A 54,913-nucleotide genomic window follows, 5' to 3' on the forward strand; every position below is an offset into this window, starting at 1 on the left:
GATTTTTCCGGGCTGGATTACCCGGGACCACGCGAATTTCCGCGGCGTTCGGCTCCGGCACGGCGACCGTATTTCCGGGCGAGGCCCGGGCGGGGATCCGCCCCACGTCTCGGACGGCGGACAATCCGTTCCGCCCCTCGGGCACCCGGCTGCCGGGGCGGCCCGGCCGGCGCCGCGGTTCTGCCCCGGGCACACGACGAAGGCGGCCCGCTCAGCGGACCGCCGATGCCGTACGCGCGTGCCGGGCGAGCCCTCAGGCGGCGTCCGCCCCGTGCTGGGTGGGCAGGAAGGTCACCATGCGGCGGCGCGGGTCGTGGGCCGGCGAGGAGACCAGGGTGCGGACGTGCTGGGGGTGGCCGCCGACCGGTGGGACGATGATGCGGACCTGGCCGTCGTTGTGCAGCGTGATACGGCTCGACCGGTCCACCGCCCGCCACAGCTCGGCCAGTTCGGGGTGGTCCTGGATCTCGTCGATGATCCCGCGCAGCTCGGCGCTGCGGGTGGTCTCCGCCTCCAGCCGCAGCTGCCGCAGGTAGGAGGTGGCCCAGCCGTCCTCCCACTCCCCGCACAGCCGGCGGGCGTACGGGGTGAAGAGGACGAACCGCAGCAGGTTGGCCGGCTCCTGCTCGCCGGCCGACAGGAAGAGGCGCTGCCAGGCGGTGTTGGACTCCTCGATGCGCCAACCGGCGTCCACGGCCAGCGAGGGGACGGGCAGGGCGCGCAGGTAGCTCGTCCAGCCGGTGACCGCCTCCGGGTCGGGGCGGCTCGGGCCGCGCGGCGGGAAGCCGCCGCTGGCGATGAACCACAGCTCGTCCCGGCGGGCGGAATCGAGTCCGAGGGCCTGCGCGAGCGAGTCCAGCCGATGCAGCGGGATCGGCCGGACACCGCTCTCCCAGTCCTGGTACAGCCGGGTTGACACGCCCATGTCCTGCGCCACGTCCTGCTGGCTCACCCCGCTGCGGCGCTTGCCCGCTGCCAGAGGGGTGACGCGGTCCGCCGGGCCGGTGTGGTGCTTGCGCGCCTGGCGGAGGAAGCCGTGGATCAGTGGCGGGGATTCCCCGTGATGCGGTGCCATGGGCATCTCCCCCGAGATCCGGCCGAGGTGATGCGCGGGCGCGTCACCGTTCGATTACTGGCCATTAGATGGTCTTGGTTCGGCCTGACCACTGTCAACCAATCCCGAGTGCCGCGCTTTGACCTGCGGATTTGAGCGTCCTTTGAGCAATAGGGAAAGCCCCCACCACCCCCTGGGGCCCCGGATCACCCTGCCCACCAGGCAGTTTGCGCCACCGGGCCGAAATGGCGTACTTGCGCCACGAGGATCAAATGGGTCTGTCCACATTGGTACGTGTCCCATTTTGGACAACGCCCCGAGCCGGTGTGCGAAGTGCCTGCTAGACGCCCGGACGTACGGCAAAACGGCGGCCCCCGGCCCGAATTACGCACCTTTGGGTTCGTAGCGGTGGACACCTCCACTCCGGTACGAATTCTCGTGGCGGTACTCACCGCGGCGAAAACCTCGCCGGGGCGGGTGACCGACACCAACCCTGCTCCCGGTCGCGGCATCCGAGTCGCCGCGGCCGGGCCGCCGAGGGCCACCGGTCCGCTCCGCCCGGTTCCGGGGGGGAGCCCTCGGCGGTGAGCGGGGGGCCGGCTTGGCCCGCGGCCCCCCGCCACCTCAAGCACCGCCGTCCCGGAGGTCGTCATGGCGTACCTGCCGTTCGCCGCACTGCCCGCCCAGGCGCCCGCGCTCTTCGGCGGCGCCGCGGCCCCCGCCGCCGTGCCCGAGCCGCACCGGCTCATCGGCTACGCCGCCGCCGACCCGGACGACACCAGGCAGCAGCTCGCCGCCCTCGTCGCCGCGCTGCGCGCCGCGGAAAGGCACGCGACCGAGCTGGTCGACGACTTCCCCGCCTCCTACCACGGCGACTACGCCGAGGTGCTGGCCGCGCACGCCGACCTCGACACCGACGAGGACGAGTACGAGGACGTGCCGTCCGCCGCGGCCGACCCCGCCGCCGCGGGCGCCGCCGTACTCGGCTTCGAGCGGGCCGTCGTCGACTTCTGCACCGACCTGGCGCTCGGCGACCGCCGCCGCGCCTGCGGCTATGTCACGGCGGGCGGCTCCGAGGGCCTGCTGGTCGGGCTGCGCGCCGGACGCGACGCCCTGCCCGGCGCCCCGCTGTACGTGTCCGCCGGCGGGCACCACGCGGCGCGCCCGCACGCCCGGCAGCTCGGCATGGACGTCGTGGAGGTGCCCCCCGACGCGAACGGCGCCATGGACGCCGGCGCACTGCGGCTGCTGACCGCGGAACGGCCCGGCGGCGCGGTCGTGCTGGTCACCGTCGCGGGGGCGGAGGACGGCGGCGACGACGACCTGGCCGCGATACGGGCCGCCGCCACCCCGGCGGGCCCCGTCCACGTCCACGTCGACGCCACCCGCACCGGCCTGCTCGCGCCCTTCTCCCCGCACCCGGTGGCGTGGGACCTGCGGGACGGCGCGGACAGCCTCTCGCTGACCGCCCACCACCTGCTGGGCCTGCCGGTGCCCTGCGGGGTGGTGCTGGTCGGCTCCGGCCGCGCCGCCAGGGGCCGCGGCTCCACCCCCAACCCGCTGGCCGTCGCGCTGCTGTGGTCGGCGCTGCGGGACCGCGGATACCACGGGCTGCGCGCACTGGTGCACGAGTGCTACGACACCGCCGGCTACGCCGCCGACCACCTCACCGCGGCCGGCTACCGCGCCACCCGCGCCGGGTACGGGCTGACCCTGCGCTTCCCCCGCCCGGCCGCCGCGGTGTGCACCCGCTGGCGGCTGGCCACCGACGGCCCGCACGCCCGGCTCACCGTGCTGCCACCCCTCACCCGCGCCTCGGTCGACGCCCTGTGCCGCGACCTGGGCACGGGGACCTCGGTGCCGGCCGGCCCCGCCCACCGTCCGCAGCCCGGCGCGGCCCGTACCGCCGCCGTGGCCGCTTCCCAGCGGGACGGCTGACGTGGCCGGGCGGCACGCGAGCGACGCCGCCTTACCCGGCCGGGGCGGCACCGGGCCCGAGTGGCTGCTGCCGGTGTCCGTACCCGTCATCCCGCCGGCCACGTCCTACTGGGCCGGCGACTGGTTCGCGCCCCGGTCAGGACCGGGCAGGGGCGGCGCCCCGGTGAGCGTCGCCGTGCTGCCCGGCGGGACCGTGCACACCTGGGGCACCGTCATGTCGCAGGCCGGCGACCTCGCCGACGGCACGCACCCGGCGTGGTCGGCCGCCGCCTGGCAGGCCCGCGAGAGCGGGCGGCCCACCCGGGTCGCCGTGGGCTACCCCGACGGCCGCGTGGAGACCCGCCTGGTGGCCGCGGACGGCACCGCGAGCCCGGTCGACGGCACCCTGCTGCCGGTGCCCGGCAGATGCCCGCCCGACCCCTGCTGGGGCGACCCGCCGGGCCTGGCGCACGAGGAGTGCGCGGCGGGCCCGGGACCCGCCGCCGCGGCCGCGGTCCTGCGCGCCGCGCAGGACGCCGCGCTCGACGCCGACTGGAAGGCCGCCACGCACTTCTACATGGTCGCCGCCGCGCGGCTGCACGCCCAGGGCTCGGCCGACGCCGAGCAGGTCGCCCGGCTGGCGGTCTCCGCATGGCTGCGCGCCGGCCGCGGGGAGGCCTCGGCCGGGCCCGGCTTCGCCCTGGTGCACCTGCTGATCTCGACCTTCCCCGGTCTTCCCGGGCCGATCGCGGCGCTGCTGCGCCGGCTCGCCGACCACCTCCCGGCGGCCGGCCGCAACCGTGTCAGGGGCCGGTGAGCGGCGCGGCGGGGGCCGCGCCGCCGGTGGCTCACTGCACCACGAAGGTCCGGGCGAACTCGGCGTCGTTGGCCAGCTTCAGGCCGGCCTCGAAACGGCTGGTCGCGTTGAGCCGCTCCATCAGCTTGGCGATCGCCCGCTGGACCGTACGCCGGTGCACCCCGAGCTTGCGGGCGATCTGGTCGTCGCTCAGCCCGGAGGCCATCAGCCGGATGATGACCCGCTCCTGGGTGGTGATCTCGCTGTCCTCCGAGCTGGTCCGGGACGCCCGCGCCAGGGTCAGGCCGCGCAGCCAGCAGTCCTCGTAGACCGCGAGGAAGGAGCGCATCAGCGCGGCCCCGCGGATCACGATGACCGCCTCGCTGGGGTGGTCGGGGTCGGCGGCCAGCACGGCGGCATCCCGGTCGAAGGTGAGCATGTCGAAGGGCGCGTGGTCGACGAGCCGCAGCTCCACCCCGGAGTCCGCCAGCTCGTGCAGATAGCGGGCGTATTTGGGGGAGTGCAGGCACGACATCGGGTAGATCGCCCGGTTGCGCACCCCGCGGGCCATGATCGTGCGGTCGTGTTCGAGGGAGGCCTCGAGCACCTCGAGCGCCGGCATCGGCCCCGGGTGCATCGAGGCGCACGTCTCGCGGGCCGCGTCCGACAGGTCGAGTCTCGTGCGCTGCTTGCGGCGCTGCTCGGTGATGAACTCCACCGCGACCTCGCTGGTCTCGCGCTGCACCGCGGGCCGGTAGACCGACAGCAGCGCCTCGGTGACCCGCTGCAGCCGCACCCCGCTGCGCAGCTGCTCCGCCGCGTTGGTCTGGTAGTTGTCCATGGCCCTGGCCAGCGCGGCGTCGGGGTCGACGGCCTCGGCCATCCCGTCGCGCACCTGGACCAGGCCCAGCTCGCTCAGCCGGCGGAAGCCGCGGCCGCTGTGCGTGTCGTCGGGGCCGACGGCCGAGAAGAGGTCGCCGCTGGAGACGCCGCCCTTGGTGCGCAGCATCTCGTACAGCGCGAGCGCCGCGTCCTCGTCACGCTGGGTACTGATTCCGCCCGACGTGCTCGCTGACCCCGTGCACGCCTCCTCACTCGGTCCCGGAAGCATGTGCCTTCCTCCATAGGTGATCCGGCGGCCACTCGGATACGGGGGCGCCCCGCACGCCCCAGGTTCCCCGAAACCCCAAGTATCTGTGCCTGCCACAGAGTGTCACGCAAGTATTACCCGCTAACGGAGCCGACCGTACCGGGTATCCGCAACGTGCGACCGGCATGTGACGGAGCGCCCGCCGCATCCGGGGCATAAGGTACGCGCCCCCGCCTCCGCGCCCGCACATGGTGATGCCCGGGACGCGGACGGGCGTCCCGGGCAAGCGCTTCCACCGGTGCAGCGTCCGGCCTCGTGGACCGGCGGGGCGTCAGAGGTCGAACTCCTGCGGGTTGAGCCCGACCGCGTAGCACGCCTCGCGGACGACGGCCTGCTCGGTCTTGTCGAAGTCGCCGTCGGCGCCGCCGATGACGATGCCGATCTGGATCACCGCACGCGCCTCGGTCGGCTTCTTCTGCACCTTGGCGATCTCCTGCAGGATCGCCACCTTGCCGAAGGCGAAGTCGGCGGTCAGCTTGCCCAGGTAGTCCTCGAAGCGGCGCTGGAGGTCCAGGGCCGGGAAATTCTGCAGCACCTCGTTGGTGCCGATCAGCGCGGCGACCCGCTGCCGCTCCGCCGGGTCGATGGTGCCGTCGGCGGCCGACACCAGCGCGCACATCGCCATGCTGGCGTCCCGGAAGGCACCGCTCTTCAGATCGTTCTTCTTGGCGTTGAGCTGCGTCTGCATATTGCTCGCGGACTCTTTGAAGCGGTCCCACAGGGCCATCGGGGGTCTCCTCGCACAGGCGGTCGTTACGGTCTGAGAACTCAACCGGAGCGTAAAGGAGTTCCCAAGCCGACCGTAACGCTCCGGCCGGGACGCCCGGAGGGCCGGGTGGCCCGGTCAGACCCGGGGGAAGCGGGCGAGCAGCGCCCACAGGGCCGGATTGTCCGCGAGACCCTCGTGCATGTCGGTGAGGTCGGCGACCACGTCGTGCAGGAAGTCCCGTGCCTCCCGGCGCAGTTCAGCGTGGCGGACGGGCAGCGGGGGCTCGTCGGGGAGCCAGTCGGCGGTCACGTCCACGAAGCCGAAGCGGCGTACGAAACGCAGCCGGTCGGTGGATTCGGTGAAGTCGAACTCGGCGTGTTGCGGCCGGGACGCCCTGCCGCCCGCCGGGTCCCGGTCCAGCCGCTCGGCGATGTCGCACAGCGCCCACGCGAAGTCCAGCACCGGCACCCACCCCCACGCGGTGGACAGCTCCCGCTCGCCCTCGGCGAGGTAGACGTCGCCGCAGAAGAGGTCGTGCCGCAGCGCCCGTACGTCCGCGGTGCGGTAGTCCGTCTGCGGCGGGTCGGGGAAGCGGCGGGAGAGGGCGTAGCCGAGGTCGATCACCCGGCGATCGTGCCAGATGGGCGGCGGTGCCCCCGCACGGCCCGGCGGCCGGGCCGTGCGGGGCTCGTCACCCTTGGGGTCGGCGGGTCAGAGCGAGACGCCGAAGTCGGTGGCGATGCCCACCAGGCCGGACGCGTAGCCCTGGCCGACCGCGCGGAACTTCCACTCCGCCCCGTTGCGGTAGAGCTCGCCGAAGACCATCGCGGTCTCGGTGGCGGCGTCCTCGCTCAGGTCGTAGCGGGCGATCTCGGCGCCGCCGGCCTGGTTGACGATGCGGATGTAGGCGTTGCGCACCTGGCCGAAGTTCTGGCTGCGGGCCTCGGCGTCGTAGATGGACACCGGGAAGACGATCTTCTCGACGTCGGCGGGCAGGCCCGCCAGGTTGACGTTGATGGCCTCGTCGTCGCCCTCGCCCGCGCCGGTGCGGTTGTCACCGGTGTGCACGATGGTCTGGTCGGGCGTCTGCTTGTTGTTGAAGAAGACGAAGTGGCCGTCGGAGTAGACCTTGCCGCCCGCGTTGACCGCGATGGCACTCGCGTCGAGGTCGAAGTCCGTGCCGGTGGTGGTACGGACGTCCCAACCGAGGCCGACCGTCACTGCCGTCAGTCCGGGCGCCTCTTTGGTCAGCGAGACGTTGCCGCCCTTGGACAGGCTTACCGCCATGGGAAGTCCCCTTATGTGTTGGTCTTGGGTGTTGCCGTCGAAACTACCCTCATCGGATGGAACGCGGACGGGGGATGCGCCGGTTCCGCGTCCGCGGGTAAATCCCGTGACGAAGGGGCGCTCGGCGCGGGACCATGGAGGCATGTCCGGGCCACTGATCATCCGAGGTTCCGTCTCCGTGCCGGAGGCGGAGCTGCAATGGCGTTTCTCGCGCTCCTCGGGCCCCGGCGGCCAGCACGTCAACACCACCGACAGCCAGGTGGAGCTGCGCTTCGACCTGGCCGCGACCGAGGCGCTGCCGCCGGTGTGGAAGCGCCGGGCGCTGGAGCGGCTCGACGGGCGGCTGGCCGGCGGCGTGATCGCCGTCAGGGCGTCGGAGCACCGCTCGCAGTGGCGCAACCGCGAGGCCGCCCTGACCCGGCTGGCCGCGCTGCTGGCCGAGGCGACCGCGCCGCCGCCGAAGGTCCGGCGGGCGACGAAGATCCCGCGCGGCATCAACGAGCGGCGGCTGCGGGTGAAGAAGCACCGCGGCGAGACCAAGCGCGGCCGCAGCGGCGGCGGCTGGGACTGACGCCGCCGCTGCCCGGCCCGCGGGCGCCGCTACCGCAGGAAGCGGTAGCGGCCGCGGAAGTACGTCAGCGGTCCGCCGTCGGCGCTGGGGGTGCGGGCGGCCAGCACGTGCGCGACGACGAGCGTGTGGTCGCCCGCGGGTACGCGCTGTGCGGTCTCGCACTCCACTATCGACAGGGCGCCGCCCAGGACGGGGGCGCCGGAGTGCTCGCCGCGGTAGTAGGAGATGTCCTCGAAGAGCAGCCGGTCGCTGATCCGGCCGCGCAGCGCGAACCGCCCGGCGATATGCCGCTGGCTCTCGCTGAGCACGGACGCGGCCCAGCGGGGCTGCCGCTCGAGCAGCTCGTCCATCCGGGACCCGACCCGGACGCTCACCAGCACCATCGGGGGTTCGAGGGAGACGGACATGAAGGCGGTCGCGGTCATGCCGACGTCCTCGCCGCGCGGCCCGTCGTCCGGGTCGTGCGCGGTGATGAGGACGACGCCCGCCGACAGGCGGGTCATCGCGGCGCGGAAGGCATCGGTGTCGACGGTCTGGGCCATGGTGATCCCAGGATGCCGGTCTGGTGAAGTGGGAAACACGTTCCTCACGTTACGGGTCGGTAGGAGTTTGCGGATCGGGCTGTGGTCGCAGTCATACCCTGGCCTGGTCCTAGGTCCCTCCCCGCACCCTCCGTGTCCGCACGCTCACCCGATGATGTGACTTGAGTCACAAGCGGCAGTAATTGTTGACCCTGTGTACCGACCGCACAGCTCGCTGTGATTCAGTTGCCGGTGTAGACCGGTGCCGCCGGTGTCATCGGATGTATCGCACAACACACGGGAGTTGTTGTCGAGGGCGCGGAGAAGGGCATGGATACCGAGTCGGAGCCTTACGTCCGCCTCGCGACCTTGCGTCAACTGCACCAGGTCGTGGCGGACCTCAACACCGCACGCAGTCTTGCCGACACCCTCCAGGCCGTGGCCGACGGGGTGGTCAAAGGGCTGGGCTACGACCTCGCAGCCGTCAACCTGGTGCGGCCCGACGGCGACCTGGTCGTCGCCGCGTTCGCCGGCAGCACCGCCGGCGAGGCACTGCTGTCCGGCAAGGTCGGCCCGCGCGCGTCCTGGGAGCGGCGGCTGACCATGGGCCAGCGCTGGGGCTCGCTGCGCTTCATCCCGCACACCGAGGGCTGGGTCCTCATCGACGACGACGTGCCCCAGTGGCACACCGAGGGCCCGCTGCCGCGCTTCGCCGACGAATGGCACCCCGGCGACCGCCTCTACGCCCCCATGCGGTCCTCGCAGAACGGCGGCGGCGAGCTGATCGGCGTGATCTCCGTCGACCGCCCCTCCACCGGGCGCCACCCGGGACCGTGGGGCTGCGAGGCCCTCCAGATGTACGCCTTCCAGGCCGGCATCGCGATCAGCAACGCCCGCATGCGCGCCAACATGCAGCGCGCCCTGGTCCGGCTCGAACGCGACCAGCAGGCCCTGCGGGCCAGCGAGGAGAGCTTCCGGCAGGCCTTCGAGTACGCCCCGAGCGGCATGGCCATCGCCGAGATGGGCGGCGACCAGCACGGCAAGCTGCTGCGCGCCAACGACGCGCTGTGCCGGCTGCTCGGGCGCAGCAGCTCCGTCATGCGGCGCTACTCCTTCTCCGACCTCGTGCACCCCGAGGACGTCGGCCTGCTGCTGCGCACCTCCGCGGAAGGCGGCCGGGCCGAACTGCGGCTCGCCCGCCGCGACGGCTCCTACGTATGGGTCTCGCTGCGCAACTCCGTCGTCGCCGACACCGCGGACGGCCCGCGCTTCCTGCTCACCCACGTCGAGGACATCGAGGAGCGCAAGGGCCGCGAGCTGCAACTCGCCCACCGCGCCAGCCACGACTCGCTCACCGGCCTGCCCAACAGCGCCGAGCTGCGCGCCCGCCTCTCCGCCCGGCTCTGCTCCCGCCCGCAGGACAAGGACGCGGCCGCACTCGCCGCCGAGGCGGAAGGCCCCGACGAATTCGCCTTCAGCTACGGCTACGGGCCCGAGGAGCTGGCCGCGCCGCTCGGCGCCATCGGCTACGACTCGCACATCCACACGGTCGCGCCCGACGAGAACGACCCGGCGCCCGGGAAGGGGCTCGCCGTCCTGTTCTGCGACCTGGACGGCTTCAAGTCCATCAACGACCGCTTCGGCCACCACACCGGTGACGCCGTCCTCATCGAGGTCGCCCGCCGCCTCACCGGGGCGGTCCGCGACGGCGACACCGTCGCCCGACTCGGCGGCGACGAATTCGTCGTCCTCGCCGACGGCCTCGCCCCGGCCGACGCGGCCGACCTCGCGGTGCGCCTGCGCAACGCGATCATCCCGCCCATCCGCGTGGACGGCCGCGCCGTCCGCGTCGGCGCGAGCTTCGGCATCGGCTGGGCCGGCTGCGGCATGACCGCGGAGCAGGTGCTCCACTCGGCGGACCAGCGCATGTACGTCGAGAAACGCAGCCGATCGTCTTCTCCGCGCCCCAACCACCGCCGCGCCGGCTGATCCCTGGCCTCAGCCGGCCTCCACTCGCCCCGCCCCCGCGGCGGGGGCTTGTCGCGCGGTTTCCCGCGCGCCCAGGTGATTGCCCCGTGCGGTGCGTCCCTTGCCTACGGCGCCGTCGTGGCTGAGCGCGCAGTTCCCCGCGCCCCCTTGGGGTCCTGCTTCCTCCTACGCCCAGCGTTAGCCCCTGCCAGGGGCCGTGTCTTCTGCCGCAGGCAAGCAACGCGCAGCAAGGGGCAGCACCCCAGGGGCGCGTGGGGGTACCTCCAGGCGAAGCGCTGGGGGAGAACGGAGCGACAAGCCACGACGGCGCCGCAGGTAAGCGACGCACCGCGAGGGGCAGGGCGGGGCGGGGAACCCCCGGTAGGGGAAGATCGGGGGATGGGACAGGTAGAGGACGAAGCGCGGCGAGTGGCCGCGCTGAAAGCGTGCCGTCGGGTGTTGGCGAACCCCGCGCGGGAGTCGATCGCGGAGCGGATGGCGCGGCTCGCGCAAGAGGGCGCTGAGGCGTACGACACGACCGCGCCGGTCGACTTCTACGGCGACGAGGCGAGCGTCGTGGGCGAGGTCGAGCGCCGCACGGCGGAACTGCTGGGCGCGCCGGCCGCCGCGTACTTCCCCACGGGAACGATGGCCCAGCAGGCCACCCTGCGCGCCTGGGCCGGCCGCACGGGCAACCGTACGGTCGCGTTGCATCCGCTCGCCCACCCCGAGCGGCACGAGCGCGGCGCGCTCACCGCCGTGAGCGGGCTGCGTACCGTCCACCCGACGACGGATCCCCGCCTGCCCAGCGCCGCGGAAGTGCGGGATTTCGAGGAGCCGTTCGGGACGCTCATGCTGGAACTGCCGCTGCGCGAGGCGGGATTCGTGCTGCCGACGTGGGAGGAGCTGGTCGCGACGGTCGAGGCGGCCCGCGAGCGGGACGCCGTGGTCCACCTGGACGGCGCCCGGCTGTGGGAGTGCGCCCCGCACTTCGGGCGTTCGCCGGCGGACATCGCCGGGCTCGCGGACAGCGTCTACGTGAGCTTCTACAAGTCCCTGGGCGGCATCTCGGGCGCCGCGGTGGCCGCGTCCGCGGACGTCGTGGCGGAGCTGAGGGCGTGGCGGCACCGCTACGGCGGGCAGCTGTTCATGCAGTTCCCGGCGGCGCTGTCCGCGCTGGCGGGGCTGCGCAACGAGCTGCCGCGGCTGCCGTCGTACGTGGCGCACGCCAAGCGGGTGGCGCGTGCCCTGCGCGAGGGGCTGGCGGAGGGCGGCGCGACCTGGCCGCGTACGCACCCCGACGAGCCGCACACCCACCAGTTCCAGCTGTGGCTGCCCTACCCGGCGGACGTGCTGAACGAGGCGGCGGTCACCCAGGCGGAGGAGACCCGCGAGTCGCTCTTCGGCCGCTCCCGCTTCCGCGAACCCGACCTGCCGGGGCTGTCGATGACGGAGGTCACCGTCGCCCTGGACGCCCTCGACTGGTCGGAGGAGGACGTCCGCCGGGCCGCCGCGGACTTCGCCGCCCGTCTGCCCTGAGGGGCGTCAGATCCGCAGCAGCAGCTTCCCGGTGGTCGAGCGGGACTCGACGAGGCGGTGGGCCTCGGCGGCCTCCGTGAGCGGGAATTCCGCCGTCACCGGCAGCTCGACGCCCCCGTCGGTCACCGCGCGGAAGGACGCGTCGGCCAGCTCCCGCAGGCGCTGCGGGTCGGCGGCGGCCAGGCCCATCAGGGAGAAGCCGGAGACGGTGAGGGCTGCCGGGTAGAGGTCGGCGGGGCCGGCCTGCCAGGGGGCGGCGGAGCCGGAGTTGCCGAAGGAGACGAGGCGGCCGAAGCGTGCCGTGACCGCGAGGGTGCGGCGGAAGTTCTCGCCGCCGATCGGGTCGAGGGCGATGTCGACGCCCCGCCCGCCGGTCGCTGCCAGCACGTCCGTGTCGAAGTCCGGCGCGAGGAAGACCTGGTCGTAGCCGGACTTGAGGGCGTGCGGCGCCTTGTCGAAGCTGGAGACGACGCCGTATACCGCGCTGGCCCCGCCGAGCCGGGCGAGCTGTCCCGCGACCGTGCCGACGCCGCCCGCGGCGCTGTGGACGAGCACGGTGTCGCCCTCGCGCAGCCGTGCGAGGTCGTGCAGCAGGGCGTATGCCGTGGGCAGCACGCTCGGCAGGGTCGCGGCGGTGCGAAGGTCGAGGCCGTGCGGGACCGGGAAGGTGGTCGCGGCGGGGGCGACGGCTATCTCGGAGTAACCGCCGCCGCGCAGGAAGGAGGTGACCTCCTGCCCGGGTGCGAAGGCCGTGACGCCCTCGCCGACGGCGAGCACCCGGCCCGAGACCTCGAGCCCTGGGCGGAAGGGGAGCGCGTCGACCCGGTAGCCCTCCGCTCTGGCCAGGACGTCGGCGAAGTTGATGCCGGCGTAGGCGACGTCGATGCTGACCTCGCCCGGCCCCGGCACGGGTTCCGGCAGGTCCACCGGATGCAGCACCTCGGGTCCGCCGAGCTCCTCGAAGATCATGGCGCGCATGACGCTTCCCCCCTGCTGTTCAATGAAGTGCGAACATCGTCGAGTGTATGATCTGGATCGAACACTCGGCAACTCGGTTTGATTCCGTACCGACCTCCGGGAGGACGTCTTGACCGCACCGCGGGCACACCGGGCCGCCCCGGATCACACCCACCCCGACCACGTACCCCTCCTGACGGCGCTTAGTGCTCTCGCCGACCCCGTACGTCTGCGGCTGGTACGCGAGTTGGCCGGATCCGCCGACTGGGACCGCGCCTGCGGCTCCTTCGACGTGCCGGTCGGCAAGGCCGCGCTCAGCCACCACTTCGCCACCCTGCGGGCCGCCGGCCTGGTCGAGCAGCGCGATGCGGGCCCCAAGCGGCTCAACCGGCTGCGCAGGGCCGAGTTCGACGCCCGCTTCCCCGGCCTGCTCGACCTGGTCCTGCGCGCGGAGCCGTAACCGTACGGACCCGGTCACAGCGCGCCGCCGCCCGCCCTGACGAGCCCCGACTCGTACGCCAGCACCACCGCCTGCACCCGGTCGCGCAGATCCAGCTTCGTCAGGATCCGCCCCACGTGCGTCTTCACCGTCGCCTCCGACAGCACCAGCTTGCGGGCGATCTCGCCGTTCGACAGGCCCGTCGCCACCAGCAGCAGCACCTCGCGCTCCCGCTCGGTGAGCTTGCCCAGCTCCTGGTGCCGCGGCTCGCCGCCCGCGGCCGGCAGCATCGGCGTGAAGCGGTCGAGCAGCCGCCGGGTCGTACTCGGCGCGACCACCGCGTCCCCGCTGTGGACCGAGCGGATCGCGGCCAGCAGCTCGTCCGGCGGCACGTCCTTGAGCATGAAGCCCGCCGCCCCTGCCTTGAGCGCGGCGAAGGCGTACTCGTCCAGGTCGAAGGTCGTCAGGATCAGCACCCGCGGGCAGTCGCCGCGCCCGCGCTCGCCGCCGCAGATCCGGCGGGTCGCCTCGACACCGTCCATCCGCGGCATCCGCACGTCCATCAGCACCACGTCCACCCGGGTGGAGCGCAGCACCTCCACCGCCTCGGCGCCGTCGCCGGCCTCGGCGACGACCTCCATGTCCGGCTGCGCGGCCAGCACCATACGGAAGCCGGTACGCAGCAGCACCTGGTCGTCCACCAGCATCACGCGGATCGCCATCAGATCCCTCTCCTGTTCACTTGCCCGCCGCCGTCAGCGGCAGCACCGCGCTGATGCGGAAACCACCCTCGGGGCGCGGGCCGGCGACCAGCGTGCCGCCGACCATGCCGATCCGCTCCCGCATGCCGATCAGGCCCTGCCCGAGCCCGTCCCTGCCGCCCTGCTCGTACAGCCCGTCCCTGCCACCCCGCCCGTCGTCCTCGATCAGCAGGTCGAGCGCCGCGTCCCCGAACCCCAGCAGGACGCTGGCACTGGCCCCGTCCCCACCGTGCTTGCGCACATTGGTCAACGCCTCCTGCACGATCCGGTACGCCGTCAGCTCGACACCGCTCGACAGCGGCCTGGCCTGCCCCGCGACCTCGAAGCGCACCGGCAGCCCCGCCCCCCGCACCTGGTCGATCAGATCCGCCAGCTGGTCCACGCCGGGCTGCGGCACATACTCCCCGCCCGCGTCGTCCCCCGCCCGCAGCAGCCCCAGCAGCCTGCGCATCTCGGCCAGCGCCTGGCGGCCGGTGCTGGAGATCGTGCTCAGCGCCTGCTTGGCCTGGTCCGGCGCCACATCCAGCACATAGGCGGCGCCGTCGGCCTGCACGACCATCACCGACACGTTGTGCGCGACCACGTCGTGGAGCTCCCGCGCGATCCGCGCCCGCTCCGCCGCGACCGCGACCCTCGACTGCGCCTCCCGCTCCCGGTGCAGCCGCGCCGCCCGCTCCTCCAGCTCCGCGTAGTACGCCCGCCGGGTACGCAGCCGGTCGCCGACCACCCACGACAGCGCGAAGATCACCGTCAGGAAGAACGTCTGGATCAGTGTCGTCCAGATCGTCGAGCCCTCTTCGTGCGGCGGCCACCGCACCGTGGCGATGGGCGTCGCCAGCAGCCCCGCGGTCAGCGCCAGCCGCGACGACCAGCGCGCGCCGTTCGACGCGCACGTGTAGATGACCACCAGCATCGCGGCGTCGCCGGGATTGGGCGCCTGCACGTTCAGCGCGAGCTGGGCCGCGCCGGTGCCGATCGCGAGCAGCAGCATCTTCTCCGGCGCGGTGCGCCGCAGCGCGACGACGGCGGCGAGGGCGAACGACACCGGGACGGCGGCGGCGCGGGCCGCCGGCGACGGTGAGTGGTCGGCGGCGATCCACACCGCGGACGCCGCGAGCAGGACGACGGCCCAGAAGCTGTCGACCCACGTCGGGTGTTTGCGGAAGAACTCGTAGATGCGCTGCACATAACCCAGCGTATGTACGGCAACCCGTCCCGGGGTCACCCCCGGGAGCGATCCCCCCTACGCCCCAGGGTGGACATCCCCCCTCCGGGAACCCCCGCATATCCCCCTGCGGCGGGCGGTCGCCTTCCAGGTGATTGCCCCGCACCGGGCAGGGCCGCAGGGCCACGACGCGGCCGCGGGGGCGCGCGCGAGCGCGGAAGTGGAAGGGGAACCACCCCCCGGGGTGGGGTGCGTCACGGACGGGGAGGGAAGGGTTCGCGTAGGATTGACGAGAAGTAGCCCTAGCGGGAGGCGAAATGGTGGAGCAACGGCCCGGCCGTCTGACCGTGGGCGTCGTGGGAGCAGGGCGGGTCGGACCCGCCCTGGCGGCGGCGCTGGGGATGGCCGGGCACCGCCCGGTGGCCGCCTCCGGCGTGTCCGAGGCGTCACGGCGCAGGGCCGAGGCCCTGCTGCCGGGCGTGCCGATGGTGGAGCCCGGCCAGGTGATGGCCACCGCCGACCTGGTCCTGCTGACCGTCCCGGACGACGCCCTGCCCGACCTGGTCAGAGGCCTCGCGGAGACCGGCGCCGTACGCCCCGGCCAGCTGCTCGTGCACACCTCGGGCCGGTACGGCACGTCCGTGCTGGACCCGGCGTTGCGCGCGGGTGCGCTGCCCTTGGCGCTGCATCCGGCGATGACCTTCACCGGCACCCCGGTGGACGTGCAGCGGCTGGCCGGCTGCTCGTTCGGGGTGACCGCCCCGGGGGAGCTGCGGCTGGCGGCGGAGGCGCTGGTCATCGAGATGGGCGGCGAGCCGGAGTGGGTCGAGGAGCAGGCCCGTCCGCTGTACCACGCGGCGCTGGCGATCGGCGCGAACCACCTGGTGACGCTGGTGGCCCAGGCCAGGGACCTGTTGCGGGCGGCGGGCGTGACGGAGCCGGGCAGGATGCTCGGCCCGCTGCTGGGCGCCGCCCTGGACAACGCGCTGACGGCCGGCGACGGCGCCCTCACGGGGCCCGTGGCCCGCGGCGACGCCGGCACGGTCGCCGCCCACCTGCGGGAGCTGCGCGAGCACGCCCCCGAGACGGTGCCCTCCTACGTGGCGATGGCCCGCGCCACCGCCGACCGCGCCCTGGCCAACGGCATGCTCAAGGCCGAGTACGCCGAGGCGCTGCTCGGCGCCCTGTCCGACGAACCCAGCCCGCAAGACGGGGGCCTCGCATGACCGAGCTCGTCCACCACACCGGCGACCTGGCGCCCTGTGACGCCGTCGTGATGACGATGGGCGCCCTCCACGAGGGCCACGCCTCGCTGATACGCCGGGCCCGCGCCCTGGCCGGCAGCGGCACGGTGACCGTGACGGTCTTCGTGAACCCGCTCCAGTTCGGCCCGAACGAGGACCTGGCCCGCTACCCCCGCACCCTCGACGCGGACGTCGGGATCGCAGCAGCGGCCGGCGCCGACGTGGTCTTCGCCCCGGACGTGGACGAGGTCTACCCCGGCGGCCGGCCGCAGGTGCGGATCACCGCGGGACCGATGGGCGAGCGTTTCGAGGGCGCGTCCCGCCCCGGGCACTTCGACGGCATGCTCACGGTGGTCGCGAAGCTGCTGCATCTGACCCGGCCGGCAGCGGCCGTCTTCGGCCAGAAGGATGCCCAGCAGCTCGCCCTGATCCGCCGCATGGTGACCGACCTGAATTTCCCGGTGCGTATCGCCGCGGCGCCGACCGTGCGCGAGCCGGACGGCCTGGCGCTGTCCAGCCGCAACCGCTTCCTCACCCCGGCGGACCGCGAGCAGGCACTCGCGCTGTCCCGGGCCCTTTTCGCCGGCCGCGACAAGCTGGCCGAGGGGCCGCGGGCGGTACGCGAGGCCGCCGCCGCCGAGGTCGCCGCTTCCGGCATCGAGGCCGACTACGTGGCCCTCGTCGACCCCGCCGACTTCACCGACGCCGCCCCCGGCCACAAGGGCCCCGCCGTCCTCGCGGTGGCCGCGAAGATCGGCGCCACCCGGCTGATCGACAACATCCCGCTGGAATTCGGAGCCGCTCAATGAACGCATCTGGAGCCGGCGGCAGCGCCGGCAGCACCACCGGCATACGCCTGCACGCCCCCGCGCCCGGCTGGGCGATCAGCGCCGACGTGGTCGTCGTCGGGTCCGGGGTCGCCGGGCTCACCGTGGCGCTGCGGTGTGCCGCGGCGGGCGCCAAGGTCATCGTCGTGACCAAGGCGCAGCTGGACGACGGGTCGACGCGCTGGGCGCAGGGCGGCATCGCCGCGGCCCTGGGCGACGGCGACACCCCTGAGCAGCACCTGGACGACACCCTGGTCGCGGGCGCCGGCCTGTGCGACGAGGACGCGGTCAGGACCCTGGTGAGCGAGGGTCCCGACGCGGTGCGGCGGCTGATCGGGACCGGGGCGCGCTTCGACACCGACCCGGCCAGCGGCGAGATCCTGCTGACCCGGGAGGGCGGGCACCACCGGCGGCGCATCGCGCACGCGGGCGGCGACGCGACCGGCGCGGAGGTGTCGCGCGCCCTGATCGACGCGGTGCGGGCCGCGGGCGTCGCACAGGCCGGAGGCGGGCTGGAACTGATCGAGAACGCGCTGGTCCTCGATCTGCTCGACGACGCCGAGGGCCGTACCGCGGGCGTCACCCTGCACGTGATGGGCCAGGGGCGCCGCGACGGTGTCGGCGCGGTCCATTGCCGAGCCGTGGTGCTGGCCACCGGCGGGATGGGCCAGGTTTTCTCGGCGACGACCAACCCCGCGGTGTCGACCGGCGACGGCGTGGCCCTGGCGCTGCGCGCTGGCGCCGAGGTCAGCGACATCGAGTTCGTGCAGTTCCACCCCACCGTGCTGTGGCTCGGCCCGGACGCGGAGGGCCAGCAGCCGCTGGTGTCGGAGGCGGTGCGCGGCGAGGGCGCGTATCTGGTCGACGCGGAGGGCGTCCGCTTCATGGTCGGGCAGCACGAGCTGGCCGAGCTGGCGCCGCGCGACATCGTCGCCAAGGGCATCACGCGGCGGATGCAGGAGACCGGCGCCGCGCACATGTACCTCGACGGCCGGCATTTCGGGGCGGCGATGTGGGCCGAGCGCTTCCCGACGATCCTGGCCGCCTGCCGTGCGCACGGCATCGACCCGGTGACCGGGCTGATCCCGGTGGCGCCCGCCGCGCACTACGCCTCCGGCGGTGTCCGCACCGACCTGTCCGGGCGTACGACGGTGCCGGGCCTCTACGCGTGCGGCGAGGTCGCCTGCACCGGTGTGCACGGTGCGAACCGGCTGGCGTCGAACTCGCTGCTGGAAGGCCTGGTCTTCGCCGAGCGGATCGCCGCCGACGTCCTGGAGGTGCTCGCCGACCCGTCCGCGGCGCCCGGCGAGCCGGTGGCGGTCCCCGAGTCCGGGGGCGCCCCGCTGCTGGCCTCGGAGGCCCGCTACGAGGTGCAGCGCATCATGACCGCGGGTGCGGGCGTGCTGCGCAGCGCGGAGTCCCTGACGGCCGCCGCGGGGGCGCTGGAGCGGCTGCACACCGCGGCGGTGGAGGCGTACGACAGGGAAGGCAAGACCGCGGAGCCTTGCGTGGAGACGTGGGAGTCCACCAATCTGAGTCTGGTCGCGCGGGTCCTGGTCGCCGCCGCCCGGCGCCGCGAGGAGACCCGCGGCTGCCACTGGCGCGAGGACCGTCCCGACCGCGACGACCGCGACTGGCGGCGCCACCTCGTCGTACGCCTCACCCCGCACCGCACGCTCGACGTCCGTACGACGCAGGGCCCGGGCTTCCCGCCGGTCCGTGCCGCGCGGGCGGCGGCCGTCGTCGGGGATGATGGGGCCGGGGGAGCCCGCCCGTAGCCCCGTATGCCGGCCCACCGCACCCGTACCGCCCAGGCACCGCCTCAGAAGGAGCACCAGTGACCAGCCCCGACCGCCCGCAGCCCGTCTCCCTCCCGCTGCCGCAGTTCGGCCCGCCGGACGAGGCGAGCGGCGGCGGTGGCGGCTGCGGCGACGGCTGCGGCTGCGGCGCCGAGGACGCGGACTACGGGATCGACCCGCTGGAGTGCGGCCTCGACCCCGACCTGGCGCAGCTGATCGCCGACGCGGGCCTCGACCCGGTGCAGGTCGAGGACATCGCGCACATGGCCATCGAGGAGGACCTCGACCAGGGCGTGGACATCACCACGATCGCCACCGTCCCCGAGGAGTCCCGGGCGGTCGGCGACTTCACCGCCCGCGAGGCCGGCACGGTCGCGGGCCTGCGGGTCGCCGAGGCGGTGCTGTCGGTGGTGTGCACCGACGAGTTCGAGGTCGAGCGGCACGTGGAGGACGGCGACCGGGTCGCCGCCGGGCAGAAGCTGCTGACGGTACGCACCAGGACCCGGGACCTGCTGACCGCCGAGCGCAGCGCGCTCAACCTGCTGTGCCGGCTGTCCGGCATCGCGACCGCCACCCGGGCCTGGGCGGACCTGCTGGAGGGCACCAGGGCGCAGGTGCGCGACACCCGCAAGACCACGCCGGGCCTGCGGGCGCTGGAGAAGTACGCGGTCCGCTGCGGCGGCGGCGCCAACCACCGCATGTCGCTGTCCGACGCGGCCCTGGTCAAGGACAACCACGTGGTGGCGGCCGGCGGTGTCGCCCAGGCCTTCAAGCTGGTGCGGGCGGAATTCCCCGACGTGCCGATCGAGGTCGAGGTCGACACCCTGCACCAGGTGCGCGAGGTGCTGGCCGCCGGCGCCGACCTGATCCTGCTGGACAACTTCACCCCGGCGCAGACCGCGGAGGCCGTGGCGATCGTCGGCGGCCAGGCCTTCCTGGAGTCCTCGGGCCGGCTGACGCTGGAAACCGCCCGCGCCTATGCCGAGACCGGCGTCAACTTCCTGGCGGTGGGCGCGCTGACCCACTCCTCCCCGATCCTGGACATCGGCCTCGACCTGCGAGCGGAAGCGTAGAGGCGGATGCTGCTCACCATCGACGTCGGCAACACCCACACCGTCCTGGGGCTCTTCGACGGCGAGGAGATCGTCGAGCACTGGCGCATCTCCACCGACGCACGGCGCACCGCGGACGAGCTGGCGGTGCTGCTCCAGGGCCTGATGGGCATGCATCCGCTGCTCGGCGACCTCGGCGACGGCATCGACGGGATCGCGATCTGCTCGACGGTGCCCTCGGTGCTGCACGAGCTGCGCGAGGTGACCCGCCGCTACTACGGCGACGTGCCGGCCGTGCTGGTCGAGCCGGGCGTCAAGACCGGGGTGCCGATCCTGGTCGACCACCCCAAGGAGGTCGGCTCCGACCGGATCATCAACTCGCTGGCCGCGGTCCACCTCTACGGCGGCCCGTGCATCGTGGTCGACTTCGGCACCGCCACCACCTTCGACGCGGTGTCCGCCCGCGGGGAGTACATCGGCGGCGCCATCGCCCCCGGTATCGAGATCTCGGTCGACGCCCTCGGCGTCCGCGGCGCCCAGCTGCGCAAGATCGAGCTGGCCAGGCCGCGCAGCGTGATCGGCAAGAACACGATCGAGGCGATGCAGTCCGGCATCCTCTACGGCTTCGCCGGCCAGGCGGACGGCATCGCCGAACGCATGGCCCGCGAACTGGCCGCCGACCCCGACGACGTCACGGTCATCGCCACGGGCGGCCTGGCGCCGCTGGTGCTGAACGAGGCCTCGATCATCGACACGCACGAGCCGTGGCTGACGCTCATCGGCCTGCGCCTGGTCTACGAGCGGAACATCTCCACCACCTGATCGCTCGCGAAAGCGCGCCGCCGGGACACGACGCACCGCGGGGGGCGTCATTGCCGAGCATTTGTCCGCTTAGCACTTAAAGTCCAGACATGCCTACGCCACACGGAACCCGAGGCGGCATGGCGTTCAGCGCGGACGAGGTGCGCGTGCTGCGGCGCGCACTCGCGGAGGTGCTGCACCCCAGCAGGGCCGCCGTGGCCGTCGCGCCGAGCGCGGCGGCCGCCACGCACCGCCCCGCTGCCGCGCGGGTGCGGGACTGCCTCAGGCTCGCCGAGGCGGTGGACGAGACGGCCAGGGAGGCCGGGCGGCTGCGCGGCTTCCTGCTGGCCGAGCTGCGCCGCTACCGCGAGGCGCTGCCCGGCTCGGCCGCCGGCTACTTGGAGCGGCTCACCGCCGCCGTGGCCGCGGGATACCTGCCCGGCGCCGACGATCTCGCGGCGCTGCGCGGCCTGCGCGCGCAGTCCACCGGCAGCCCCGAGCACCACCGGCGTACCGCCCTGCTGCGCCACTGCGAAGACCTGGCAAGCGAGAACCTGGCAGACAACGGAGTACCACTGCGTCTGGAGGCCCATATGCCCGCGCCGCGCCGCCTGCTCGCCCTCCCCGGCCCGTCCGCCGCCGGTGAGGGACCCGACGCCGAGCCCGAACCCGAGAACAAGCCCGTCCCCGGCGCCCCCAAGCCCGGCACGCCCGCCCCGGGCCGCCGGACGCCGACCCCCGCCGAGATCTGGCCGCCCGGGCGCCGTCCCGCGCCCCGGCCCGAGGATGAGGACGCGATGGCCGCGCTGGCCGGTCTGGTGGGCCCGCGCCGGGCCTGCTGAACGCAGCCGTACGGGTACCCCGGCCGCGGGCCGGGGCACCCGTATGCAAGGCGCCGGGAGAGCGTGGCTACGCTGGCGCCATGGACTACGTATCCGCGATCGTGCCCCCGCTGGTGATGGCGATCTTCTTCATCTGCGTGATCGTCACGATGATCAAGCACCAGGGCGGCGCCAACAAGGCCAGGGAGGACGCGGCGGTGGACGCCGCCTTCGCCCGGGCCGAGGCCGCGCAGCGCGCCGCCGCAGAGGACAACTGACCCCCCGAATCCCCGACGGGTTCGCATTCCGGGCATTTAGCCTTACCAGCGCTTAGTATTCCGAGTGTGCCCCGGCCATTGGGAGACCTCGAAGACGCCGTCATGACCCGGGTGTGGGAGTGGAACCGGCCGGTCACCGTTCGTGAGGTTCTTGAGGACCTGGCGCGGGAGCGGACCATCGCCTACACCACCGTGATGACCGTAATGGACAACCTGCGCCAGAAGGGGTGGCTGCGCAGGGAGGCCGATGGGCGCGCTTATCGCTATGAGGCGGTATCGACGAGAGCCGCATACTCGGCCGCACTGATGAACGAAGCCTGGGCCGCGAGCGACAACCCCGCCGCGGCCCTCGTGCACTTCTTCGGCATGATGTCGCCGGAACAGCGTGAAGCGGTCCGTGACGCAATGCGCGTCATCCAGTCCGTGGACCCCTCGGGTCCGACGGAAGCCGAAGGACGATAGCGTCCGTCCATGCCCCTCGTGTCGAATGACGTCACCATCCGCAGGGCCCGCACCGTCGATGTCCCCGCGGTACGCCGGTTGCTGGACTCGTATGTGCGCGACCGCATCCTGCTCGACAAGCCGACGGTGACGCTTTATGAGGACATCCAGGAGTTCTGGGTGGCCGAACGCGACGAGGACGCGTCCGTCGTGGCGTGCGGCGCCCTGCACGTGATGTGGGAGGACCTGGCCGAGGTCAGGACGCTGGCGGTGGACCCCGCCCTGCGCGGCGCCGGAGTCGGTCACCAGTTGCTGGCGAAGCTGCTGCAGACCGCGCGGTGGCTGGGAGTGCGTCGAATTTTCTGCCTCACGTTCGAAGTGGACTTCTTCGCCAAGCACGGCTTCCGGGAGACCGGGGACACGCCTGTGGACCGCGATGTGTTCGGGGAGCTGCTGCGTTCCAATGACGAGGGAGTCGCCGAGTTCCTCGACCTGGAGCGCGTGAAACCGAACACCTTGGGCAACAGCCGCATGCTGCTGCAACTGTGACGTTCCGGTTTGTCCGGATCGCACGGTCTCGGGTGGACCTCTTCGTGCAAGGGGTTTGTGTTTTCCCCGCAAAGGCGCTTTGCTTTTACCGTTAATCCGTTTTCGATGAAAGGGAAGCCGGTGGCACAGAAGGTTCAGGTCCTTCTCGTAGACGACCTCGACGGTGGTGAGGCGGACGAGACCGTGACGTTCGCACTCGATGGTGTGACGTACGAGATCGACCTCACCACGGCGAATGCCGACAAGCTGCGCGGGCTGCTCAACCCGTACACGGACAGTGGCCGCAGGACGGGCGGCCGGGTCGGTCGCGGGCGCACCAAGGCGGTGCGCAGTGGCGGGACCTCCGGTCCCGACACCGCCAAGATCCGCGCATGGGCGAAGGAGAAGGGCTACGAGGTCAACGACCGCGGCCGGGTGCCGGCCACGATCCGCGAGGCGTACGAGAAGGCCCACGGCTGATCCTGGGTGCGCGCCCGCAGCGCGATCCGGTGGCAGGCTGTCGCCAGCGCGGCGACGAGCGCCGGGAGGCCGATGGGAACCCCCGATCCATCGGCTCCTCCGGTGACCCGCAGTGCGGGCACGGTGGCCTCCACGTCGACGCCAGGCCGGGGAGGCCGCAGCCACACCGGCGCAGACCGGTCGTATGCGGCCTCCCGGCGGTGCCACTCGGGGTGCGCCGGCGCCCGCATCCACTGGCCGGCGCCCAGCGCGGTCACGTCCAGGGCGATGCCGCCCCACTCCAGCCATTCCAGCAGCCCCGGCAGCTCCTCCGCGGCGCCCGCCGCGACCAGCAGCCGGACCCGGTGCCCGTCCAGCGCCACCGGACCCAGCTCCCCGGGCCGCGGAAAACGGGCCAGCAGCGCGTACCCGACCGCCGCCGGCACGTCGAGCGCGTCGAATCGCACCCCGGTGACCAGCCCCGGCGGCAGCGTCCCCGTCAGCGGCCACCCCAGCTCGTGCTCGTACCAGCCCATGCCAGTGCAACTGCGGGGCCGCACCGGGGTTACGTACCGTGCGTGACAGAACACGTACGGTGTGCGGAATGTACGATTCCGGAGGAGGGGGACCCGGCTTGAACTGTTCGCCATGGCGCAAGGTTGTTCGCCCGTAGCGCACACCTGTCGGACATCCGGTGTGGACTGTCGGTCGCTGAGGGTAAGAAGTACCTAGTGGGGAGGGCTGGTGTGACGGCAGGCACGGCAGGCGTTCGCCACGGGCGTAGTTGATAAAGACGTATTCGCCTGGCCTGCGGGAACATCGTCTCGCACCATCGAGGTTGTGGGAGTGACGTCAGCCGGTAGCGCAGCTTTCCCCGTGGCAGCGGGGGTGGATACGTGAGCGGCGCCGCTGTGCGGGACTAGCATGCGGAAGGACAGGGAGGGGACCGACCCCTCACTGCCCGACCGCTCTGAGGAGCGATTAACGATGTTCGAGAGGTTCACCGACCGCGCGCGGCGGGTTGTCGTCCTGGCTCAGGAAGAAGCCCGGATGCTCAACCACAACTACATCGGCACCGAGCACATCCTCCTGGGCCTGATCCACGAGGGTGAGGGTGTCGCCGCTAAGGCCCTGGAGAGCCTCGGGATTTCTCTTGAGGCGGTCCGCCAGCAGGTGGAGGAGATCATCGGCCAGGGGCAGCAGGCCCCGTCCGGCCACATCCCCTTCACTCCCCGGGCCAAGAAGGTCCTGGAGCTGTCGCTCCGCGAGGCTCTTCAACTGGGTCACAACTACATCGGCACCGAGCACATCCTGCTCGGCCTGATCCGCGAGGGCGAGGGCGTCGCCGCCCAGGTCCTCGTGAAGCTGGGCGCCGATCTGAACCGGGTCAGGCAGCAGGTCATCCAGCTGCTGTCCGGTTACTCGGGTGGCAAGGAGTCGGCCACGGCCGGCGGGCCGGCCGAGGGCACGCCCTCGACCTCGCTCGTCCTGGACCAGTTCGGCCGCAACCTGACCCAGGCCGCCAGAGAGACCAAACTCGACCCGGTCATCGGGCGCGAGAAGGAGATCGAGCGGGTCATGCAGGTGCTGTCCCGCCGCACCAAGAACAACCCGGTCCTGATCGGGGAGCCCGGCGTCGGCAAGACCGCCGTCGTGGAGGGCCTGGCCCAGGCGATCGTCAAGGGCGAGGTGCCCGAGACGCTCAAGGACAAGCAGCTCTACACCCTGGACCTCGGCGCCCTGGTGGCCGGCTCCCGCTACCGCGGTGACTTCGAGGAGCGCCTGAAGAAGGTGCTCAAGGAGATCCGCACCCGCGGGGACATCATCCTGTTCATCGACGAGCTGCACACCCTGGTCGGCGCCGGCGCCGCCGAGGGCGCGATCGACGCGGCCTCGATCCTCAAGCCGATGCTGGCCCGCGGTGAGCTGCAGACCATCGGTGCGACCACGCTCGACGAGTACCGCAAGTACCTGGAGAAGGACGCGGCCCTCGAGCGCCGCTTCCAGCCCATCCAGGTCGCCGAGCCGTCGCTGCCGCACACCATCGAGATCCTCAAGGGTCTGCGCGACCGGTACGAGGCCCACCACCGGGTGTCGATCACCGACGAGGCCCTGGTGCAGGCCGCCACGCTGGCCGACCGCTACATCTCGGACCGCTTCCTGCCGGACAAGGCGATCGACCTGATCGACGAGGCCGGCTCCCGGATGCGTATCCGCCGCATGACGGCGCCGCCGGACCTGCGCGAGTTCGACGAGAAGATCGCCGACGTCCGCCGGGAGAAGGAGTCCGCGATCGACTCGCAGGACTTCGAGAAGGCCGCGTCCCTGCGGGACAACGAGAAGCAGCTGCTCGCCGCGAAGGCCAAGCGGGAGAAGGAGTGGAAGGCCGGCGACATGGACGTCGTGGCCGAGGTCGACGGCGACCTGATCGCCGAGGTCCTCGCCACCGCCACCGGCATCCCGGTCTTCAAGCTGACCGAGGAGGAGTCCTCTCGGCTGCTGCACATGGAAGACGAGCTGCACCGGCGGATCATCGGGCAGAAGGACGCCGTCAAGGCGCTGTCCAAGGCCATCCGCCGCACCCGCGCGGGTCTGAAGGACCCCAAGCGCCCCGGTGGCTCGTTCATCTTCGCCGGCCCGTCCGGTGTCGGTAAGACCGAGCTGTCCAAGGCGCTCGCCGAGTTCCTCTTCGGCGACGAGGACGCGCTGATCTCGCTCGACATGTCGGAGTTCAGCGAGAAGCACACCGTCTCGCGGCTCTTCGGCTCCCCGCCCGGCTATGTCGGGTACGAGGAGGGCGGCCAGCTCACCGAGAAGGTGCGGCGCAAGCCGTTCTCGGTCGTCCTGTTCGACGAGGTCGAGAAGGCGCACCCGGACATCTTCAACAGCCTGCTGCAGATCCTGGAGGACGGTCGCCTGACCGACTCCCAGGGCCGGGTCGTCGACTTCAAGAACACGGTGATCATCATGACCACCAACCTCGGCACCCGCGACATCTCCAAGGGCTTCAACCTGGGCTTCGCCGCCCAGGGTGACACGAAGTCCGGGTACGAGCGGATGAAGAACAAGGTCAGCGACGAGCTCAAGCAGCACTTCCGCCCCGAGTTCCTCAACCGTGTGGACGACGTCATCGTCTTCCCGCAGCTCAGCCAGGACGACATCCTGCAGATCGTCGACCTGATGATCGGCGCGGTGGACGAGCGGCTGCGCGACCGCGACATGGGCATCGAGCTCAGCCTGGAGGCCAAGGAACTGCTCTCCAAGCGCGGCTACGACCCGGTCATGGGCGCGAGGCCGCTGCGGCGGACGATCCAGCGCGAGATCGAGGACTCGCTCTCCGAGAAGATCCTCTTCGGCGAGCTGCGTCCCGGCCACATCGTGGTGGTGGAGGTCGAGGGCGAAGGCGAGACGGCCACCTTCACCTTCCGCGGCGAGGAGAAGGTCACGGTGGCGGACGCCCCGCCCGTCGAGACCCCGAACCTCTCCAAGGAGAGCTAGCCACACCTGGCGCGAGCAAGGCCCCGGACCGCGAGGTCCGGGGCCTTTTCGCGCCCTCACGCAGGACGCCGCCGGAGGCTCCGGAAGCCCCGCCGAGGTGAGGCGCCGCACGTGACGCGTGCCACGTACTACCGGAAATAGTGGGCCTCGGGGCTCTCTCGGAAGTGGGCGAAACGGACTATTCACCGGTTTTCGGCCCGGGTGGCGCCGGGGTGCGGGGCTCGGCCACCTACGACCCCGGATAGGAGAGGGGGTGTTTGCCGGGCCGTCGGGCCCCGGGTTACCAAGGTGGAGCGACGGGCCGCACCCCGGCCCGGTACCCCCACCCAGTGAGGTTGTTTTCTGCATGCGTAAGAACTCGACGATGAAGAACCGCACCCCGAAGTCCGTGAACCGCGGCCGGGTCGCCGTAGTGACCGGAGGACTGGTCGCGGCGCTCGCGCTGGGCTCGACCGCAGCGTTCGCCGCCGGCGCCGGCCACGAGGCGGCTCCCGTCTCGGCAGTCGCCGCCGCTCCGGCCGCGAGCAGCGTCTCCGACGTGCTGCAGAAGCAGGTGACGGGCCAGAAGGACGCCGCCGCGCAGGCCAAGGCCAAGGCGGAGGCGGCGGCGAAGGCCGCGGCGGAGGCCAAGAAGGAGGCGGCCGCCAAGGCCGCCGCCGACCGCAAGGCGCGTATCGCCGGCTGGATGACCCCGACGCCCCACTACGTGCTCGGCGCGGGCTACGCCCAGGTCGGCGTGCACTGGGCCCACACCCACTCCGGCCAGGACTTCGTCGTGCCGACCGGCTCCACCGTGCGGGCCGCGCACACCGGCACCGTCGTGACGGCGGGCTGGGGCGGCGCCTACGGCAACAACATCGTGATCCAGCACGGCTCGCAGCTGTACACGCAGTACGGCCACCTCTCGCACATCGAGGTGCACGTCGGCGAGCAGGTCATCACCGGCCAGGAGATCGGCAAGTCCGGCTCCACCGGTAACTCGACCGGCCCCCACCTGCACTTCGAGGTCCGTACGACCCCGTACTACGGCTCCTCCGTCGAGCCCCTGCACTTCCTGCGCGCCCACGGCGTGAACCCGTAAGCAGGCGGTCGCACAGTCGCACAAAAGAACAGACGTCAACCGGCCGCCGGCGGGTCAACCCGCAAGGACACTCGCCTCGGCCTGGGCGACGAGATCGAGGGCGACCTCGAGGATGGCCGCGCGCTTCTCCTCGGGGTCGCCCTCGACGTTCTGCGTCACGAACATGCCGGCGTGCATCGCGAACAGCGCGGTGACGCTGCGGACCTGCGCGGCGATCGGCGCCGCCGGGTCCTTGAGCAGCTCGCCGAGCGCCTTCATGCTCTGCCGGAAGTTCTCCCCGACGGTCAGCTCGCGTACCGTCGCCTGGTTCTCCTGGATGAAGCGGAAGAGGTCGAGCGTGCTCCACAGGATGTCGCTGTAGCGCCGCAGCAGCTCCTGCTTGGTGGCCAGCGAGTGCGGCTGGGCCTCGGCCCAGGCGATCAGTTCCCGCAGCGGCCGGGTCAGGTCCTCGGCGACGCTGCTGAGAATGTCTTCCTTGGTCTTGAAGTGGTAATACAGCGCCGCCTTCGTGACGTCGAGCCGCTCGGCGATCTCGCGCAGTGAGGTCTTCTCGTAGCCCTGCTCCGCGAACAGTTCCAGCGCGACCTGCTGGATGCGGCGGCGCGTGTCGGTCCTGCGCTGCTGCGGGTGCTGCTGGGATGTACCCATGGGCTCGTCGCTCTCCTGCTGCACTACGTGACCCCTTCATAGGGGAGTGTGACCGACCGGGAGCCCTCACGGTAGGGCCTGTTTCCGAGGCTACGCACTTACTTGACGCCCGGCTAGTAAACAACGTACCTTGCTGCTACGTATACGTACTAGCCGGGCGGCAAGTAAGTACCCCTGAACCACCGCCCTGTCCCGGGGGAGGAAAACGGTCATGTCCCAGACCGAAGTCGCCACACCGTCGTCGCCGGAGCCGTCCGGCGACAAGGCGGCCGCGACGGGCGGCGGGCCGCGCCAGCGCAGCGTGCGCGTGGTCATGGTCGGTCTGCTGATCGCCATGCTGCTCGCGATGCTCGACAACATGATCGTCGGCACCGCGATGCCGACCATCGTCGGCGAGCTGGGCGGCCTGGACCACCTGTCCTGGGTCGTCACCGCCTACACCCTGGCCACCGCCGCCTCCACCCCCATCTGGGGCAAGCTCGGCGACATGTACGGCCGCAAGGGCATCTTCCTCACCTCGATCGTGCTGTTCCTCGTCGGCTCCGCGGCCTCCGGCATGGCGCAGAGCATGGACCAGCTCATCGCCTTCCGGGCCTTCCAGGGCCTGGGCGCCGGCGGTCTGATGGTCGGCGTGATGGCGATCATCGGCGAGATGATCCCGCCCCGCGAGCGCGGCAAATACCAGGGCATGATGGCCGGCGTCATGGCCATCGCCATGATCGGCGGCCCGCTGGTCGGCGGCTCCATCACCGACAACTGGGGATGGCGCTGGAGCTTCTACATCAACCTGCCGATCGGCGTCATCGCCCTCGCGATGGTCACCATCGTGCTGCACCTGCCCAAGAAGCGCAGCCAGGGCCGTATCGACTACTGGGGCGCCGCCCTGCTCACCGTCGCGATCACCTCGCTGGTGCTGCTGACCACCTGGGGCGGCACGCAGTACGCCTGGGGCTCCGTCCAGATCCTCGGCCTGCTGGTGCTGGGCCTGGCCGCGCTCGGCGGCTTCGTCTACGCCGAGACCCGCGCGCCCGAGCCGATCATGCCGCTGCGGATCTTCCGCAACGCGAACTTCTCGCTGATCTCGGGCGTCGGCTTCCTCGTCGGCTTCACGATGTTCGGCGCGATGACCTTCCTGCCGCTCTACCAGCAGACCGTCCAGGGCGCCTCGGCGACCAACTCCGGCCTGCTGCTGCTGCCGATGCTGCTCGCGATGATGGCCGTCTCGATGGTCGCCGGCCGGGTCACCACCTCCACCGGCCGCTACAAGATCTTCCCGATCGTCGGCGGCGCCCTGATCACCGTCGGCCTGTTCCTGCTGTCCACGATGGACGTCCACACCACCCGCTTCACCTCCGGCCTCTACATGGCCGTCCTGGGCGCGGGCATGGGCTTCATCATGCAGATCACCATGCTGATCGCGCAGAACAGCGTCGACATGCGCGACATCGGCGTCGGCTCCTCCTCCGCCACGCTCTTCCGCACGATCGGCGGCTCCTTCGGCGTCTCCCTCTTCGGCGCGCTGTTCTCCCACAAGATCCAGCACGGCATGGACTCCACCGCGGCCGGCGCCGCCGTCACGAAGGGCGGCGCCCAGCTCGACCCGGCGACCATCGCGAAGTTCCCGCCGGCGCTGAAGGACGCGTACTTCCACGCGGTGTCCTCCGGTACGCACACGGTCTTCCTGTGGGGCGCGGTGGTCAGCGTGATCGGCTTCGTGGCCGCCTGGTTCATCGTCGAGACCCCCCTGCGGGGCGCCGCCTCCAAGCAGTCCGACGCCGACGCCGACGCCGTCCCGGCGGCGGATGAGCCGGTGCTGATCGACGCGCTCTGACCTCCGGTCGGGGGTGCCGCCTCGGGGTTGCGGGCCCCGGTCCTCCGCGGCCCCTGCGGGCCTGACCGGCGCTCGCGGGGCTTGAAGCCGCCGCTGGCCCCGGCGGCCTTCGGGGGTATGGCGGCCCCCGAAGGCCGCCGTCGACCTGGTCGGGCCTCCGCGGGCCTGACGCTTTGCGGGCCTTGACTGGGCTGTGGCCTGACCGGCCACGCGAGCCTGGTCGGCCTCCGCGGGCCTGACGCTTCCGCGGGTCTTGACTGGGCTGTGGCCTCACCGGCCACGCGAGCCTCGTCCGGCCTACGTGGGCCTGGCGCTTCCGCGGGCCTTGAGTGGGCTCAGGCCGCCTCGGCCCCCGCGCCGCCGCGGTCGCCGTCGGCCTGGACCGGGCTGAAACGGCCGCACGGCCTTGAACCGGCCCCCTCCCGCCTTCGCCGGCCGGAGGGGGCCGGTGCCGTCGTGGGGCCCGCCATGGGCGCGAGTCCCGCGCAAGGCCGCCGCTGCCGGGTGGTCCCTTCATCACCCGGGTTCACCCGATGTCACCCGATCGAGCCCTTTGGGGTGGGTGCCCGGATGACGGGGTGCCGGGTCGGGCAGATTGTCCCCGACCGGGAGGGGTGGGGGATGAGCACGCGTCGGAGTCTGCTCGGGAGTGCCGCGGCGGCCGGCGCCATGACGTATCTGGGCCCCGGGCAGGCGGCCTCCGCCGCGGGCAGCCGCCCGGCGGCGCGTGCCGCGCTGGTCGCGATCGACACCGAGACGCAGCGGCACTACGACGCGCTCCGGGCCGAGGTGGCCAAGCGTCTCAGCCCCGTCATCGTCGTCCAGAACGACGAGCGCGGCGGTCTGTACACCCTGGTCCACCGCGGCCGGCGGGAGTCGGTGCACCCCGTTCCCGAGGTCTTCGAACTGGCCAAGTCGGTCGCCCACGCCCCGCTGGGCATCTACTCGATCATCGCGCCGCACCTGAGCCGCCGCGTCCCGCGCCTGCCCGGCTCCGCGCGGCTCGACCAGCACGACGTGGATATGGTGGCCTCCGAGGGGCCGGCCACGAAGTCGTGGACCGCCCCGCTCCGGACCTTCGGCGCCACCCTGGCCACCGCCCGGCAGCGGCTCGGCGCCGCGGACACGCCGCCGGAGCTGGCGGCGTCGAGCGCGCGGATCCTCGACGCGGCGCTGTCGTTCGTCGACACCTCGGTGCGGCGGGGCGCCGCCGACATGGCGTCCTTCGAGGGCTTCACCTCCCAGGTGAGCGACGCGATCGCCGTCACCCTCACGTATGCCGCTCGGGCGCAGATCAGCGGCGTCGAGGCCCTGATGACCCGCTGGCGGAGCCAGGTCGGTCCGGCGGACTGGCCGGGCCTCTACGTCGTCGTGCTGTCGCTGTGGACGACATCCGCCCCCAACCAGAACTCGCTCGTCGTCAAGCCCTTCCTGACCCCCGGCACAGCCGACTCCCACCTGATCGACCTCCCCACCGCCGGGCCCCCCACCGACCCGGTCGCCGTCGCCCTCGACAACCTGGCCCGCATTGTCCAGGACAACGTCGCGGCGGAAATGGTCTTCCCCACCACCCGCCCTCTGGCCGACGCACTGAAGGGCCGGGAAGACCTGCTGGCCCCGGCCATCCGCCACCAGCTCGCCTGCCCCTACCGGCTCCGGCCGTAGGCCCCCGCACGGCTGCGTCCCGCGACCGGCCCGGCGGAGGGGCGTACGGCTCAATCCCAGCCGTGCAGGGATACGGCGGGGCCGTCTGCCAGATAGTTGCGCAGGGTGTCGGCGGTGCTGGGCACGAATTCCGCCGGGAGGGCGTCGACCGGGGTCCAGCGGACCTGGGCGTGCTTGTGCGGCTCCCGGTTCTCCGGTTCGCCCTGCCACTCGTGTGCGGCGAAGACGACGGTCAGGAAGCCGTTGGGGGACTCGACGCCCCAGGCGCCGTGCACGACGTGCGCCAATTCCAACGCCTCGGGCCTGACGACCAGCCCCGTCTCCTCCCGCAGCTCGCGCACCGCCGTGGCGGTGACCGGCTCGCCGGGCTCGCTCTTGCCGATCGGCAGGTCCCACAGCCCCTGCCCGTACTTGGCGCCCTCGCCGCGTTGCAGCAGCACCACCCGCCCGCGGTCCCGGTCATGCACGATGACGGCCGCGGCCAGCAACGTCATCGATCCCACGGCGGGCACGAGCGCCCGCTCCCGACCCGTTTCAGAGCGAATCCCGCACCGCCTCGAAGATGTCCGCGTCCGTCTCCCGCTGCCAGCCGGGCAGGTCCTCCGAGCCGGCGACATAGCCGGGCGTCGGCTCCCCGGCGAAGTGCTTACGGACTCCGCTGATCCACGCTTCGCGGAAGATGCGACCGGGTTCGTCAGCCACGTTCAGACTCCTTGCGTCGTCAAGCGGTCTCACCCGACGCGGGCGATCAGCAGGTCGTATGTCTCGTCGCCGTTGCGGTACGGGCCCGCGTAGCGGTAGCCGAGGCGGTTGTAGAGGGCGCGGCCGCGGGTGTTGGCGGGGCTGACGAGGAGGGACGTCCAGCGGGGGGAAACGGCCTGGACGAGGGCGTGGTGGAGGCGGGTGCCTATGCCGTGGGACTGCCAGCCCGGGCGGACGGCACCCTCACACAGGCCCATCAGGTTCTCGCGGGCCTCGGCGGGGATGTGGGGGAGAAGCTCCTCGCCGTACCAGTATTCGGCGGAGCAGGGGAAACCGTAGCCGAAACCGATCAGGGTGCCTGCCTCGTAAGCGGCCGCCAGGGTGAAGCCGCCGTGCCGGAAATGGCCGTTGATCTGTCGCCGGAAGGTGTCGACACCGCGAGTACGGCCGTCCTCGCCGTTCGCACTGAATTCCGGATGAGCGTCGGCCCAGATATCGGCCAAGGCGTCGACCAACGGCTGGGTCTGGCTGATTCCGTGGACTCGGACGATCGTCTCGTTCCCGCGCGTGATCGGCTCCACGCCGTACCTCCTCATGCGATGCCTAGGGCGTGGTAATCGGTCAGCCACGCAGCAACTGCCGGCACCCGCACGTGGCGTTGCAGAGCGGCCTCAATGTCTCGCACGGCATTGATCAACCGACGGGACTGCACTTGCGGCAGGTAGGACAGGGCTTCGTCGGAAGCCCGTAGGGCGTTGTCCAGGTCGGGGCGTTCGCGTTTGGCGTTCTGCACGGCGATGTCAGCGGTGTAAAGGGCGCGGCTGCGGGTGAACCCCCGGCCGGTCAGCAGCACGGCCTGCTCGGCGCCGTAAGCCGCACGCTCGTGCTGCCCGAGGTCGGCGCGGCACAAGGACTCCAGTCCGACGAGTTCGGCGGGGGTGAAGAAGCCCAGCCACGCCGGGTCGCTGTCACGCGGGCCCTTCTCGAACTGGGTATGCGCGTCGACGATGGCCGCGTCGCACGCGCACCGGTCGCCGAGGAAGGCCCATCCACCCGCTTCCCGCATCGCGAACAGCGCCTGCATCCGGGGAGAGCCGAGCGACCTCGCGATGCCGCGCGCGACCTGGGCCGCGCTCACTGCCTCCCTCGGTCGCCCGCTCTCCCTCGCCAGGCGGGACAGGCAGCCGAAACTCCGTGCTTCCAGCACCGGGTCGGCGGCCAATCGCGCTGCGGTCAGGGACTCGGTGAACAGTGAACGAGCGTCGTTGTGCCGACCCGCGTCGAAGGCCAAGTTGCCAACCGCGACGGTCAGTTCCCCGGTCGCCGAGCGCAGGAGCCGTCCGGTCGACTCGCTGAACTGTCCATGGCGCAGCCAGCCGTGCGCCGCGTTCAGGGACTTCTCGGCCTCGTGGTGCATCGCGGTGGAGCCGTGGTCGCGGACATGCGAGCTGATCGCCGCGGTCGACGCCAGGACTTGGCGGACCTCGCGCATACCCATCCGGCGGCCGGACTGACGAGGCCTCGGATCGCCCATGGCGATGCCGGTGACCGATCCGGCCCCGTCACGGAGGAACGTGCGGCGTTCCACGTCGGTGTCATCCGCCCTTCGTGCGTACGGCCGCGTCGGGATGACGGGGACCGCGGCCGCCGGCGCCCGGCGGGTGGCGAATCCGAGGTCGGCCAGAGAGCGGCCGGTGATCTCGTGGAGGACCCGCTCATAGACAGGGCGGGGGCTGGCGACCTCGCCGCGCTCCCAGGCCGCGATGAGGCGTGCGGTGCATCCGGTGTTCTCGCCCATCGCCGCCGCCGTCGCGTTGACGTGGCGGGCGAACTCCTCGCGGCTCATGCGGAACTGCGTTTCCCGCACGTCGCGGACGACGGTGTTGGGCCTGGCGTCTGCGGACATCTCGACTCCGGCGCTGCAGCTCTTGGACGTTCCGAACGTAGCTCCTGGAGCGACGTGTTGGAGGCTGCATGCCCGTCCGGGGCGAATCCGATGCGTGAATTGCATCGTTCTTACATGCCGGTGGCCACGCGGTCGCCCGGCGGCCTCCGCTTTTCTCGATGACAGAAGAACCGGAGCCCGGGCTCTTTTCGGAACGGAGATCGCACCATGTCGAGCGCCACTGTCGTGCCCCGCACCCGGCCGTACATGAGGGCGCGACATCAGGTCGCCCTCGGCCTTCGGCTCGAATTCGCGGAGGTCGGCCGCGCACGGCGCGAAGTGCGTGACTGCCTGGTCGCCTGGCGTCGTGACGAGGCCGTGGACTCGGCGCTGCTGGTGGTCAGCGAGCTGGTCGGCAACGCGTTACGGCACGCGCCGAACTCGGTCATCGGCCTGACCGTGACGGCAGGTGGTGGCGAGGTGCTTGTCGAGGTGCGCGACGGATCACGTAAGCCTCCCGTCATGGAGCCGCACCCCGATCCGTACAGCGAGACCGGCCGTGGCCTGCCACTCGTACATGCCCTGTCCCGCGACTGGGGCTGGGCCCCGCACGAGGACGGCACGAAGACCACCTGGGCGGTGCTGCCCGCCCTGGAGCGCGAGCCGGCATGACCACCACCCCCTCGTACCTCAGCGGAAGAGACCCGGCCTCCCCCCGGCCGGGAGGCCCCGGTTCGACTCCGGGCGAGGGGACTTTCGCCAACGACCGGTACGGAAGGACCCGTATGACCACCTTCGTCCCCGACCTCTTACCCGTGTGCGGCGCCCGCCGCCGGCTCCCGGATCGGCTCGCCGCCGCCGCGGAGGCGCTGGCGCCGCCGGATACGGGGGAGCCCTCGCAGGCGGACCGCGACCTGCGGTGTGTGCTCCAGGCGCACACCGCCGGGGACCACCACGCGTACGTGATGCACCTCGACGGCCCGGACACCGGCTCGGTGTGGGTCCGCTGGGGCCACGCGGAGGGACCCCTGGGCCTCGTCGTCCTGCCCGACTGCCGGGCGCTCGCGCCCGAACCGCTGGACGAGGCCTGCTGCCAGTACGCCGAGCACCCCGGCGGCCACTGCTACGAACTCACCGACCCCTGGCAGCCGTAGGAGCCATCGATGCGTGCCCTTCCGCTACGTCCCACCTTCGTCTGGCTGGAAATCACCGGCTTTTGCAATCTCAACTGCCGCCACTGCTACGCCAACTCGTCCCCACAGGGGACGCACGGCGATATGACCGGCGCCGACTGGCTGCGGGTGATCGATGAGTTGAACGGAATGGGGGTGCGGGACGTGCAGTTCATCGGGGGAGAGCCGACGCTGCACCCCGGCCTGCCGGGCTTCGTGCGGCGTGCGCGCCGGCACGACATGCGGGTCGAGGTGTTCAGCAACATGACGCATCTGCGGCCCGAGGTCTGGGAGGTGCTGCGACTGCCCGGTGTCCGGCTGGCGTTCAGCTACTACAGCGATGACGCGGGCGATCACGACGAGGTGACCGACGCTCGCGGCGCGCACGCCCGCACCCGGACCAACGTCGAACGGGGCAGGGCCCTGGGGATCGAGATGCGCGGCAGCGTGATCGACGTCATCCACGGCCAGCGCGCGCGGGGTGCGGAGCAGGAACTGCTGCAACTCGGGATCCGTGACGTCCGCACCGATCGGATCAGGCCCTTCGGGCGCGGGGCGGGCGGCGCGTACCCGGACGTCAGCGGGTTGTGCGGTATGTGCGGCCGGGCCAAGTTCGCGATCTCACCTGACGGTTACGTGTGGCCGTGTGTATTCGCCCGCTGGATGAACCTCGGCAATGTGCATGAGCAGAGCCTCCAGGCGATCTACGGCGGCGTTGCCATGCGTGCGGCGAGGGCGGAGTTGGAGGCGGTGTTTCCCGCAAGCGCGGTGCGCGCGGGACCGACCTGCCTGCCGGACTGCAACCCCGCCTTCGAGACCTGCGGCCCGCAGACCGTCTGCGCCCCCGATGCCTCCTGCGGCCCGACCGCCGACTCGTCGCGTCCGGCGCCGAGCCGGTCCGTGCGCTACTACAACCCGGGGGTCTCGGGCACGGGGTGCTGACGCCCGCGGGCGCGTGGCCGTAGCGTGGCGGGCATGCTCGAAGAGTCGACTGCCCTCTATCTGGCCCGCCGCGACGCCTATGCCGCGTTCCTGACCGCCGCCGACGCCGAGTCGCATGTCGCCTGGTTCCGCGAGGACGGCCGGTATCCCGACGAAGCCGCGGCGGTCGCGGCCGTGGACCGGGCGTATGCGGTGACGCGGGCCGCGTTCAACGTCATCGAGGTGGAGGGCGTCGGGCCGGCCGCGCAGGGCAGGACGCTGCTGGAGCGGCTGGCCGCGCTGCACAAAGACGGCGGGGCGCGGCCGGACTGGAAGGACGTCAAGCAGGCGCGTGAGGCCTTCGTCGGGGCGGCGCAGGACGCGTTGCGGGAACTGCGCGGCAGCGGCTGAGATGACGCACGGCCTGTCGCCCGCCTTCGGGCGGAAAATCCGATTCGTCCGCCCCGTTACACAACCGATGGGTTGCTGTGCGCCCGCTGTGCGCTCGCGGTGGCGGAAGCCAGACATCCGCTCCGTAACTTCGGCCGAGCCGGGGGAGGCCCCCGGTCGCGACCGCGGCGGTACGCCGGGTCGCAGCGGCGGGAGCGGGGCGGAGGCACCATGGCGGCGAGCGGCGCGGTATTGGGGTTCGAGGAGTACGTGAGGTCCCGGCAGGACGCCCTGCTGCGGAGCGCCCGCCGGCTGGTTCCCGACCCGATCGACGCGCAGGACCTCGTGCAGACCGCGCTGGTGCGCACCTACCCCCGGTGGGACGGCATCGCCGACAAGACCCTCGCGGACGCGTATATGCGCCGGGTGATGATCAACACCAGGACCGAGTGGTGGCGCAGCCGCAAGCTGGACGAGGTGCCCACCGGGGAGCTGCCCGAGCGCAGCGTGGACGACGGCGCCGAGCAGCGCGCGGACCGCGAGATGCTGCGGGACGTGCTGACCGTGCTGGCGCCCAAGCAGCGGCAGGTCGTGGTGCTGCGCCACTACGGCCAGCTGACGACCGAGGAGACCGCACGCGTACTCGGCATGTCCACCGGTACGGTGAAGAGCACGCTGCACCGGGCGCTCGCCCGGCTGCGCCACGAGCTGGAGCACGGCAGCTACGGCTACTCGCGACCCGAGGTGGAGGAGGAGGCGATGTGCGCCGCGTAAGACCCGGTACGGCTGCGATGGGCGCGCTGACCTGCGCGTGCGTCGTGGTGACGGGCTGCGGTACGACCGGCACGGGTGCCCGCAAGGAGGGCCCGGCGCCGAGCCCCAGCGTGCGGCGGCCGGCCGACTCCGCCGCCGCCCCCGCCCTCGCCCGGGACCCGCGGGCGCTGGCCACCATGGTCCGCCGGGACAGCAGCGTCAGCCAGGACGTACGCGAGGACCTGACGCCCTGCTCGGGCGACGACTACCCGGTGGCCACCGACGCCGGCGACCTGACCTCGGGTGACGGCCCGGACCTGGTGGTCAACGTCACGACCTGCGGCAACGGCCTCGGCGTGGCCGCGTACGTCTACCGTATGGTGAACGGCAAATACCAGAACGTCTTCGCCGACGAGCGGCCACCGGTGTACGGAAGCGTCGAGGACGGGCAGTTGCAGATCATCCACGAGGTGTACAAGGTGGACGACCCGGTGTCGTACCCGACCGGGCAGGAATCGGTGCTGTACGCGTGGCGCGACGGCCACTTCGTGCAGGTCGCGCGCAGCTACGCCGACTTCGGGGCGCGGACGCCGACCGTACGGCCCGAGCCGACGTCCACGGAGCCGGCGCCGCGGCCCGACTCCGACCCGCTGGACCCGGATCTGCCGACCGCCTCGGCGTCCGCCGCGGCTCCCGGAGGCCGTTGACTCCCCATGGCCGCCACCCACGTCCTCTTCGTCGAGGACGACGACGTCATCCGCGAGGCCACCACGCTCGCCCTGGAGCGCGACGGCTTCCAGGTCACCGCCGCCCCCGACGGCCTGACCGGCCTGGACGCCTTCCGCGCCGACCGGCCCGACCTCGCGCTGCTGGACGTGATGGTGCCGGGTCTGGACGGGGTGAGCCTGTGCCGGCGGATCAGGGACGAGTCGACCGTGCCGGTCATCATGGTCTCGGCCCGCGCCGACGCCATCGACGTCGTGCTCGGCCTGGAGGCCGGCGCCGACGACTACGTCACCAAGCCCTTCGACGGCGCCGTGCTCGTCGCCCGTATCCGCGCGGTGCTGCGCCGCTTCCGCGCCAGCGCCGCCGACGACCCGCGGGACGACGCCCTGCTGTCCTTCGGCGACATCGCGATCGACCCGGAGGGCATGGAGGTCACCCGCGCCGGTGAACGCCTCGCCCTGACGCCCACCGAGATGCGGCTGCTGCTGGAATTCGCCGCCGCCCCCGGCACGGTGCTGTCCCGCGACCGGCTGCTGACCCGGGTCTGGGACTACGACTGGGGCGGCGACACCCGGGTCGTCGACGTGCACGTCCAGCGGCTGCGGGCCAAGGTCGGCCAGGACCGTATCGAGACCGTACGCGGCTTCGGCTACAAGCTGCGGGCCTGAGAGCCGATGGCTCTGCGGCTCACCCTGCGCTGGAAGCTCAGCGCCGCCATCGCGGTCGTCTCCGCGCTGGTCGTCGTCGCGCTGAGCCTGGTCGTGCACAACGCGGCCCGGGTCAGCATGATCAACAGCGCCAGGGACGTCCAGGACGAGCGCGTGCAGTCCGCGCTGCGGATCTACGAGACCAACGGCCGCCTCGTCTTCTACGCCGCCCTCAACGACCGGGCCCTGCCGACCGAGTTGAAGGACTACGCCGCCAAGGGCCAGCGCGCCACCTTCGTCCAGCAGACCCGCTCCGGCCTGGTCGTCTGGGCCGAGACGCCGGCCGGCGCCGGCAAGGTGCTGTCGCTCAAGACCGGCTTCACCGACCGCTACTCGGTTCTGATCGACCTCGACCGGACCCTGGTGCTCGGCTCGGTGGCCGTGGTCCTCGGCGGCACCGCCATCGGCGTCCTCGTCGGCGGGCGCATGTCGCGGCGGCTGCGGAAGGCGGCGACCGCCGCGCGCAAGGTCGCCGACGGCGACACGCAGGTCCGGGTGCGCGAGGCGATCGGCGGCCGGGGCCGCGACGAGACCGACGAGCTGGCCCGCGCCGTCGACGCGATGGCCGACGCGCTGCAATTGCGCCTGGAGGCGGAGCGGCGGGTCACCGCCGACATCGCCCACGAGCTGCGCACCCCGGTCACCGGCCTGGTCACCGCCGCCGAACTACTGCCCCCCGGCCGCCCCTCCGAGCTGGTACGCGACCGGGTGCACGCGCTGCGCACCCTGGTCGAGGACGTCCTCGAAGTCGCCCGCCTCGACGGCGCCGCCGAACACGCCGACCTCCAGGAGGTCGCACTCGGCGAGTTCGTACGCCGCCGGGTGCCGGTGCTGGCCCCGGACGCCGCCGTCACCGTCGCGGAGGACGCCGTCGTCCAGACCGACCCGCGCCGCCTGGAACGCATCCTCGGCAATCTCCTCGCCAACGCCGCCCGCCACGGCGCCGCCCCCATCGACGTCCTCGTCGACGGCCCCTTCGTGCGCGTCCGCGACCACGGCCCCGGCTTCCCCCCGGACCTGCTGCGCGAGGGGCCCAGCCGATTCCGCACCGGCTCCACCGACCGCTCCGGCGCGGGCCACGGCCTCGGCCTGACCATCGCCACCGGCCAGGCCCGCGTCCTCGGCGCCCGCCTCACCTTCCGCAACGCCCCGGCCGCGGACGGCGGCGGCGCGGTCGCGCAGCTGCTGCTGCCGCGCTGAGCGGTCCCTCAAGGGCGCCCAGCCGGAAAGGCCGCCTCGGACACCCGCACGGAGCGGGCAGGTCAGGCCGGGAGGCGGTAGACCCCGTGGGCGAGCGGCTCGACCAGGCCGTCCTCGACCAGGCCGTCCAGAGCCCTGGCCCGCTGCACCGGCTCGTGCCACACCGCGTCGAGGGCCGCCTGCGGCACGGGGCCGGGGGAGGCGCGCAGCACCGCCAGGAGGCGGCCGCGGACCTGGCGGTCGGTCCCGGCGTAGGTCTGGCCGCGCCGCGGCGGCCCCTCGTGCGGCGGCGAACCCGCGAGCCGCCACGCGCACAGCGCCGCCACCGGGCACTGCCCGCACTGCGGGGAGCGGGCGGTGCACACCAACGCGCCCAGCTCCATCGTCGCCGCCGCCCAGCGCGCCGCGGTCGCCTCGTCGGCGGGCAGCAGGGACGCCGCCGTACGCCGCTCGGCGGCCGTCGTCGCGTTCGGCGGGTGGGCGACACCGGTCACCACCCGCGCGAAGACCCGCCGCACGTTCGTGTCGAGCACCGTGTGCCGCCGCCCGTACGCGAACGACGCGACCGCCGCCGCCGTGTACTCCCCGACGCCGGGCAGCGCCAGCAGCTCCGCGTGCTCGTGCGGCACCTCGCCGCCGTGCCGCTGCGCTATCGCGCCGGCCGCGGCGTGCAGCCGCAGGGCCCGGCGCGGATAGCCGAGCCGGCCCCACGCTCTGACCGCCTCGCCGGGCGACTCGGCGGCCAGGTCGGCGGGGCGCGGCCAGCGGGCCAGCCACTGCTCGTGCACCGGCAGCACCCGGGCCACCGGGGTCTGCTGGAGCATGAACTCGCTGACCATCACCGACCAGGCGCCCGCGTCCGGGCGGCGCCAGGGCAGGTCGCGGGCGTGCGCGCCGAACCAGTCGATGACCAGGTCGTGCAGCACGGCCGCGCGCGGGGAGGCGGTGACGGACGCGGGCTCGGGGGCGGGCCGCTCGGTGGCGTCGTGCTCGGGGGTGTGGTGGAGGTCTGTGCTCATCGCCTCGCGATCCTCGCACACGCCACCCACAGCGACCGGCCGCCGACGTAAAGGTGATCATCGGCAAAGAGCGGGCACCGAGCGGCGGGTGTTGCGACGGCACACGGGTGATCTCCCCTAGAGTTCGGGTGTGGGCTCGTTGCGCAATCCCGTCGGACCTCTCCCGTCGTCCATCTACTGGCGGCGGCGCGTCGTGGTGTTCGCCCTCGTGGCGCTGATCGCCGTACTGGTGGCCTGGGCGGTGACCTCGGGCGGCGGCGGAAGCGGCAAGGGCTCCTCCGCGCCCAGCGGTTCGCGCTCCCCGGCGGCGACCATCACCGCGGGGCCCGCGCCGAGCGGCACCCATATCAGCGGGCGCCCCGGCGGCCGCGACACCGCCCCCGCGGACGGCGGCGCAGGCTCCAGCGGCGGTACGGGCGGGGGCTCGGACGCGGGGAGCGACGCCGGTGCGGGCGACGGCACTTCGGCGGGCACGTCCGCCGGTACGACCACCGGCACGTCCACCGGCTCGTCCGCGGGTGCCACGGACGGCACGTCCGCGGGTACGTCCGGCGGGGCCGGCGCGGGTACGGGCTCGGGCGGCGACCAGGTCCCGGTCGGCTCGACACTGCCCAACTGCGCCCCCGGCACGGTGACGTTGTCGCTGACCAGCGCCCAGAACGCGTACGCGCCCGGCGAGAACCCGGTCTTCCAGCTGCACGCCGCCAACTCCGGTTCCGTCACCTGCAAGCTGGACTTCGGCCCGCGCAGCGCGGTCTTCACCGTCACCAAGACGCCCGACGACAGCCACGTATGGGCGACGGACGACTGCCCGGGCAACGCGTCGCCGTATCTGCTCCAGGTGCCCGCGCACGGCACCACCACCTACACGCTGCGCTGGAACGGTAGGACCAGCTCCCCGCACTGCGCCGCCCCCAAGGGCGCGCAGGCCGCGCCCGGCAACTACCTGGCCCAGGCCCAACTGCCGGGCTTCGGCGCCAAGAGCGTGCCGTTCGTGCTCACACAGGACTGACGGGGGGCCGGCCCGCGGGCCGTTGGGCCTGCAGGCCGGCCGCTACACGTACCGTTCGAGGATCGAGGACTCCGCCAGCCGCGACAGGCCCTCGCGGACCGAGCGGGCGCGGGCCTCGCCGACGCCGTCGACCGCCTGGAGGTCGTCCACGCTGGCGGCGAGCAGCTTCTGCAGGCCGCCGAAGTGCTCCACCAGCCGCTCGATGACCGTGTTCGGCAGCCGCGGCACCTTCGCCAGCAGCCGGTAGCCCCGCGGCGACACCGCCGAGTCCAGCGACTCGGGCGAGCCCGTGTAGCCCAACGCCCGTGCCACCGTGGTCAGTTCGATCAGCTCGCCCTGCGGCAGGGTGTCCAGGTCGGCCATCGCCTCGCCGACCGTACGGCTGCGCTTGGCCGTCGGCTCCGGCACGTAGTCCCGGGCCACCAGCTCGCGTTCGGGCTCCACGCCCGCGATCAGTTCGTCCAGTTGGAGCGACAGCAGCCGCCCGTCGGTGCCCAACTCCACGACATACTCGGCGATCTCGGTGGCGATCCGGCGCACCATCTCCAGCCGCTGCGCCACCGCCGTGACGTCGCGGACCGTGACCAGGTCCTCGATCTCCAGTGCCGACAGGGTGCCCGCCACCTCGTCCAGCCGCAGCTTGTACCGCTCAAGGGTGGCCAGCGCCTGGTTGGCGCGGGACAGGATCGCCGCCGAGTCCTCCAGGACCCGGCGCTGCCCGTCCACGTACAGCGCGATCAGCCGCATCGACTGGCTGACCGACACCACCGGGAAGTTGACCTGCCTGCTGACCCGGTCCGCGGTGCGGTGCCGGGTGCCGGTCTCCTCGGTCGGGATCGTCGGGTCGGGCACCAACTGCACGCCGGCCCGCAGGATCTTGGTGATGTCCTTGTCCAGGATCAGCGCGCCGTCCAGCTTGCACAGCTCGCGCAGCCGGGTCGCGGTGAATTCCACGTCGAGGACGAACCCGCCGGTGCACAGCGACTCCACGGTCTTGTCCATGCCCAGCACGATCAGGCCACCGGTATTGCCGCGCAGGATGCGCTCCAGGCCGTCGCGCAGGCCCGTGCCGGGCGCGACCGCGCTCAGCGACGCGCGCATCAGCCCGCCGTCCTGGCCGGTGCCGGACCTGCTGGCGGAGTCCGCCGCTGCCTTGCGGGCCGGGGCGGCGCCTGCCCGGTCGTTGGCTGCCACTGCGTTCCTCCGGTCGGTGCGGTTTGGAGTGAGTTTACGTCGTCCGCGCCGCGGGCCGCCGATCGCCGGCGTGCGCTCCCTCCACCGCCCTACGCCACGACTACCCGGAAGCCTTCCCCCGGGACGCCCTCGCAGGCAGCGCGCGCAGGGCGTCACCGATGTCCGAGACCTCGATCACCCGCATCCCGGCCGGCACCTTGCCAGGGTCGGTCGGCACCAGCGCGTGCGTGAAACCGAGCCTCGCCGCCTCGGAGAGCCGGCGCTGCACCCCGGTGACCCGGCGCACCTCGCCGGCCAGCCCCACCTCGCCGATCGCCACCAGGTTCTTCGGCAGCGGGGTGTCGATCGCCGCGCTGGCCAGCGCCAGCGCCACCGCCAGGTCGGCGGCCGGCTCGGTCAGCTTCACCCCGCCCACCGTCGCCGTGTAGATGTCCTGCTTCCCGATCGCCTTGATCCGGCCGCGCTGTTCGAGCACCGCCAGCATCATCGACACCCGGGAATTCTCCAGGCCGGACGTCGTACGCCGGGGCGACGGGATCTGGGTGTCCACGGTCAGCGCCTGCACCTCCGCGACCAGCGGCCGCTTGCCCTCCAGCGTCACCGTCAGGCACGTGCCCGGCACCGGCTCGTCGCGCCGGGTCAGGAACAGGCCCGAGGGGTCGGCCAGGCCCGTGATGCCCTCGTCGTGCAGCTCGAAGCAGCCGACCTCGTCGGTGGCCCCGTATCTGTTCTTCACCCCGCGGATCAGCCGCAGCCGCGCGTGCCGGTCGCCCTCGAAGCTCAGCACCACGTCCACCAGGTGCTCCAGCAGCCGCGGCCCGGCGATCGTCCCGTCCTTGGTGACGTGGCCGACCAGCAGCGTGGCCATCCCGCGCTGCTTGGACGCTCTGATCAGGGCGCCCGCGACCTCCCTGATCTGCGCCACGCCGCCCGGGGCGCCGTCGATCTCCGGCGACGCCACGGTCTGCACCGAGTCCAGCACCAGCAGCGACGGCTTGACGTCGTCCAGATGCCCGAGCACCGCCGACAGGTCCGTCTCGGCCGCCAGATAGAGGTGGTCGGCGAGCGCGCCGATACGGTCCGCCCGCAACCGCACCTGCGACGCCGACTCCTCACCCGTGACATACAGCACCGGGCTCTGCGCGCTGGACGCCTTCGCCGCCACGTCGAGCAGCAGCGTGGACTTCCCGACTCCCGGCTCGCCCGCCAGCAGCGCCACCGCGCCCGGGACCAGGCCGCCGCCCAGCACCCGGTCCAGCTCGGGCACCCCCGTCGAGCGCGCGGTCGCCTGCCGCCCGTCGACCTGCCCGATCGGCCGCGCCGGCGCGCTCACCCGCCCGGGGGCCGTGGTGCGCACGGCCGACACGCCCCCGTACTCCTCCACCGTCCCCCACGCCTGGCACTCGCCGCACCGGCCGAGCCACTTGACGGTGGTCCAGCCGCACTCGGTGCAGCGGTAGGAGGGACGGTCCTTCGAGGCGGGCTTGCGGGTGGCCATGGCGCCACCGTAGCGGTCGGGTACGACAGCCGTCCCTGGCCCTCGGCGCGGGGCAGGGCGCGTACGGGGGCGTGCGACGCGCGGTTCGAGCGTGCGCGCGCGTATTCACTCGTATGAACGGAGGAAGTGTCCCCTTTCGGGGCGCATCATTACCCATAAGGATTAATGGCCGCGAGGACGCCTGAAGCCGGGGCGGTCGCGGGCCTACCGTCGCCCGGTGATGAGCAGGCAGGAGACCCCCACCCCCTCCCCGCAGACGACCGGCGCGCATCGCAGGCACCGGGCGGCCGGGTCGAGCCGCTCGGCTGCGCGGGCGGCCGCCCGTTCCGGTTCCTCCGGGCCCTCCGGCGACGGCCGGGAGCGTGACGGCGTGCGCCGCCGGCCGCAGGGCACCCTGCCGATGGTGCCCCCCGCGCACTACGAGCCGTACCTCGACGGCCTGTACACGTACTGCCTGTCCGTCCTGTGCGAGCACGACGCCGCCGCCGGCGCCCTCGGCGAGGTCATCGCGCTGGCCGAACGCCAGCGCTCCCGGCTGCGCGACCCCGCGCTGCGGCGCCCCTGGCTCTACGCGCTCGCCCGCTGGTCCTGCCTGCGCCGCCTCGCCGCCGGCACCCCGCTGGCCCCCGTCCGCGCCGCGACCTCCGTCGCCGACCAGCGGGCCGCCCAACTGGCCGCCCTGGCCTGGCCGGAGGCCGCCGGCACCACGCCGGAGCAGCGCGAGGCACTGGAATTGGCGGTACGCCACCAGTTGCCGCCGCACGAGGTCGCGGCGGTCCTCGGCCTCGAAACCGACGCGGCCCGCGGCCTGCTGGCCCGCGCCGCCTGCGAGGTCGAGCGCACCCGGGCCGCGCTCGCCGTCGTCGACACCGGGCACTGCGCCTCGCTGGCCCGACTCGCCGCGGACACCAAGGTCCTGCTCGGTCCGGCGCTGCGGGACGAACTCGTACGCCACGTCGACGAATGCACCCTGTGCCGGCGTACGGCCGAGCGCGCCGTCGCCGCCGGGCCGTGGCCCGGCGCCACCGCGGACGCCACCGCCGTGCTCGCCCTCATCGAGGCGCCCCGCGCCGCCGCCTGCGCCGCACTGCTGCACGCCATGGAGGCCGGGGCCGGCCGCAGCCGCGAATGCACACCCCGCTTCGACCGGCGCGGCTTCCCGCTGGACCTGAAGGACCGGGCGGCGCGGCGGGCCCAACTGCGGCACCGGGCCCTGACGACCACGGTCGTCGCGGCCGTCGTCGCCGCACCCGTGCTGGCGGTCTGGGCCGCCTACCGCGCGACGCCGCTGGGCGGCGACGACGCCCACCACGGCCCAGGGCGGGCCGCGGCCGGGGCTCCCGACGGGGTGGGTTTCCCCTACGAGAAGGCCGGGGCCGCGCACCCCGGGCCTTCGGACGCCGGCAGGCCTGCCGCGCCGACGCCGCCGGGCGAGGCGGACGTCACCGCCGTGACGGTGACCCCCTCCGGTGCGCCGTCCCCGTCACCGGGCGCGGGCCACCTGACGGTGACGGCAGCCCCCGCCGCCGGCCGCACCCTCGTGACGCTCACGGCGAGCGGCTCCGCCGATGTCCACTGGTCCGCGACGACCACGGCCGGCTGGCTCCGCCTGTCCGCGACGTCGGGCGTCCTGCACCCCGGCCAGTCGGCCACCCTCTCGATCAGCGTGGTCCGCTCCCTGGCACCCGCCGGCTCCTGGACCGCCTCCGTGACCTTCGCCCCGGCCGACACCACACTGATCCTCCGCGGCTCCCACCGCCGCTCCGTCCCGCCGCCCACCGATCCCCCGCCGTCGAGCCCCCCGCCGACGTCCACCACCCCGTCCCCGACCCCGCCGCCCACCACCCCGCCACCGACGACGGAACCTCCCACGGACACCCCGACCCCTTCCGCGACGGCCACGTCTCCCTGACCGGGGGCCGACCCGCCCACCCGGCACCGGGAGAGCGGCGGGCGCGGCCGGGTCACCCGGGGCCCGGGTTCCGTCCGAGGCGGGACGCGCTGCCTGCGCCGCGGGCGGCCCGACAGGGCGCTTGGCCGAGCGGGGTCCGCACCGGCCGTCTTGCCGCGGCTCGGCCTGCGGCCGTCCCGGCTCCGTCAGGAGTGCTCGGTGTCGATGACGCAGAAGCGGTTGCCGTCGGGATCGGCGAGGACCACGAAGTCGGGGTCGTCGGGATAGAGGTCCCAGTCGACGCGCTCGGCCCCCAGGGACACCAGGCGCTCGACTTCGGCCGCCTGGTCCCGCGCGTCCCCGGCGTAGAGGTCCAGATGGATCCGCGGATGCTCCTGGACCGGCGTCTCGCTGAAACCGAGCGCCAGTTGCACCCCGGCTCCTGCCGGAGGTTCCAGGACCACCCAGTCGTCGTCCTTCTCCTCGCGCGGGACGTATCCCAGGGCCGCCGTCCAGAACGCGGCCGCACGGGCCACGTCGGAGACGCCCAGCACCACCGAACCGACTTTCAGCATGCGCCGATTCTCGCGCACGGCGGCGGGCCGGCAACAGCGGCCGCGGCTCCGTGGACGGCTAGAGCGCTGTCAGCACGCGCGGGCCCTGCTCCGTGACGGCGATGGTGTGCTCGATGTGGGCGGCCCGGCTGCCGTCGATCGTACGGAGGGTCCAGCCGTCCGCGGCGGTGACGTACGCGTCCTGGCCGCCGGACATCAGCATCGGCTCGATCGCGAGGGCCAGGCCCGGCTTGAGGGGGAAACCGCGGCCGGGGCGGCCCCGGTTGGGGACGTGCGGGTCCTCGTGCATGCGGCGGCCGATGCCGTGGCCGCCGAAGTCCGCGGGCATGCCGCAGCGCGCGGCACGCGCGACCTGGCCGATGGCGTGCGAGATGTCGCCGATGCGGTGCCCCGCGACGGCCGCCGCGATGCCGGCGTCGAGGGCCTTGCGGGTCGCCGCGATGAGGTCGAGGTCGGCGGCCCGGGCGTGGCCGACGGTGAAGGTGGTCGCGGCGTCACCGGTCCAGCCGTCGAGTTCGGCGCCGCAGTCGATGCTGACGAGGTCGCCGTCGCGCAGCCGGTAGTCGCCGGGGATGCCGTGGACGATCGCGTCGTTGACCGAGGCGCAGATCACGGCGGGGAAGGGGGTGGGCGCGAAGGGCGGGCGGTAGCCCAGGAAGGGTGAGCGGGCGCCGGCCTCGTTGAGCACGGTGCGGGCGGCCTCGTCGAGTTCGCGCAGCGACACCCCGACGCCCGCCGCCGCCTCGACGGCGGCCAGTGCCCGGGCGACGACCCGGCCGGCCTCGCGCATCGCGTCCAGGGCCGTGTCGGTCTTGATCTCCACCATGGTGGTCCTCCTCCAATTCTTATACCGGTATTAGTATCACGGCATGGTGAGAACTCCTTTGACCCCGTGGGAGCGCAGGCGCGGAGAGTGCTTCGGCGCGCTGCTGCGCGAGGCGCGCGGCGATCGCAGCATGGTGGAGGTCGCGGCGGCCGCCGGCGTCTCCGCCGAGACGCTCCGCAAGATCGAGACGGGCCGCGCCCCGACACCCGCCTTCTTCACGGTCGCCGCCCTGGCCGGAGCGCTGGGCCTGTCCCTGGACGTCCTGGTCACCGCCTGCGCTGAAGAAGCCGAGGCCGCGCAGGACGCGGCCGCACTGTCGGCGTGACGGCCCCGGGGGGCGGGGCGCCCGGCCGCCTGACGATCCGGGGCGTCCCCGCCGCCGCCCCGGGGGTGACGCGCGTACGCCTGCCGGCCGGATGCGGCCAGCAGGCCGGGCGGGTCCGGCACGGTCGTCCCGCCGGCGCCCGGAAGGACGCGGAGGTCAGGCCTGTCGGCCGGGTGCGGGGCCAGTAGGCCCGGCGGTCCGGCGCGGGCGCGCCGTCACCGGCGTTCGGGGACGACGCGCGCGTCGGACCCTGGGCTGCGGCGCGCAAGTCGCGCGCCCGGCGCCGGGTGGCGGCGAGGTCAGGACTTGTCGGCCGGGTGGGGGGCCACCAGGGGGAGGGACGTGGCGAGGCGGGCCTCGCAGGCGGCGGAGAGTTCGGCGTAGGCGGCCTCGCCCATCAGCTCGGTCAGCTCGGCGCGGTAGGAGGCGTAGACGGGCTCGCCGCCGCCGTGGGCGGAGGTCGCCGAGGTGCACCACCAGTGCAGGTCGTGGCCGCCGGGGCCCCAGCCCCGGCGGTCGTACTCGCCGATCGAGACGACCAGGACCCGGGTGTCGTCGGGCCGGTCGACCCAGTCGAAGGTGCGGCGGATCGGCAACTGCCAGCAGACGTCGGGCTTGGTCTCCAGCGGCTCGCGGCCCTCCCGCAGCGCCAGGGCGTGCAGCGCGCAGCCCTGGCCGCCGGCGAAGCCGGCCCGGTTGGAGAAGATGCAGGCACCGTCCACGACGCGGGTCTGCCGCTCGCCGTCCTCGTTCTCCTCGGCCCAGGAGCCGTCGGGACCGGTGCCGAGGCCGTGGAACTGCCAGCTGTCTGGTGTGAGGCGGCTCACATGCTCGGCGACCCGCTTCTCGTCGTCGTCGTCGGAGAAGTGCGCGCCCAGCGAGCAGCAGCCGTCGTCGGCCCGCCCGGCCACGATGCCCTGGCAGCCGCTGCCGAACACGCACGTCCACCGGGAGGTCAGCCATGTCAGGTCGCACCTGAAGACCTGCTCCTCGTCGGCGGGGTCGCCGAACTCCACCCACGTACGAGCGAAGTCGAGACCGGCCTCGTCAGCCGTCGCCACCGGTCCGGTCTGCTGTGCGCCCTTGCGGGCCTTCGCCTTTGCCACGTGCCCCAGCGTAAGACCGGAATGCGCCGAATACGGTCACGCACCTCCGCCCGGTCGCCTCGGACAGCTGCTTTCCCGCTGCGGGCAGCGGAGAAGGGAGGTCCGGTCCGGCGGTGGCCGACTGCCGACGCGGCGGTCTGTGACGCTGGCTACAGTGCTGCCCATGCGACTGGGAGTGCTCGACGTGGGTTCCAACACCGTTCACCTGCTGGTGGTGGACGCGCACCCGGGCGCGCGGCCGCTGCCGGCGTATTCGCACAAGGCGGATCTGCGGCTCGCGCAGTTGCTGGACAAGGACGGGGCGATCAGCGCGGACGGGGTCGACCTGCTGGTCGCGACGATCGCGGACGCGCTGCGGGTCGCGGAGGACAAGGGCGCCGAGGACGTGCTGCCGTTCGCGACGTCCGCGGTGCGGGAGGCGGCGAACGGCGAGGCGGTGCTGGCCCGGGTCGAGCAGGAGACCGGGGTGCGGCTGACGGTCCTGTCGGGGGAGGACGAGTCGCGGCTGACGTTCCTGGCGGTACGGCGGTGGTTCGGCTGGTCGGCGGGGAAGCTGCTGGTGCTGGACATCGGCGGCGGCTCGCTGGAGGTCGGCTACGGGATCGACGAGTACCCGGACGCGGCGGTGTCGCTGCCGCTGGGCGCCGGGCGGCTGACCGGCGGGTGGCTGCCGGGGGATCCGCCGAGCGCGCAGGACGTGCGCGGCCTGCGCCGGCATGTGCGGGCCGAGATCGCCAGGACGGTCGCGGAATTCGTCCGGCTCGGCCCGCCCGACCTCGCGGTGGGCACCTCGAAGACCTTCCGCCAGCTGGCCAGGATCGCCGGGGCCGCCCGCAGCGCGGAGGGGCTGTACGTGCAGCGGGTGCTGCGGCGGGGCGCGGTGGAGGAGTGGGTGCCGCGGCTGGCGGCGATGACGGCGCAGCGGCGGGCCGGGCTGCCCGGGGTCTCCGAGGGGCGGGCCGGGCAGCTGCTGGCGGGCGCGCTGGTGGCCGAGGGGGCGATGGACCTCTACGGGGTGGACGAGCTGGAGATCTGCCCGTGGGCGCTGCGCGAGGGTGTGATCCTGCGCAAGCTGGACGTGATGGCCGCGGACACCGCGGGGGCGGCGTCGGCCGGGGGCCTGGCGGGCGACACGCACGGCACTGTGGTCAACCCCACACCCGCGTCCACGCCTCCGGACGGCCGTGCGGGCGCCACAGTGGCCCGCCGGCCCGCCTGAGGCGACCGTACGCGGGGGACCCCGCCGTACGCTGGCTCCCGTGGCTGAACCAGTGGACCCCAGGAAGCGAACCGGCGGCGTATCCGGCGTGAAGGTCGCGCTGTCCACGGCCTCGGTGTATCCGGAGTCCACGGCGACGGCGTTCGAGATCGCCGCCCGGCTGGGATACGACGGGGTCGAGGTCATGGTGTGGACCGACCCGGTCAGCCAGGACGTGGACGCGCTGCGGCGGCTCTCGGACTACCACCGCATGCCGGTGCTGGCCGTGCACGCCCCCTGCCTGCTGATCACCCAGCGGGTGTGGTCCACCGACCCGTGGGTGAAGCTCCAGCGGGCCAGGAAGGCCGCGCTGCGGCTGGGCGCCTCCACGGTCGTGGTGCACCCGCCCTTCCGGTGGCAGCGCAACTACGCCCGGGACTTCGTCCGCGGCATCTGGCGCATGGCCGACGAGACCGACGTGCGCTTCGCGGTCGAGAACATGTACCCGTGGCGCTACCGCGACCGCGAGATGCTGGCGTACGCCCCCGACTGGGACGTGACGCGCGAGGACTACCGGCACTTCACCGTCGACCTGTCGCACGCGGCCACATCCCGTACCGAGACGCTGGAGATGGTCGCGCGGATGGGCGACCGGCTGGCGCACGTCCACCTCGCGGACGGCAGCGGCTCGGCGAAGGACGAGCACCTGGTGCCGGGGCGCGGGTCGCAGCCGTGCGGGGCGCTGCTGGAGTCGCTGGCGGCGAGCGACTACCGCGGGCACGTGGTGATCGAGGTCAACACCCGGCGGGCGATGTCCGCGGCCGAGCGGGAGAGCGACCTCGCGGAGGCGCTGTCCTTCACCCGCCGCCACCTGGCGGTGCCCTCGCCGTCCCGCCCGTCGTCGGTCCGGGCATGAGCGGTACGGCCTCCGGTACGCCCGCGGGTACGCCGTCCGGTACGCCCGCGGGCGACGGCACGCCCCGGCGCCGCGGCCGGCCCGCGGGCACGGGGGCGGGAGCGGGGGCCGGGACCCGGGAGCGCATCCTCGCCGCCGCCCGCGAGGAGTTCTCGGCGCACGGCTTCGACAAGACCTCCGTCCGCTCCATCGGCAAGGCCGCCGGTGTGGACGCGGCCCTGGTCCACCACTACTTCGGCACCAAGGAGCAGGTCTTCGCCGCCGCGATCGAGCTGTCCTTCGGCCCGGCGCTCGAACTGCCCGCCGCACTGGCCGCGGGCGACCACGAGGGCATGGGGGAGCGGGTGGCCCGCTTCATGCTGGGCATCTGGGAGGACCCGGTCAGCCGGGAGCCGCTGCTGGCGATCGTCCGCTCCGCCGTCACCAACGAGCGGGCCGCGGCGGTCTTCCGCGGCCTCGTCGGCCGCCGGGTGCTGGCCCGGGTGGCGGGGGAGCTGCGGGTGCCCGACCCGGAATTCCGCGTGCAGCTCGCCGCGGCGCAGCTGGTCGGGATCATCATGCTGCGCTACGTGGTGAAGGTGGAGCCGATGGCCTCGGCCGAGCCGGAGGACCTGGTGGCGCTGGTCGCGCCGACGCTCCAGCGCTATCTCACCGACCCCGACGTGCGGCCGGGCGCCGGCGGATGACGTACGGCCGGACGTCGGCCGGTTGGCGGGACACGGTTTCCGCCATCCGGACGAGTTGTCCGGATCCTGGGCGACGGGCGTACGCTCGACGGCACGGTCGCGCGTCGCGGCCGCGTACGAGCCGAGTGAAACCAAGGGAGTGGACACCGTGCCCGAGCTGAGGTCACGTACGGTCACCCACGGCCGCAACATGGCAGGCGCCCGTGCACTGATGCGCGCGTCCGGTGTGGACAACGCCGACATCGGCAAGCCGATCGTCGCGGTGGCCAACAGCTTCACCGAGTTCGTACCCGGGCACACCCACCTCCAGCCGGTCGGCCGGATCGTCTCCGCGGCGATCAAGGCGGCGGGCGCGGTCCCGCGCGAGTTCAACACCATCGCGGTGGACGACGGCATCGCCATGGGCCACGGCGGCATGCTCTACTCCCTGCCGTCCCGCGACCTGATCGCCGACTCGGTCGAGTACATGGTGGAGGCGCACTGCGCCGACGCGCTGATCTGCATCTCCAACTGCGACAAGATCACCCCGGGCATGCTGATGGCCGCCCTGCGGCTGAACATCCCCACCGTCTTCGTCTCCGGCGGCCCCATGGAGGCCGGGCGCGCGACCCTGGTCGACGGCACGGTCCGCAAGCTCGACCTGATCAACGCCATCGCCGACGCCGTCGACGAGAACGTCTCGGACGCCGACATCCTCCGTATCGAGGAGAACGCCTGCCCGACCTGCGGGTCCTGTTCCGGGATGTTCACCGCGAACTCGATGAACTGCCTGACCGAGGCGATGGGCCTGGCCCTGCCGGGCAACGGCTCGGTGCTGGCCACCCACACCGCACGCAAGGCGCTGTACGAGAACGCCGGCCGTACGGTCGTCGAGCTGACCCGGCGCCACTACGAACAGGACGACGCGTCCGTGCTGCCGCGGGCCATCGCGACCCGGGCCGCGTTCGAGAACGCCATGGCGCTGGACATCGCCATGGGCGGCTCGACCAACACCATCCTGCACCTGCTGGCCGCCGCGCAGGAGGCCGAGCTGGACTACGGCCTGACCGACATCGACGCCGTCTCGCGCCGGGTGCCGTGCCTGGCCAAGGTCGCGCCGAACGTGGCGCCCGGCGGCACGTACTACATGGAGGACGTGCACCGGGCCGGCGGCATCCCGGCGATCCTCGGCGAGCTCTACCGCGGCGGCCTGCTCAACGAGGACGTGCACACCGTCCACTCCCGCTCCATCAAGGAGTGGCTGGAGACCTGGGACGTCCGCGGCGGCTCCCCGTCCGAGGCCGCCGTCGAGATGTGGCACGCGGCCCCCGGCTGCGTCCGCTCCGCGCAGGCCTTCTCCCAGTCCGAGCGCTGGGACACCCTCGACACCGACGCGGCGGGCGGCTGCATCCGCGACGTCGAGCACGCCTACTCCCAGGACGGCGGACTCGCCGTGCTCCGCGGCAACCTGGCCGTGGACGGCGCCGTCGTGAAGACCGCGGGCGTCGACGAGTCCATCTGGACCTTCGAGGGTCCCGCGGTGGTCTGCGAGTCCCAGGAGGAGGCCGTCGAGAAGATCCTCCGCAAGGAGATCCAGCCCGGCGACGTCATCGTCATCCGCTACGAGGGCCCCCGCGGCGGCCCCGGCATGCAGGAGATGCTCTACCCGACCTCGTACCTGAAGGGCCGCGGCCTCGGGAAGTCCTGCGCCCTGATCACCGACGGCCGCTTCTCCGGCGGCACTTCGGGCCTGTCCATCGGCCACGCCTCGCCGGAGGCGGCCTCCGGCGGCACCATCGCCCTGGTCAGGGACGGCGACCGCATCCGGATCGACATCCCGGCGCGGTCGATGGAACTGCTGGTCTCCGACGAGGAGTTGGCGTCCCGGCGGGAGGCCCTCGGCGGCGTGTACGCCCCGCGGGACCGCGAGCGCAAGGTGTCGACGGCGCTGCGGGCGTACGCGGCGATGGCCACCAGCGCGGACCGGGGCGCGGTGCGGGACATCTCCAAGCTCGAAGGCTGAGCGGCTTTCGGCTCCCTGCCGCGGGTTGCCTGCTGCGCTTTGCCTGTAGCCGCCCCGGGTCTTCCCGGGGCGGCTTTCCGCTGCCGGCAGCCGGTTCCCACCTGCCGGTCCGGGCTGTCAGCTCAGGCCGAGGACGGCCGCCGTGCGGTCGGCGAGCCTGGACTCGCCCAGGGCGTTGGGGTGCACGGGTACGAAGTTGGTGCCGAACAGGATGGGTTCGATCCACCGGGTGCCGATCGGCTGGCAGGCGTCATGGCCTTCCGACACCCCGGAGACGTCCACGTACGTGGCGCCGGTCGCGGCGGCCGCGCGCCGCACCGCCGAGTTGAGGTGGGTCTGCAGGTCGCGCAGGTACGGCACGTCACCGGAGGCGATCGGCAGCTTCGCGAAGCAGCCGGGGAC

The 54,913-nt window shown here is 72.9% G+C and carries 57 protein-coding genes and 1 tRNA gene (1 of these 58 cut by a window edge); 36 read left to right on the forward strand and 22 right to left on the reverse strand.

Going from position 1 to position 54,913, the window contains the following annotated elements; genetic code table 11:
* Positions 1-253: 253 nt before the first annotated feature.
* Positions 254-1,075 (reverse strand): MmyB family transcriptional regulator, encoded by an 822-nt coding sequence (locus BUE44_RS27320; protein ID WP_073501664.1) that lies wholly within the window; start codon positions 1,073-1,075, stop codon positions 254-256.
* A gap of 630 nt (positions 1,076-1,705) precedes the next feature.
* On the opposite strand from BUE44_RS27320, the gene BUE44_RS27325 reads away from it, so the two are divergent.
* Positions 1,706-2,992, forward strand: coding sequence for a PLP-dependent aminotransferase family protein (locus tag BUE44_RS27325; protein ID WP_073501665.1), 1,287 nt, complete (start codon positions 1,706-1,708; stop codon positions 2,990-2,992).
* Between the two features lies 1 nt (position 2,993).
* The gene (locus BUE44_RS27330; RefSeq protein ID WP_073501666.1) at positions 2,994-3,788 is read left to right on the forward strand and encodes a hypothetical protein; all 795 of its coding nucleotides are present in this window, start codon (positions 2,994-2,996) and stop codon (positions 3,786-3,788) included.
* Positions 3,789-3,819: 31 nt separating this feature from the next.
* Here the strand turns inward: BUE44_RS27330 and BUE44_RS27335 are convergent, their stop codons facing one another.
* The 4 genes from BUE44_RS27335 to BUE44_RS27350 all read right to left on the reverse strand — a co-directional run bounded on the left by BUE44_RS27335 (position 3,820) and on the right by BUE44_RS27350 (position 6,913).
* Complete coding sequence (locus BUE44_RS27335; protein WP_073501667.1) at positions 3,820-4,878, reverse strand: helix-turn-helix transcriptional regulator; 1,059 nt, start codon at positions 4,876-4,878, stop codon at positions 3,820-3,822.
* A 310-nt stretch (positions 4,879-5,188) separates the two neighbouring features.
* Positions 5,189-5,644: a tellurite resistance TerB family protein gene (locus tag BUE44_RS27340; RefSeq protein WP_073501668.1), complete on the reverse strand. Its 456-nt coding sequence runs from the start codon at positions 5,642-5,644 to the stop codon at positions 5,189-5,191.
* 117 nt (positions 5,645-5,761) lie between these two features.
* Complete coding sequence (locus BUE44_RS27345) at positions 5,762-6,250, reverse strand: hypothetical protein (RefSeq protein WP_073501669.1); 489 nt, start codon at positions 6,248-6,250, stop codon at positions 5,762-5,764.
* A gap of 87 nt (positions 6,251-6,337) precedes the next feature.
* Positions 6,338-6,913, reverse strand: coding sequence for a TerD family protein (locus tag BUE44_RS27350; RefSeq protein WP_073501670.1), 576 nt, complete (start codon positions 6,911-6,913; stop codon positions 6,338-6,340).
* A gap of 142 nt (positions 6,914-7,055) precedes the next feature.
* Here BUE44_RS27350 and arfB point away from each other — a divergent pair, with 142 nt between their 5' ends.
* Positions 7,056-7,484, forward strand: a complete 429-nt coding sequence (arfB, locus tag BUE44_RS27355) for an alternative ribosome rescue aminoacyl-tRNA hydrolase ArfB (RefSeq protein ID WP_073501671.1) — start codon at positions 7,056-7,058, stop codon at positions 7,482-7,484.
* 29 nt (positions 7,485-7,513) lie between these two features.
* Here arfB and BUE44_RS27360 read toward each other — a convergent pair whose 3' ends face one another.
* Positions 7,514-8,026: a flavin reductase family protein gene (locus tag BUE44_RS27360; protein WP_073501672.1), complete on the reverse strand. Its 513-nt coding sequence runs from the start codon at positions 8,024-8,026 to the stop codon at positions 7,514-7,516.
* Positions 8,027-8,335: 309 nt separating this feature from the next.
* On the opposite strand from BUE44_RS27360, the gene cdgB reads away from it, so the two are divergent.
* Positions 8,336-9,994: a diguanylate cyclase CdgB gene (gene cdgB / locus BUE44_RS27365; RefSeq protein ID WP_073501673.1), complete on the forward strand. Its 1,659-nt coding sequence runs from the start codon at positions 8,336-8,338 to the stop codon at positions 9,992-9,994.
* 378 nt (positions 9,995-10,372) lie between these two features.
* Complete coding sequence (locus tag BUE44_RS27370; protein WP_073501674.1) at positions 10,373-11,512, forward strand: threonine aldolase family protein; 1,140 nt, start codon at positions 10,373-10,375, stop codon at positions 11,510-11,512.
* Between the two features lie 6 nt (positions 11,513-11,518).
* On the opposite strand, the gene BUE44_RS27375 is transcribed toward BUE44_RS27370, so the two are convergent.
* A complete protein-coding gene (locus BUE44_RS27375; protein WP_073501675.1) occupies positions 11,519-12,490 on the reverse strand; it encodes a quinone oxidoreductase family protein in 972 nt (323 codons plus the stop codon).
* 109 nt (positions 12,491-12,599) lie between these two features.
* Between BUE44_RS27375 and BUE44_RS27380 the strand changes: the two genes are divergently transcribed.
* Positions 12,600-12,929, forward strand: coding sequence for an ArsR/SmtB family transcription factor (locus BUE44_RS27380; protein WP_073501676.1), 330 nt, complete (start codon positions 12,600-12,602; stop codon positions 12,927-12,929).
* A 14-nt stretch (positions 12,930-12,943) separates the two neighbouring features.
* On the opposite strand, the gene BUE44_RS27385 is transcribed toward BUE44_RS27380, so the two are convergent.
* Together BUE44_RS27385 and BUE44_RS27390 are read right to left on the reverse strand one after the other, a co-directional pair.
* Positions 12,944-13,630, reverse strand: a complete 687-nt coding sequence (locus BUE44_RS27385; RefSeq protein WP_073501677.1) for a response regulator transcription factor — start codon at positions 13,628-13,630, stop codon at positions 12,944-12,946.
* Positions 13,631-13,646: 16 nt separating this feature from the next.
* Entirely contained in the window at positions 13,647-14,855 is a 1,209-nt protein-coding gene (locus BUE44_RS27390) for a sensor histidine kinase (protein ID WP_073501678.1), read from the reverse strand.
* Between the two features lie 296 nt (positions 14,856-15,151).
* Between BUE44_RS27390 and BUE44_RS27395 the strand changes: the two genes are divergently transcribed.
* The 10 genes from BUE44_RS27395 to BUE44_RS27435 all read left to right on the forward strand — a co-directional run bounded on the left by BUE44_RS27395 (position 15,152) and on the right by BUE44_RS27435 (position 23,105).
* On the forward strand, positions 15,152-16,060 hold the full coding sequence (locus BUE44_RS27395) for a Rossmann-like and DUF2520 domain-containing protein (protein WP_073501679.1): 909 nt from the start codon (positions 15,152-15,154) through the stop codon (positions 16,058-16,060).
* Entirely contained in the window at positions 16,057-16,887 is an 831-nt protein-coding gene (gene panC, locus BUE44_RS27400; RefSeq protein ID WP_073501680.1) for a pantoate--beta-alanine ligase, read from the forward strand. The genes BUE44_RS27395 and panC overlap by 4 nt, the downstream gene beginning before the upstream one ends.
* On the forward strand, positions 16,884-18,683 hold the full coding sequence (locus tag BUE44_RS27405; RefSeq protein WP_073501681.1) for an L-aspartate oxidase: 1,800 nt from the start codon (positions 16,884-16,886) through the stop codon (positions 18,681-18,683). The genes panC and BUE44_RS27405 overlap by 4 nt, the downstream gene beginning before the upstream one ends.
* A 98-nt stretch (positions 18,684-18,781) precedes the next feature.
* A complete protein-coding gene (nadC, locus tag BUE44_RS27410; protein ID WP_407640064.1) occupies positions 18,782-19,777 on the forward strand; it encodes a carboxylating nicotinate-nucleotide diphosphorylase in 996 nt (331 codons plus the stop codon).
* Positions 19,778-19,783: 6 nt separating this feature from the next.
* Positions 19,784-20,578, forward strand: a complete 795-nt coding sequence (locus BUE44_RS27415; RefSeq protein ID WP_073501683.1) for a type III pantothenate kinase — start codon at positions 19,784-19,786, stop codon at positions 20,576-20,578.
* An 89-nt stretch (positions 20,579-20,667) separates the two neighbouring features.
* Entirely contained in the window at positions 20,668-21,399 is a 732-nt protein-coding gene (locus BUE44_RS27420; RefSeq protein ID WP_235002501.1) for a hypothetical protein, read from the forward strand.
* Positions 21,400-21,479: 80 nt separating this feature from the next.
* On the forward strand, positions 21,480-21,656 hold the full coding sequence (locus tag BUE44_RS38030; protein WP_200804540.1) for a hypothetical protein: 177 nt from the start codon (positions 21,480-21,482) through the stop codon (positions 21,654-21,656).
* Between the two features lie 66 nt (positions 21,657-21,722).
* Positions 21,723-22,118 (forward strand): BlaI/MecI/CopY family transcriptional regulator, encoded by a 396-nt coding sequence (locus BUE44_RS27425; protein ID WP_073501685.1) that lies wholly within the window; start codon positions 21,723-21,725, stop codon positions 22,116-22,118.
* Positions 22,119-22,127: 9 nt separating this feature from the next.
* On the forward strand, positions 22,128-22,646 hold the full coding sequence (locus BUE44_RS27430) for an amino-acid N-acetyltransferase (RefSeq protein WP_073501686.1): 519 nt from the start codon (positions 22,128-22,130) through the stop codon (positions 22,644-22,646).
* A 120-nt stretch (positions 22,647-22,766) separates the two neighbouring features.
* Positions 22,767-23,105, forward strand: a complete 339-nt coding sequence (locus BUE44_RS27435) for a histone-like nucleoid-structuring protein Lsr2 (protein WP_073501687.1) — start codon at positions 22,767-22,769, stop codon at positions 23,103-23,105.
* On the opposite strand, the gene BUE44_RS27440 is transcribed toward BUE44_RS27435, so the two are convergent.
* Positions 23,036-23,620: an SCO3374 family protein gene (locus BUE44_RS27440; protein ID WP_073501688.1), complete on the reverse strand. Its 585-nt coding sequence runs from the start codon at positions 23,618-23,620 to the stop codon at positions 23,036-23,038. The two genes, BUE44_RS27435 and BUE44_RS27440, sit on opposite strands and share 70 nt — an antisense overlap.
* A 451-nt stretch (positions 23,621-24,071) precedes the next feature.
* On the opposite strand from BUE44_RS27440, the gene BUE44_RS27450 reads away from it, so the two are divergent.
* Together BUE44_RS27450 and BUE44_RS27455 are read left to right on the forward strand one after the other, a co-directional pair.
* A complete protein-coding gene (locus BUE44_RS27450) occupies positions 24,072-26,582 on the forward strand; it encodes an ATP-dependent Clp protease ATP-binding subunit (RefSeq protein WP_073501689.1) in 2,511 nt (836 codons plus the stop codon).
* A gap of 346 nt (positions 26,583-26,928) precedes the next feature.
* Positions 26,929-27,663, forward strand: coding sequence for a M23 family metallopeptidase (locus tag BUE44_RS27455; protein WP_073501690.1), 735 nt, complete (start codon positions 26,929-26,931; stop codon positions 27,661-27,663).
* Between the two features lie 54 nt (positions 27,664-27,717).
* On the opposite strand, the gene BUE44_RS27460 is transcribed toward BUE44_RS27455, so the two are convergent.
* Complete coding sequence (locus BUE44_RS27460) at positions 27,718-28,311, reverse strand: TetR/AcrR family transcriptional regulator (protein WP_073501691.1); 594 nt, start codon at positions 28,309-28,311, stop codon at positions 27,718-27,720.
* 211 nt (positions 28,312-28,522) lie between these two features.
* Here BUE44_RS27460 and BUE44_RS27465 point away from each other — a divergent pair, with 211 nt between their 5' ends.
* Positions 28,523-30,142, forward strand: coding sequence for an MDR family MFS transporter (locus BUE44_RS27465; protein ID WP_200804541.1), 1,620 nt, complete (start codon positions 28,523-28,525; stop codon positions 30,140-30,142).
* Positions 30,143-30,763: 621 nt separating this feature from the next.
* Positions 30,764-31,807, forward strand: a complete 1,044-nt coding sequence (locus tag BUE44_RS27470) for a hypothetical protein (RefSeq protein ID WP_073501692.1) — start codon at positions 30,764-30,766, stop codon at positions 31,805-31,807.
* Between the two features lie 50 nt (positions 31,808-31,857).
* On the opposite strand, the gene BUE44_RS27475 is transcribed toward BUE44_RS27470, so the two are convergent.
* The 4 genes from BUE44_RS27475 to BUE44_RS27485 are packed head-to-tail and all read right to left on the reverse strand — an operon-like array spanning position 31,858 to position 34,415.
* Positions 31,858-32,301: an NUDIX domain-containing protein gene (locus BUE44_RS27475; RefSeq protein ID WP_235002513.1), complete on the reverse strand. Its 444-nt coding sequence runs from the start codon at positions 32,299-32,301 to the stop codon at positions 31,858-31,860.
* A 40-nt stretch (positions 32,302-32,341) separates the two neighbouring features.
* Complete coding sequence (locus BUE44_RS37625) at positions 32,342-32,509, reverse strand: hypothetical protein (RefSeq protein WP_159450307.1); 168 nt, start codon at positions 32,507-32,509, stop codon at positions 32,342-32,344.
* Between the two features lie 29 nt (positions 32,510-32,538).
* Positions 32,539-33,090, reverse strand: a complete 552-nt coding sequence (locus BUE44_RS27480) for a GNAT family N-acetyltransferase (protein ID WP_235002503.1) — start codon at positions 33,088-33,090, stop codon at positions 32,539-32,541.
* An 11-nt stretch (positions 33,091-33,101) separates the two neighbouring features.
* Positions 33,102-34,415, reverse strand: a complete 1,314-nt coding sequence (locus BUE44_RS27485) for a tetratricopeptide repeat protein (protein ID WP_073501694.1) — start codon at positions 34,413-34,415, stop codon at positions 33,102-33,104.
* A 207-nt stretch (positions 34,416-34,622) separates the two neighbouring features.
* On the opposite strand from BUE44_RS27485, the gene BUE44_RS27490 reads away from it, so the two are divergent.
* The 9 genes from BUE44_RS27490 to BUE44_RS27530 all read left to right on the forward strand — a co-directional run bounded on the left by BUE44_RS27490 (position 34,623) and on the right by BUE44_RS27530 (position 40,263).
* On the forward strand, positions 34,623-35,066 hold the full coding sequence (locus BUE44_RS27490; RefSeq protein WP_073501695.1) for an ATP-binding protein: 444 nt from the start codon (positions 34,623-34,625) through the stop codon (positions 35,064-35,066).
* 7 nt (positions 35,067-35,073) lie between these two features.
* A tRNA-OTHER gene (locus BUE44_RS27495) sits at positions 35,074-35,147 on the forward strand.
* A 32-nt stretch (positions 35,148-35,179) separates the two neighbouring features.
* The gene (locus tag BUE44_RS27500; RefSeq protein ID WP_079190129.1) at positions 35,180-35,548 is read left to right on the forward strand and encodes a hypothetical protein; all 369 of its coding nucleotides are present in this window, start codon (positions 35,180-35,182) and stop codon (positions 35,546-35,548) included.
* A 9-nt stretch (positions 35,549-35,557) separates the two neighbouring features.
* The gene (locus tag BUE44_RS27505) at positions 35,558-36,508 is read left to right on the forward strand and encodes a radical SAM protein (protein ID WP_073501696.1); all 951 of its coding nucleotides are present in this window, start codon (positions 35,558-35,560) and stop codon (positions 36,506-36,508) included.
* A 33-nt stretch (positions 36,509-36,541) separates the two neighbouring features.
* Positions 36,542-36,898, forward strand: a complete 357-nt coding sequence (locus tag BUE44_RS27510) for a hypothetical protein (RefSeq protein ID WP_073501697.1) — start codon at positions 36,542-36,544, stop codon at positions 36,896-36,898.
* Between the two features lie 210 nt (positions 36,899-37,108).
* Positions 37,109-37,651, forward strand: a complete 543-nt coding sequence (locus BUE44_RS27515; protein WP_073501698.1) for a SigE family RNA polymerase sigma factor — start codon at positions 37,109-37,111, stop codon at positions 37,649-37,651.
* Positions 37,639-38,337: a hypothetical protein gene (locus tag BUE44_RS27520; protein ID WP_143172592.1), complete on the forward strand. Its 699-nt coding sequence runs from the start codon at positions 37,639-37,641 to the stop codon at positions 38,335-38,337. Before BUE44_RS27515 ends, BUE44_RS27520 begins: the two co-directional genes overlap by 13 nt.
* A gap of 6 nt (positions 38,338-38,343) precedes the next feature.
* Positions 38,344-39,024: a two-component system response regulator CseB gene (gene cseB / locus BUE44_RS27525; RefSeq protein ID WP_073501700.1), complete on the forward strand. Its 681-nt coding sequence runs from the start codon at positions 38,344-38,346 to the stop codon at positions 39,022-39,024.
* 6 nt (positions 39,025-39,030) lie between these two features.
* Positions 39,031-40,263, forward strand: a complete 1,233-nt coding sequence (locus tag BUE44_RS27530) for a sensor histidine kinase (RefSeq protein WP_073501701.1) — start codon at positions 39,031-39,033, stop codon at positions 40,261-40,263.
* Between the two features lie 62 nt (positions 40,264-40,325).
* Here the strand turns inward: BUE44_RS27530 and BUE44_RS27535 are convergent, their stop codons facing one another.
* Complete coding sequence (locus tag BUE44_RS27535) at positions 40,326-41,282, reverse strand: HhH-GPD family protein (protein ID WP_073501702.1); 957 nt, start codon at positions 41,280-41,282, stop codon at positions 40,326-40,328.
* Positions 41,283-41,412: 130 nt separating this feature from the next.
* Here BUE44_RS27535 and BUE44_RS37630 point away from each other — a divergent pair, with 130 nt between their 5' ends.
* On the forward strand, positions 41,413-42,294 hold the full coding sequence (locus BUE44_RS37630) for a hypothetical protein (RefSeq protein WP_073501703.1): 882 nt from the start codon (positions 41,413-41,415) through the stop codon (positions 42,292-42,294).
* A 42-nt stretch (positions 42,295-42,336) separates the two neighbouring features.
* Here the strand turns inward: BUE44_RS37630 and disA are convergent, their stop codons facing one another.
* Positions 42,337-43,488, reverse strand: a complete 1,152-nt coding sequence (disA, locus tag BUE44_RS27545) for a DNA integrity scanning diadenylate cyclase DisA (RefSeq protein WP_073501704.1) — start codon at positions 43,486-43,488, stop codon at positions 42,337-42,339.
* Positions 43,489-43,588: 100 nt separating this feature from the next.
* Entirely contained in the window at positions 43,589-44,986 is a 1,398-nt protein-coding gene (radA, locus tag BUE44_RS27550; protein WP_073501705.1) for a DNA repair protein RadA, read from the reverse strand.
* 220 nt (positions 44,987-45,206) lie between these two features.
* On the opposite strand from radA, the gene BUE44_RS27555 reads away from it, so the two are divergent.
* Entirely contained in the window at positions 45,207-46,898 is a 1,692-nt protein-coding gene (locus BUE44_RS27555; RefSeq protein ID WP_073501706.1) for a BACON domain-containing protein, read from the forward strand.
* A 185-nt stretch (positions 46,899-47,083) separates the two neighbouring features.
* Here the strand turns inward: BUE44_RS27555 and BUE44_RS27560 are convergent, their stop codons facing one another.
* Positions 47,084-47,452, reverse strand: coding sequence for a VOC family protein (locus BUE44_RS27560; RefSeq protein ID WP_073501707.1), 369 nt, complete (start codon positions 47,450-47,452; stop codon positions 47,084-47,086).
* Positions 47,453-47,510: 58 nt separating this feature from the next.
* Complete coding sequence (map, locus tag BUE44_RS27565; protein WP_073501708.1) at positions 47,511-48,278, reverse strand: type I methionyl aminopeptidase; 768 nt, start codon at positions 48,276-48,278, stop codon at positions 47,511-47,513.
* Positions 48,279-48,321: 43 nt separating this feature from the next.
* On the opposite strand from map, the gene BUE44_RS27570 reads away from it, so the two are divergent.
* Positions 48,322-48,603 carry a helix-turn-helix domain-containing protein gene (locus tag BUE44_RS27570; protein ID WP_073501709.1) on the forward strand — a complete coding sequence of 94 codons (282 nt, stop codon included), beginning with the start codon at positions 48,322-48,324 and terminating at the stop codon, positions 48,601-48,603.
* Between the two features lie 299 nt (positions 48,604-48,902).
* Here BUE44_RS27570 and BUE44_RS27575 read toward each other — a convergent pair whose 3' ends face one another.
* Positions 48,903-49,709: a hypothetical protein gene (locus tag BUE44_RS27575; RefSeq protein ID WP_073501710.1), complete on the reverse strand. Its 807-nt coding sequence runs from the start codon at positions 49,707-49,709 to the stop codon at positions 48,903-48,905.
* 163 nt (positions 49,710-49,872) lie between these two features.
* Between BUE44_RS27575 and BUE44_RS27580 the strand changes: the two genes are divergently transcribed.
* The 4 genes from BUE44_RS27580 to ilvD all read left to right on the forward strand — a co-directional run bounded on the left by BUE44_RS27580 (position 49,873) and on the right by ilvD (position 54,511).
* A complete protein-coding gene (locus BUE44_RS27580; RefSeq protein ID WP_079190132.1) occupies positions 49,873-50,928 on the forward strand; it encodes a Ppx/GppA phosphatase family protein in 1,056 nt (351 codons plus the stop codon).
* A 31-nt stretch (positions 50,929-50,959) separates the two neighbouring features.
* On the forward strand, positions 50,960-51,823 hold the full coding sequence (locus BUE44_RS27585; protein WP_407640065.1) for a sugar phosphate isomerase/epimerase family protein: 864 nt from the start codon (positions 50,960-50,962) through the stop codon (positions 51,821-51,823).
* Positions 51,820-52,509: a TetR/AcrR family transcriptional regulator gene (locus BUE44_RS27590; protein ID WP_073501712.1), complete on the forward strand. Its 690-nt coding sequence runs from the start codon at positions 51,820-51,822 to the stop codon at positions 52,507-52,509. The genes BUE44_RS27585 and BUE44_RS27590 overlap by 4 nt, the downstream gene beginning before the upstream one ends.
* Before the next feature lie 148 nt (positions 52,510-52,657).
* On the forward strand, positions 52,658-54,511 hold the full coding sequence (gene ilvD / locus BUE44_RS27595; RefSeq protein ID WP_073501740.1) for a dihydroxy-acid dehydratase: 1,854 nt from the start codon (positions 52,658-52,660) through the stop codon (positions 54,509-54,511).
* 117 nt (positions 54,512-54,628) lie between these two features.
* Here the strand turns inward: ilvD and BUE44_RS27600 are convergent, their stop codons facing one another.
* Positions 54,629-54,913: the final stretch of an SGNH/GDSL hydrolase family protein gene (locus BUE44_RS27600; RefSeq protein ID WP_073501741.1), read on the reverse strand. It continues 591 nt past the right edge of the window; only the last 285 of its 876 coding nucleotides appear in the window; the start codon falls outside the window, past its right edge; it ends in the stop codon at positions 54,629-54,631.

Source organism: Actinacidiphila paucisporea (assembly GCF_900142575.1).
Taxonomy (GTDB): domain Bacteria; phylum Actinomycetota; class Actinomycetes; order Streptomycetales; family Streptomycetaceae; genus Actinacidiphila; species Actinacidiphila paucisporea.

Bases quoted from the DNA above. Each gene is read 5' to 3' on its own strand.
- BUE44_RS27590 (WP_073501712.1), top strand. From the start codon at position 51,820: ATGAGCGGTACGGCCTCCGGTACGCCCGCGGGTACGCCGTCCGGTACG.
- cseB (WP_073501700.1), top strand. From the start codon at position 38,344: ATGGCCGCCACCCACGTCCTCTTCGTCGAGGACGACGACGTCATCCGC.
- BUE44_RS27500 (WP_079190129.1), top strand. From the start codon at position 35,180: ATGACCACCTTCGTCCCCGACCTCTTACCCGTGTGCGGCGCCCGCCGC.
- BUE44_RS27440 (WP_073501688.1), bottom strand. From the start codon at position 23,620: ATGGGCTGGTACGAGCACGAGCTGGGGTGGCCGCTGACGGGGACGCTG.
- BUE44_RS27360 (WP_073501672.1), bottom strand. From the start codon at position 8,026: ATGGCCCAGACCGTCGACACCGATGCCTTCCGCGCCGCGATGACCCGC.
- BUE44_RS27470 (WP_073501692.1), top strand. From the start codon at position 30,764: ATGAGCACGCGTCGGAGTCTGCTCGGGAGTGCCGCGGCGGCCGGCGCC.
- BUE44_RS27350 (WP_073501670.1), bottom strand. From the start codon at position 6,913: ATGGCGGTAAGCCTGTCCAAGGGCGGCAACGTCTCGCTGACCAAAGAG.
- BUE44_RS27335 (WP_073501667.1), bottom strand. From the start codon at position 4,878: ATGCTTCCGGGACCGAGTGAGGAGGCGTGCACGGGGTCAGCGAGCACG.
- BUE44_RS27505 (WP_073501696.1), top strand. From the start codon at position 35,558: ATGCGTGCCCTTCCGCTACGTCCCACCTTCGTCTGGCTGGAAATCACC.
- BUE44_RS27455 (WP_073501690.1), top strand. From the start codon at position 26,929: ATGCGTAAGAACTCGACGATGAAGAACCGCACCCCGAAGTCCGTGAAC.
- BUE44_RS27555 (WP_073501706.1), top strand. From the start codon at position 45,207: ATGAGCAGGCAGGAGACCCCCACCCCCTCCCCGCAGACGACCGGCGCG.
- BUE44_RS27385 (WP_073501677.1), bottom strand. From the start codon at position 13,630: ATGGCGATCCGCGTGATGCTGGTGGACGACCAGGTGCTGCTGCGTACC.
- BUE44_RS27460 (WP_073501691.1), bottom strand. From the start codon at position 28,311: ATGGGTACATCCCAGCAGCACCCGCAGCAGCGCAGGACCGACACGCGC.
- BUE44_RS27560 (WP_073501707.1), bottom strand. From the start codon at position 47,452: ATGCTGAAAGTCGGTTCGGTGGTGCTGGGCGTCTCCGACGTGGCCCGT.
- BUE44_RS27570 (WP_073501709.1), top strand. From the start codon at position 48,322: ATGGTGAGAACTCCTTTGACCCCGTGGGAGCGCAGGCGCGGAGAGTGC.
- BUE44_RS27490 (WP_073501695.1), top strand. From the start codon at position 34,623: ATGTCGAGCGCCACTGTCGTGCCCCGCACCCGGCCGTACATGAGGGCG.
- BUE44_RS27535 (WP_073501702.1), bottom strand. From the start codon at position 41,282: ATGAGCACAGACCTCCACCACACCCCCGAGCACGACGCCACCGAGCGG.
- BUE44_RS27485 (WP_073501694.1), bottom strand. From the start codon at position 34,415: ATGTCCGCAGACGCCAGGCCCAACACCGTCGTCCGCGACGTGCGGGAA.
- radA (WP_073501705.1), bottom strand. From the start codon at position 44,986: ATGGCCACCCGCAAGCCCGCCTCGAAGGACCGTCCCTCCTACCGCTGC.
- BUE44_RS27375 (WP_073501675.1), bottom strand. From the start codon at position 12,490: ATGCGCGCCATGATCTTCGAGGAGCTCGGCGGACCCGAGGTGCTGCAT.
- BUE44_RS27430 (WP_073501686.1), top strand. From the start codon at position 22,128: ATGCCCCTCGTGTCGAATGACGTCACCATCCGCAGGGCCCGCACCGTC.
- arfB (WP_073501671.1), top strand. From the start codon at position 7,056: ATGTCCGGGCCACTGATCATCCGAGGTTCCGTCTCCGTGCCGGAGGCG.
- BUE44_RS27450 (WP_073501689.1), top strand. From the start codon at position 24,072: ATGTTCGAGAGGTTCACCGACCGCGCGCGGCGGGTTGTCGTCCTGGCT.
- BUE44_RS27420 (WP_235002501.1), top strand. From the start codon at position 20,668: ATGCCTACGCCACACGGAACCCGAGGCGGCATGGCGTTCAGCGCGGAC.
- BUE44_RS27465 (WP_200804541.1), top strand. From the start codon at position 28,523: ATGTCCCAGACCGAAGTCGCCACACCGTCGTCGCCGGAGCCGTCCGGC.
- BUE44_RS38030 (WP_200804540.1), top strand. From the start codon at position 21,480: ATGGACTACGTATCCGCGATCGTGCCCCCGCTGGTGATGGCGATCTTC.
- BUE44_RS27370 (WP_073501674.1), top strand. From the start codon at position 10,373: ATGGGACAGGTAGAGGACGAAGCGCGGCGAGTGGCCGCGCTGAAAGCG.
- BUE44_RS27320 (WP_073501664.1), bottom strand. From the start codon at position 1,075: ATGGCACCGCATCACGGGGAATCCCCGCCACTGATCCACGGCTTCCTC.
- map (WP_073501708.1), bottom strand. From the start codon at position 48,278: ATGGTGGAGATCAAGACCGACACGGCCCTGGACGCGATGCGCGAGGCC.
- cdgB (WP_073501673.1), top strand. From the start codon at position 8,336: ATGGATACCGAGTCGGAGCCTTACGTCCGCCTCGCGACCTTGCGTCAA.
- BUE44_RS27510 (WP_073501697.1), top strand. From the start codon at position 36,542: ATGCTCGAAGAGTCGACTGCCCTCTATCTGGCCCGCCGCGACGCCTAT.
- BUE44_RS27530 (WP_073501701.1), top strand. From the start codon at position 39,031: ATGGCTCTGCGGCTCACCCTGCGCTGGAAGCTCAGCGCCGCCATCGCG.
- panC (WP_073501680.1), top strand. From the start codon at position 16,057: ATGACCGAGCTCGTCCACCACACCGGCGACCTGGCGCCCTGTGACGCC.
- BUE44_RS27395 (WP_073501679.1), top strand. From the start codon at position 15,152: ATGGTGGAGCAACGGCCCGGCCGTCTGACCGTGGGCGTCGTGGGAGCA.
- BUE44_RS27580 (WP_079190132.1), top strand. From the start codon at position 49,873: ATGCGACTGGGAGTGCTCGACGTGGGTTCCAACACCGTTCACCTGCTG.
- BUE44_RS27475 (WP_235002513.1), bottom strand. From the start codon at position 32,301: ATGACGTTGCTGGCCGCGGCCGTCATCGTGCATGACCGGGACCGCGGG.
- BUE44_RS27340 (WP_073501668.1), bottom strand. From the start codon at position 5,644: ATGGCCCTGTGGGACCGCTTCAAAGAGTCCGCGAGCAATATGCAGACG.
- BUE44_RS27415 (WP_073501683.1), top strand. From the start codon at position 19,784: ATGCTGCTCACCATCGACGTCGGCAACACCCACACCGTCCTGGGGCTC.
- BUE44_RS27405 (WP_073501681.1), top strand. From the start codon at position 16,884: ATGAACGCATCTGGAGCCGGCGGCAGCGCCGGCAGCACCACCGGCATA.
- BUE44_RS27325 (WP_073501665.1), top strand. From the start codon at position 1,706: ATGGCGTACCTGCCGTTCGCCGCACTGCCCGCCCAGGCGCCCGCGCTC.
- BUE44_RS27515 (WP_073501698.1), top strand. From the start codon at position 37,109: ATGGCGGCGAGCGGCGCGGTATTGGGGTTCGAGGAGTACGTGAGGTCC.